This window comes from Parabacteroides sp. PF5-9 (genome assembly GCF_029893105.1).
In the GTDB taxonomy this organism is placed as follows: domain Bacteria; phylum Bacteroidota; class Bacteroidia; order Bacteroidales; family Tannerellaceae; genus JARXWG01.
Genome location: NZ_JARXWG010000011.1, coordinates 1 through 57,671 on the forward strand (window position 1 = coordinate 1; position 57,671 = coordinate 57,671).

Genomic DNA, 57,671 nt, shown 5'->3' on the forward strand with positions numbered 1-57,671 from the left:
AAGTTTCGCTGTACATACGATGTTTCTTTTTTGACATAAATTATTTGTTATTTATGTGGCAAAAAAGTGTCAACCTTTTTCAGTGTAAGACAGTTAGTTGCTATTCTTCAAAAGATCTATACTCATGGAAAAATGAAGGAGTAGCTCTATCGGTTGTGGATGATACTACTCATCTGTTGGCTCGTGGTTGTAAAATAGAAAGACCGAAAGTTATATATAATCAAAAAACAAATAAGTTTGTAATGTGGTGGCATCATGATCTATTAGGCGATGGTCATAAAAATGCTTTAACAGGAGTGGCTGTCAGCGACCATGTGAACGGCCCTTATATTTTACGATCTGTATTCAGACCAAATTCTTGGAATTGGCCTATAAATGTGAAATCATATCATAAAGAAGAAATCCCTTCCACAACATTGGATTTTTATAGTGGCGGAGAATTACCGTCTCATCCCGACTCATTAAACCTCTTAGGCAGAGATTATGAGAAAGGACAGATGTCTCGTGATATGACCTTGTTTGTGGATGATGACGGCACTGCTTACCATATTTATTCTTCTGAAGAAAACAGTACTTTACATATATCTCAATTAACGGATGACTATCTTACATATTCAGGTAAATACAGCCGTTTTTTTATAGGGCGTTTTATGGAGGCTCCAGCTATGTTCAAAAAGAATGATAAATATTACCTCATTATGTCTGGTTGTACAGGTTGGTTACCTAATTCAGGACGTTCAGCTGTAGCTTCTTCTATTTGGGGTCCTTGGGTAGAATTAGGAAATCCTTTTGTCGGGGATAATGCTGGAATATCTTTCGATTCACAAGGTACATTCGTTTTACCCTCACCTTCCCGTAAAGATGAATTTATTTATATAGGAGACCGATGGACTCCTGAGCAAGCTGATAACGCCACATATATATGGCTACCCATTCGTTTTGAAGGAATAAAACCTGTTATTGAATGGAAAGATAGATGGAGATATTAATTTATTATTTTCACTTTTTTGATTCTTTTTTTCTTACCAAAAGCGCTCTCTGCCGATAGAATAGGGTTAGCATAGCTTTGATCTGGTCTGCCGATATACTTCTCTGGCCTTATCTGTAAAATGTTTATTGAACAAGACTTGTATCTGCTGTGGAATTCGTTTTAATGCCACTTGGTTCAGGCAGAAATATAAGGAGTTTAAGAAAGGCATCGGGATAAACATTCCCGACAGACAGGAACGACAGAGAAAAAGTTTTAAACGCTAAATATCATTTGAATTTCAGATATTTATTATATTAGTGATTGATGATGAAAATAACCCTTTATATCTTAAAAAAAGGTTCAAACCTAGTTAAATTGTCTTAAAGACAATTTAACTAGGTTTGAACCAAAAAAATAAACAATAAAGGGATATATTTGAATACAATAATAAAGGAACCTGAAAGTATGTCACATTTTTACGGCATTGAAGTAACCCGGAATTACAAGTTCGGATTCACCTGCGAATCGTGCGGCAGAGTCGTGGAGAAAGAAGCCAGCGTCTCCACTAAAATCGGCTCGGAATATTCCAAAGCCACCACATGGGTATATGTAACGGAAGAACAGGAGCGTGCAATGGTGGAACGGGGGAAAGCGAATTTGACCGCATCTGGAAAATCCAGTTCAGATTGACCCCTGAAACCAAACGAATTTGACCCCTTGCTCCAAAATAAGATTGACCCTTATATCCAAAATAAAAATGACCCCATTGAAATGTATGTCAACATAGACTTTTACGTAATTCCATAATACAGATTACAGGGAAGGAAAGAGAGGTACATGAACCTTTTCCCCGGATATGCGTATAAGTCAATGCTTTAACTTTCCCAAACTTATTATCGGTAACGAAATAGGCACAAATTTAATAACCCCTATTTGTCCACCTTTGACCTATGCACTTCTGCATATATCTTGGGTTCAAAGATACATATAATTTTCATGTTTACAAAATATTTAGCCTTCAATGTATTAGCCTTAGTGCAAGGTGCAAGCTTATCTATATAGATACTTGCACCTTGCACTGGACAATGATAGCGGGATTATTTTACCGCCTTTTCTAATAAAAGCGGTAGTTTTTTCCAAACTTGTAATGATGACCCAGCATAGGTAATATTCCAAAGCCTTTGATTTTGTGAATAAAGACAGTATTACTTTAGGCTTATCTCATTTAATGTAACCACCATTAACTTAATGGTGGTTACATTAAATTATTCATGCGGATTTCATCTTGCACTAAATTTCTGAATAATGTTTGGTGGTTTGAAAAATAGTTCGTATGTTTGCGAACAATAAAACAAAGAAGATGGAAAAAGCAAAAAAGGGATATACAGTTGAACAGGAGCAAATGGCACGTTTTGCCAAAGCACTTTCCCATCCAGTCCGAATTGCCATATTACAATTATTGGCAAGTCAGACTTGTTGTTATCATGGAGATATGTCGGAAATTTTGCCTGTGGCAAAAAGTACGCTGTCTCAACACTTGAAAGAACTGAAAGATGCAGGTTTGATACAGGGCGAAATTACATTGCCTTCTGTTAAGTATTGTATTAATAAGAAAAACTGGTCTTTAGCGAAAAAGTTATTTGAAGCTTTATTGACCGAAGTAGAAGTTGCAGACAGTTGTTGTGATACTCAAAATTAGTGTTTTTTTATGTTGTATATTCGTACATCTACGAAATACGCACTATTCGCAAATGTACGATTGTAATAAATTAGAAATAGGATGCTGATTAGAAAAGTGAAATTAGAAGATTCCCGTAGGATTTGTGAGATTTACAACTACTACGTTGAGAATACGGCTGTAACGTTTGAAACAACCCCTGTGCCTGAAACTGAAATGAAAGAAAGAATCAATGAAATTATTGATTCCGGCTTTCCTTATTATGTAGGTGAAATTGAAGGCAAAGTAGTGGGCTATTACTACATCCATAAATGGAACGGCAGATGTGCTTACTCTTCTACGAAAGAAGTTACCATCTATTTAGATAAAGACTATACAGGGAAAGGGCTGGGTTCTACGCTGTACGAACATTTATTCCAAAACATAGATAGGGAAAACCTTCATGTGTTAATTGCCGGAATCTGCATCCCAAATGAAGGAAGCGTGAAGTTACATGAGAAATTTGGTTTTAAGCAATCTTCTCACATGAAAGAAATCGGATGGAAGTTTGACAAATGGCGGGATGTCGGACATTGGCTGCTTATTTTCAATAATAAAAAATCAGAAGGCAATGAGTAAGAAAAAAATGAGTTTCTTAGATAAGAATCTCACTCTTTGGATATTCTTGGCAATGGCTATCGGAGTTGGACTGGGTTACTTTTTCCCATCGTTCAGCACTACGATAGATTCATTATCCAGTGGAACTACAAACATCCCTTTAGCCATCGGTTTAATCTTAATGATGTATCCGCCATTGGCAAAAGTCGATTATAAACAATTACCGAAGGTTTTCAAGGACGTAAAAATATTATCAGTCTCGTTAATCCTGAATTGGATTATCGGGCCGATATTAATGTTTTTACTTGCCATCATCTTCTTACATGATTACCCGGAATATATGGTAGGTGTAATCCTTATCGGATTAGCACGGTGTATAGCGATGGTTCTTGTGTGGAATGACTTGGCGGAAGGAAATACGGAATACGGTGCTGGTTTAGTAGCCCTGAACAGTATCTTTCAGGTATTCTTTTACAGTTTCTACGCTTGGTTATTTATTACTAAGCTTCCTCCCCTCTTCGGGTTTGAAGGGGCTATCGTTGATATTTCTATCGGTACGATTGCCGAAACAGTTGCCATCTACTTAGGTATTCCTTTCCTAATGGGTATATTGAGCCGACTTATATTAGTGAAATTGAAAGGCGAACAATGGTATAAGGAAAAGTTTATCCCGAAAATATCCCCGATAACCTTAATCGCACTGTTATTTACAATCATTCTTATGTTCAGCCTGAAAGGTGAACTGATTGTACAAATACCAATGGATGTAGTTCGTATAGCTATACCGTTACTTATCTACTTTGTCGTAATGTTCCTGCTTAGTTTCTTCGCAGGTAAGTGGATGGGTGCTTCTTACGATAAAAATGCTTCCATCGCTTTCACTGCTACCGGAAATAACTTTGAACTGGCTATCGCAGTAGCAATCGGCGTATTTGGATTACATAGCGGACAAGCCTTTGCCGGAGTAGTCGGGCCGTTGGTTGAAGTCCCGGTATTAATCCTGTTGGTAAACTTAGCATTTTGGCTTCGGAAGAAATATTATAAATAAACATAGTACAAACCAATAAAAAGACAATCAAATGAAAAAGAGTATTTTAATCGTATTTTTCGCCACTTTGTTAGTTGCCTGCGGTGGTAATACACAAAAGAACAACGGACAAACTACTGGAACAGAAGCTAAAGAACAAGTAACGGATGCTTCTACTGTGAACGTTTACTATTTCCACGGCAAACAACGTTGTAAAACCTGCATTGCAGTGGGTGATGTGACAGAAAAGACCATAAAAGAACTTTATGCGGACAATCCCAGTGTAAAATTCATTGAAGTAAAAACCGATGAAGAGCAAAATGCTTCACTTGTAGAAAAATACGAAGTAACATGGAATGCCCTCATTGTTTCTAAAGGGGACAATTCCATAGATATTACCGACAAAGCATTTGCCAACGCTTTGAATAGTCCTGAAAACCTTACCGACCTTATCAAAACCGAAGTCGATAAAAGGTTATGATGGAGTTTTTACAAAACCTTGTCGATGGGTCTAACTTTCCATTATTGACAGCATTTCTCTTGGGAATAATGACCGCAATCAGCCCTTGCCCGTTGGCAACCAATATTACTGCTACGGCTTACTTGAGTAAAGATATAGGCGATAAACGTAGGGTAATGTTCAATGGTGTATTCTATACGCTTGGTAGAATGTTTACCTACACGGTACTCGGATTGATTTTCTATTTCGGAGCAAGCCAGTTTCAGGTAGCCAAATTACTGCAAAACGTAGGTGGGATGTGGCTGGGAATAGCATTGGTTATTATCGGAATATTTATGTTGGACATTATCAAAATAAAGCTTCCGGGAATGAATAAGCTAACTTCAAAGATAGAAAACAAAGAAGGAAAGAAAACCTACCTCGATGCGTTCTTACTGGGATTACTTTTTGCGCTTGCTTTCTGCCCTTATAGCGGGGTTTTGTATTTCGGCGGATTAATCCCGATGACGATTGCCAGCCCATCAGGATTACTGCTTCCACCTGTATTTGCTATTGCAACGGGATTACCCGTTATCATCATCGCATGGCTTTTGGCATATAGCGTGAGTAACGTGGGGAAATTCTATAACAAAATGAGTGTTTTTCAAAAATGGTTCAAATGGATTGTGGCAGCGATATTTATTGTTGTCGGAATCTATTATATAATAACAGGAATTTAATAATTACAAATATGGAAATCATTGTATTAGGTACAGGTTGTGCCAAATGTAAAACAACCTACGAAACAGTAAAGAAAGTAATTGAAGATAACGGATTAGATATAAAATTGTCCAAACAGGAAGATATTATGGAAATCATGAAATATAATGTAATGACCTTGCCGGGCATAGTTGTGGACGGTGAAGTAAAAATCAAAGGTCACGTTCCTTCCGAAAGCGAAATCCGCCAACTGTTGGGAGTATAATAAAGCTACACATGGAAACTAAAAAAGAGTTGAAAATCCTTCTTTGGATGGTTGTCATTTTCGCCGGAGTATTTTTCCTACCCTTAGGCAGTGAACGGTTTATGACAGCGATTGATGCAACACTCGACTTGTCGAAGTGGTACGCACAAGAACACGTTGTCATGTGTCTTCTACCTGCCTTTTTCATTGCAGGTGTGATAGCCGTTTTTATCAGTCAGGGGGCAGTTTTGAAATATTTCGGAGCAAATGCTAAGAAATGGCTGTCCTATACGGTTGCCGCTGTTTCTGGTGCTATTTTGGCGGTATGTTCCTGTACTATATTACCCTTGTTTACAAGCATCTATAAACGTGGAGCAGGATTAGGACCAGCCATTGCGTTCCTGTATTCAGGACCTGCAATTAGCATTTTATCCATTATTCTCACATGGCGTATTCTTGGGGTGGAAATGGGTGTTGCCCGCATGATTGGGGCAATTACATTTTCAGTTGTTATCGGACTGATTATGTCTTTTATCTATCGAAAAGAAGAAAAAGCCAAAAAAGAAGAACAAATGAATATTGTTCCTCCACCTGCTAAACGTCCTATGTCGCAAACTATGCTCCATTTCTTTACACTGGTATTTATTCTTGTCTTTGCGAATTGGGGTGCGCCTGCAGCCGATGATACTTCAAGTATATGGTTCTACATATTTACTTATAAATGGCATATAACAGGTGCGCTTTCTCTTATACTCGCTTATTCCCTCGTAACTATATTGAAAATTAAATGGCAATGGGTGCTGACAGGTGTTTTGGCGACAGGATTATCTGCGTTTCTGGCTTACCAATTCATACCAAACCCGAAGTTAGTCCCGCTTGTTCCGATGATTGTTGGTATTGCTGCTCTATCTCTCGTTACTCTCTTTGATAAACGGGATGATGAAAACCGGGAATGGACACTTTCGGCGTGGGGATTTGCCAAACAAATAATGCCCTTGCTCGCTATCGGTGTGGTTACGGCAGGTTTCCTGCTCGGTTCTACACACGACAATACAGCCATTCCGGGTGTTATACCGAACGAATGGATTGAGTGGGCGGTAGGTGGGAACTCCTTGCTATCGAACTTCTTTGCCAGTTTTACAGGGGCATTTATGTATTTTGCAACGCTGACCGAAGTGCCTATTATTCAAGGCTTACTCGCTTCCGGAATGGGAAAAGGCCCTGCATTGGCTTTGCTACTGGCAGGCCCTTCACTTTCCCTGCCTAATATGCTTGTTATTCGTGGTGTGATGGGTACGCAAAAGACGGTTGTATATGTAACACTGGTCATTATCATGGCAACTATCTCCGGTCTTGTTTATGGAACATTTTTTTAAGAATACAATGCAATGAAAATATTGATTCTATGTACAGGAAATAGCTGTCGCAGCCAAATGGCTCATGGCTTTCTGCAATCGTTTGACGAAGAAATCGAAGTCTTTTCAGCAGGTACAAAACCTGCTGATGAAGTAAATCCGATGGCTATTGAAGTAATGGCAGAAGTAGGAATTGACATTAGCAATCACAAACCGCATAATGTGAATGAATATATTGGTCAGGTATGGGATTATGTAATAACCGTTTGTGATGAAGCCAATGAAACCTGCCCTGTATTTACAGGCGAAGTGACACAACGTCTGCACTTCGGATTTAGTGACCCATCAAGAGCAAAAGGTACACCGGAATTTATCAAAGACCCGTTTTATCGGACAAGGTTTGAGATAAAGAATAAGTTTTCCGAATTTTACATTACACAGATATTAAAGAAAGAAATGCCCAAATGTGCCTGTTCCGGCGAATGGGAATAAAACAGCAATAAGTTATGAATAATAGTAATGATAAGCTAAAAGAAATAGTAAAACGGAAATATAGCGATATTGCTTTGCAAGGAAAAGAAACAGGCTGTTGTTGTGGGTGCAGTCCTACAAAAGAAGTCTATAATATTATGAGCGATGACTATTCAACGCTCAAAGGATACAACGAAGATGCTGACCTCGGACTTGGCTGTGGATTGCCTACCCAATATGCAGGTATAGAGAAAGGAAATACTGTTATTGACCTCGGTTCAGGTGCTGGGAATGATTGTTTTATTGCACAGGCAGAAGTTGGTGATGAAGGAAAAGTCATTGGTATTGACTTTTCAGAACCCATGATAGAAAAGGCTAAAGCCAATGCAAAGAAACGTGGAATACAAAACGTGAGTTTTCGGCAGGGAGATATTGAAGATATGCCCGTAAGTGCAGGTCGTGCCGATGTGGTTATAAGTAACTGCGTACTGAATTTACTACCTTCCAAAGACCGGATATTCCATGAAATATACCGTGTGTTAAAGACCGGGGGACATTTTTGCATATCGGATGTCGTTCTCAATGAAGAAATACCCGAAAAGTTGAAACATGCAGCAGAAATGTACGTCGGTTGTGTATCGGGAGCAATTCCAAAAGCTCAATATCTTGAGAAAATAAAAGAAGCTGGATTTGCAGAAATTATCATTTGTAAGGAAAAAGAAATTACCATTCCCGATGAAATTCTTGAAAAGTATCTTAACGAAGATGAAATAAATGCTTTCAAAACCGTGAATGCGATTGTTTCCATAACAGTTACCGGAAGAAAAAACTCTGGGGGGTGTTCATGCGGTGGATGTTGTTAAAAGAATATAGTTATGAATGAATTATTTGAAAAAGGAGTCATACTGAATATGGCAGAAATGGTTGAATACTCAACTGGTGGAGTAATCAGCAAACAAGTATTGAAGAATGAAGCAGGCAACATTACCCTGTTTTCTTTCGACAAAGGACAGGGACTAAGCGAGCATACCGCCCCATTTGATGCTATGGTAGAAATTTTAGACGGAGAAGCTGAAATTTCCATAAACGGTAAACCCTTGATGCTGGTTACTGGTCAGTCTATAATTATGCCTGCGGGTATTCCTCATGCTTTGTATGCAAGCAAGCAATTTAAGATGTTGCTTACTATGATTAAAGGGTAAGGATTATAAAGTGAAGGTGATTTCAGACGGCAGTTTTACTACTGTCAAGCGAAAGAAAAAATATATAATGCTATAAGACAGGGATAAAGAGAAAAGGACATCATCTTTTTCTCTTCCTGTTTGGCGAATCAAATCTTTCATCGTATATTTGCGATTGATTTCGAGTGATATTTTTTTATTACAAATCATCGTATATTTACGATATGCGATAAAATAAGTTAATTATATAGTGATATGGAAAAAAGAAAATTGAAAATCAGTGAAAGCATTGCAATATTTTTGCTTTCACTTATGACTGTCACTGGCAGTTATGCGCAAGAAAAAATGACTTCTACAAATAGCAGTCAAGTTACAAAACAAGATGAAATTGTTTCTGTATTGAAACAGGGCAAAGCGATTTTTGTTGTGATTAGCAAACAGGGATTAAAGGATAAGGAAAAAGCTTTATCTGTATGCAAAGAATCTCAAAAAGCATTATCCGGCAAAGTCGAAACGATTGAAGTGGATGCAGATAATAAGGCTGACGAAAACCTACTGAAAACACTTAAAATAACAGAACCCTTGAAAGAACCTGTTACCATCGTGATAAACAAACAAGGTTTTGTAACGGGGCAATTCACAGGAGTTCCTAAAGAATCCGACCTTATTGCTGCATCAAAGAAGGTTGTCCAAAGTGGCTGTTGTTCCCGCTAATAATCTAAAGTTACCCAGCAAGTTTGGGAGTTTCATTTTGCAATAATTATTAATAATTAAAAAGAAAACGATGAAGAAAATTGTCATGGTGATTATAGCTGTCTTTGCGGTAAGCATAGCTAATGCACAAGATTTTTGTCTTGGTGGCTCTTTGGGCTTTTGGAACAATAACAGTGCAGATAAAACAACCTTATCCATAACGCCGGATATAGGTTACAGCCTCTCAAGTAAATGGTATCTTGGAATTGGTATCGGTTATCAATACACTAAACACGAAGACTTAAAAATTAATTCTTTCACGTTAAATCCATACGCTCGTTATTCTTACTTTACAGCAGGGAAAGTAAGGCTGTTTATGGATGGAACATTCGGTTTATCTAATGACAAGCCGACAGGTCGTAAATCTGAAACCGCTTGGCAGGTTGGAGTGAAACCGGGCATGATAATTGGTCTGACTGATAGGTTTAGTTTAGCAGCCCATTTTGGATTCTTAGGATACAGGGATACAGATAGCGATATAAATGCTTTGGGAGAAAAAGGCTGGGGCTTAGACCTTAGCGGAAATAGTTTAAGTTTCGGTTTTTTTTATAGCTTCTAATTTTTTTAATCAAAATATCCATCGTATATTTGCGATTGATTTAAAAGTAACAGATATGGCATTTAGTAAAGCAGAACAATTTGATGAAAAGGATGTGGCAATAGCACGTTATGCTAAAGCATTAAGCCATCCGGCAAGGGTTGCCATTTTAAGGCTTCTTTCAAAGCAGGACTATTGCTATTGTGGTGATATAGTCGAAGATTTGCCTATTGCTCAATCTACCGTTTCACAGCATTTGAAAGAACTAAAAAATGCAGGATTGATTGAAGGCGAAATTACTCCACCGAAGGTTCGGTATTGTATTAGTAAAGAACATTATACTATTGCAAAACAATTTTTCAAAGAGCTTTTTGAATAAAATTTTTTACCCTATATTATCGTATATTTACGATATAGGATTAATGAGATAAACAATAAAATAATACAGAAAACAATGAGTAAATCAAAAACAATTTGGACAACAATTATGGGGGTATTATCCTCTATTCTTGCTATGCTTGGGTTAGTAGGTTGCTGTGGACTACCAATATTAGCGGGTATCCTTGCTGCATTAGGCATTGGTGCTTCACAGCTTAGTTTTTTTGCCGAATACCGATGGTGGTTTATCGGGTTTGCAATTCTATCATTACTGTTTGGCTTTTATCAGGTCTATTTCAAGAAGAAAGGCAGTTGTTGTGGGACAGAGAAAGAAAATAGCTGCTGTGCAAGCGAATCAGAAAAAACAGGTAAACCAAAATCCCGGCTATTCCAAAAAATATTTCTTTGGACAGGTGCTGTAATCATTGTTGCCATGTTAGTAATCGGCTTTAATGAAAGTAAAACCGTAAACTCACCTAATGGCGGGTGTTGCCCAACGGAAGAACTGATACAGATTCAGGATAATTCAGGTTGCTGTCCGGCAACACAGCCAACCACTACTGAAACGCAAAAGGAGCAAAAAGCACCCAGTTGTTGCCCTCAATAAATAAAATAATCTACATAAATTTTAAATATGAACACGTTAATAGAAACAATCAAGTATTTCTTGTTTATCTCTGCGGAGTTACTCGTCTTATTCATGCTTATAAGTATGATAGTTGAAATAATTCTTATGTACATTCCGGCAGAAAAAATTCAAAAAAAACTATCCGGCAAAGGAATTACAGGTAACATCCTCGGAGCAGTTTTTGGTTCACTAACCCCATTTTGCGCCTGTTCAACAATTCCTATGACAGTAGGTTTGCTTAATGCAGGCGTGCCATTCGGTTCTACCATGTCATTCCTTATCGCATCACCTTTACTTAATCCGATTATCATAGGAATGCTTGGCGTTATGGTCGGGATAAAAGCTGCCATTATGTATTTCATCGTAGCCTTCATCAGTGCTGTTGCTTTCGGTTATGTTTTGGAGAAAACAGGCGGTATCAAGTACATGAAAAATGTGAGAATTAAAAGTGCAGCGGAAAATACGGAAGAAGCTGTAAGTAAGCGCAAGTTACCATTTAAAGAAAAAATAAAGTTATCCTTTATTGCTGCTTGGGGAAGCATGAAACCTATTCTTGGCTACCTCTTTATAGGGGTGGGAATTGGTGCTGCTATTTACGGTTATCTGCCCGAAGATTTTGTAGTCAAAATAGCCGGGCCTGATAATCCTTTCGCTATTCCTGTTGCTGCAATCGTAGGCGTACCACTTTATATACGGGCAGAAACGGCAATACCTATCGGGTTGGCATTATTAGGCAAAGGTATGAGTATCGGTGCTGTGGTTGCATTAATCATTGGTGGTGCAGGAATGGCAATACCCGAAATGTCGATGCTTGCAGGTATATTCAAAAGAAAAATGGTCTTTATGATAGTGGCAGTAATATTTTTTACAGCAGTTATCGCAGGGTATGTTTTCAATCTATTTTATTAATTCAATAAGTTTCAAATCATGGAAAAGAAAGAGAAAAAAGGATTTTTTAGTTCTCTGTTTGCATCTAACAATAAAGGATGTAGTTGTGGACTACAAATAGAGGAAGTTCCGGTAAATGAAAGTACTGACAAACAAGTGTCAGACAAACAAGAAGAAAAGAAAGAAGGGGATAATTCTGGGCAGCAAACCAATCAGGTTAATCGTGGTTGTGGGTGCTGATAGATGATACCTTCTATGTAGGCTCACCTACTTTTGAGAAAAGAACCTGAAACTGTTATTAACGGATTCAGGTTCTTATTGTTTTATCCTATATAAAAATAATATGAAAGAGAGAGAATTGGAACACATCTATTAGGAATTAAAAGAAAACATCAATGAAAGAAATAACAATAAAAGACTATTTCAGCAATCTACTACAAGATGTTGATTCAGAAATTCAAACAATCGAATTAAACGAATCTGACTTTCTCCATGTTTGTAAAAATGTCATTAATTACTTGCAAGATGTAATGTCTGAATTAAAGTCTTTCATATTGAAATATAATTTTAGTGATAATTCAGAGGAAATATATTTCTTCAAACATTTAAAACCGCAAATCAGCAGTAAATTAATCTATTACAATAGCATTTATAATATTGAGTTGAAACGCCCTACCGGAAGCGATGATGTTCAAACACAATACTATGTTTCGGAATTAGATTTTCTGACTACCTTCTTTAATCAGAATCTCACTTTCTATCAATACTACCGGACAAATGCTTGTTATCTTGACGATAAGTATTTTCTTCGTGGAAAACCTGATATTCATTTAATTATAGATAATTCCTTTTTTGATTCAGACCCACAGTTCTCCACCAGTTATGATTTCAAGGTTGCAAAAATTTTAGCTAATGAATTACTTAAAATTCATCTCACCAATAGAACAAAAGAGCTAACAAATGAGGGACTTCGAAAGAAAAATAATGGTTCTTGTTGTCAAATGGTCTGGACGGGGTCAAAACGTGGACTTGTAGAACTGATTTACGCCTTTGATACTTGTGGTGCATTCGATAAGGGAACTGTTGATATAAAAACAATAGCAGAAAATTTTGAAGCAATGTTTAATATTGACTTAGGGGACTTTTATCACATATATATGGAAATAAAGGGACGTAAGATTAACAGAACAAGGTATTTAGATATTCTTCAAAAGGCTCTTCTTCGGCGGATGGAAGAAGAGGACTAATAATCATCAATCCGATACGAGGTACTGGCAAGTTACCAAAGGCGAAGCAATCAATGTTTCGCCTTTTTTTATTGAAAAAAATATCGCCACAGGTGGGCGAAACTGTGGTTTTTGTTCAAACAAATCCCTTCATCTTTGCAGCAAATCAATAAGTTACAATTATGGATGTCATAACGATAGAATCGAAAGCATTTAAGGAATTGGAAGCAAAGATTAATGCTATTGCAGATTATATCCTTAACAAACAGGAATCGGAAGATATAAACGAAGATGAAATATGGGTGGATAGTTACGAAGTCTGCACATTCTTAAAAATCAGCGACAAAACATTACAAAGGCTTCGAGTATCAGGCACAATCGCCTATTCCAATATTCGGGGTCGGTATTTCTACAAAATAGGAGAAATCAAACGGATGCTGGAAGAACGGCTGATTAGAAGCAATTCAGAATGTTTAAATGACTTAGTAACAAATCACAAGCTGTATGTTAAGGAAAGAAGAAATCTTAGAAAGAACAAGTAACGGATTGAACGTTTTTAGATATTACATTGCTTGTCAATGGCGTGTTGGACGTAATTTCTTCAACCCATTGTATAAAGACAGCAAGGCTTCGTGTAATATTTATTTTGACCGAAAAGCCGGAGTATATAAGTTGAAAGACTTTGGGAATGACGAGTATAGTGGGGATTGTTTCTACCTCGTAGGAAAACTGAAAGGTTTGAACTGTAATAATGCTAATGATTTTGTCGAGATACTGAAAACCATTAATCAGGATTTATCGCTTGGATTATCAGAGAATACAGATAATTCTGCACCATATAACCCGAAGGAATCTATACTTGTCATTCCTGAAAAGAAAGCTAAACCATATAGCTTTCAGGAACAAAAATTTTCTCGGAATGAATTGGAATACTGGGAAAAGTTCGGCATCACTCCTGAAATATTGATACTGTATAAGGTATGTTCTATTAGAGAGTTCAAAAGTGAAAATTCAGAAGGAAAGCCTTATTTCATAACTTCATCATTGGGCGAACCGATATTTGGTTATAAAAACAAACGATATATCAAGCTATACCGTCCATTTTCCAAAATGCGATTCCTATATGGGGGTGATATGGGGGAAAATTACAGCTTCGGATTGGAACAGTTACCAGCCAAAGGTGATACAGTCTTTATTACTGGCGGTGAAAAAGATGTTCTTTCCCTCGCAGCAAAGGGATTTCATGCAATATGCTTCAATAGTGAAACCGTAAACATTCCGACAACTATCATTCATAAACTGTCATTCCGGTTCAAACATATCATTTTGCTTTATGATGTAGATAAAACCGGGCTTGAGAGTTCTTCCAAACATGAAAAGCAGTTGGCGGAATACGGCGTAAAACGCCTTCTATTACCACTTTCAGGAACAAAAGAAGAGAAAGATATATCCGATTATTTCGGGCTTGGAAATAGCCGTGAATCGTTCCTGAAACTCTTCCTTGATTTTTTAGATACTCTATACAGCGATACTATGACTATGCTGAAATCGTGCGAAATAGATTTTAACAACCCTCCGGCAAAGGCACAGGAAATCATATCTGCCGGGGATGTACCACTGGGAACACAAGGAAATATCCTTTGCATCACAGGTGGTGAAGGTACAGGTAAAAGCAACTATGTTGCTGCGTTGGTTGCCGGGTCAATCAGACCGGAAAATATTTGTATTGATACACTGGGAATCAATGTACACGAAAATAGCCAAAATAAAGCCGTCCTGTTGTATGATACAGAACAGTCCGAAGTACAACTGTTTAAGAATGTTTCCAACCTATTAAAGCGGGCAAAACAACCGGAAAAGCCGGAAGAGTTGAAAGCCTTCTGTCTTACCGGGATGTCCCGCAAAGAACGTTTACAGGCTATTGTACAAAGCATGGATAAGTTTCATTATCAATATGGCGGTATCCAGTTGGTCGTAATAGATGGTATTGCCGATTTGGTACATTCAGCCAATGATGAAGCCGAAAGTTTGCGGGTTGTCGATGAACTCTACCGATTGGCTGGAATATATCAGACCTGTATTGTGTGTGTATTGCACTATGTCCCGAACGGATTAAAGCTTCGTGGACACTTGGGGTCGGAACTGCAACGGAAATCGGCTGCCATCCTCTCCATCGAACTGGATAATGAACCGACTGTATCAGTAGTAAAAGCCTTAAAGGTTCGGGAAGGCAGCCCGTTGGATGTTCCATTAATGCTTTTTTCTTGGGATAAGGAAACCGGGATGCACCTATATCGTGGTGAAAAGCCCCGTGAAGAAAAAGAGAAGCGGAAAGAAAAAGAACTGGTAAGCGTAGCCCGTGAAGTGTTCGACCAGCAAACATTTATCACTTATATAGACCTGTGCGAACAGATACAGCAGATTATGGATGTAAAGGAACGCACGGCGAAAAGTTATATACGCTTTATGCGGGAGAAGGAAATTATCATTAAAGACCCTTCAAATCAGAGTTATTTTATCAAAGGTCATTTTTAATCGGTTATTGTTATGAATATAGATAGAGAAACATTCATCGCTTGGATGGAACGTATAATGGATAGGTTCGATATGACCGAAAAGAAAATCGACCGATTGACAACCCAGCGTAATTGTTTGGATGGTGAACAGCTTTTGGATAATCAGGATTTGATGTTTCTCTTGAAAGTTAGCCTTCGCACACTCCAGCGTTATCGGAAAAAAGGTATCCTGCCCTATATAAAACTGGATGATGGTCGATGCTATTATAAAGCCACCGATGTACATAAGTTGATTCGGGAGAAACTGTAAAAAATAATAGCTTATATCACCGACTTTCAGTATCTTTGCAGAGGAAAATTTGAGATAAAAAGCTGAAAGTTAATCTTTCAGTATTGATATATAACATAACGTTCGCAGAACGTCTCGATACGAAAACTGGCAATTTTCAAAAGAATAGGGACTACTGTGCAATGTCTATGCTATCGTTGTATAGCGTGGGCTTGCCTGTCTTCTATTCTTAGGTATGCCAGTACCTCGTATCGGAGCAGTGTGAGTTCCACGCTTCTTTTTGATGGGCTGGCGAACAGTTTAATAACTGTTTAATACCTATTGATATGGGAATTTTAAAAGCGCAAATAGTTGTATCTCTTGACGGGTTTATTGCTCGTAAGGATGGTGAAATTGACTGGATTACAAAAGAAGTAAAAGAATCTATCAGCAAAGTATATAGTTCCGCAGAAATGCTGATTTCCGGCACAAATACCTATAATTTTATTTTTGAACGGTGGGGTGGTTGGCCATACAAAAGTAAAAAGACTTTTGTTGTCGCAAATACTCCCATAAATACTATTCAGGAAGAGTATTTATCTTTCATAACCGACAATCCTTTTGATGTTATTCAGGGACTAAAAAAAGAAACAGAATCCAATTTGGTAGTTATTGGGGGCGGTAAACTTATCACATCTTTAATCAATACTCAACTGCTGGATGAATTGACAATTTACACTGTTCCTATCATGTTGGGCGAAGGTGTTTCTTTTATCGGAAGAACAATCGGTTCAGAATGGGAATTATCAGATTGTCATTCACTGGATGGTGGGATATTATGTGCGACATATCATTTTAGGCATGAATTAAATTGAAAAGCACCCAGTGTCCCCACCGGGTGCTAACCACAAAAATCCTCAATTACGGATAGCATAAAATCTATTCATAATGGAATTTTCTGTGGTAAAGATACGGAATTTCAGATTATTTCCTTGATTTCCCTTTCTTTTCAGGGAAAACGAATACCACATTGAACTGGTCGTCAAAAGCCAGTGAAGCATCGAAGGGCTTTCCGGCTTTGCTCTTAAAACCTTTTATCACTCCTGTTTTCTTCGCTGTTACCAGTTCCGTTACCTGCTTATCCGTTAATTGCTTATCGCTTTTGTTTCGGAAGATAACCAGCCCGCAATCAATATTATCACACTTTGCCACTTTCGGATACAGCAGGATCCGACCTGTCCCGCATTTCGGGCAGATTAAATCCTGCTGCGTTGATAAGGTGAGCTGTACCCCTAAAAGTTCGCTGGTTATCTGTGAAGCATGAACTTCTGTGCTTTTATGGAAGGTGTCGGGATTCATTTCCCCGCTTTCAATCTTGGATAGTGCGTTTTCCCACATACCAGTCATTTCCACGTCTGCGATTTTTTTGTCCCGGACTATATCGTAAACCGCCAGTCCCTTTTCGGTCGGTACAAGGGCTTTTTTCTCCCGGATAATATACTGGCGGGTAAAGAGAGTTTCAATAATCGCAGCCCGTGTCGCTGGCGTACCGATACCGGAATCCTTCATACTGGCTTTCAGTTCGGCATCTTCCAGTTCTTTCCCAGCGTTCTCCATAGCCGATAGCAACGAACTTTCCGTATGTAACGGTTTAGGCTTAGTCTGCTTTTCCAGCAACTCAATATCGGAGAGGGGTAAATTCTCATTTTCTTTTAGTGCTGGCAAAACGGTATTTTCTTCGCCTTCTTCTTGGGCGTTGAAAACAGCCCGCCATCCAGCAGACTTTATTACTGTTCCTTTCACTGCAAAAATACTCTCGCCACTGGTGAGAGAAATTGAAGTAACTTCCTTGACACACTTTTCCGAAAAAGCTTCCAGCATCCTTCCGGCAATCAGTTCGTATATAGCCTGTTCGTCCGCCTGTAAACTGCCCGGCTTATTCTCGGTTATAATCAAAGCGTGATGGTCTGTAACTTTTTTATTATCTACTGTTCGGCGGTTCAGGCTGCTACCTTTCATTGACTTTGCATAGCCGGCAAACCGGTCGTAAGTTTCCAGCAGGGAAATACGTTCCAGTATTTCATCGAAAACGTCCTGTGATATATAACGGCTTCCGGTTCGGGGGTATGAAATCAGCTTACCTTCATACAGTTTTTGTGCAATAGACAGCGTTTTATCTGCGGAGAAATTAAGTTTTGTATTGGCTTCCTTCTGCAAGGTGGTAAGGTCATACAAAAGCGGTGGTTCTTGGTTCACTTCCTTACATTCCACCGATTTAACCTGCACCTGACCGCTATCCTTTATTATTTGCAGCTTGTCGATGGCAGGTTGCTGGCTACCGAATTTTTCTTCTGAAAGGGCTGACAACTCGATGCTGTCTTTCCCGGTTTGTAATTTCAGTTGCCAATATTTCTGTGGAACGAAGTTCTTGTTCTCAAGATAACGGGAACATATCATCGCCAGCGTGGGTGTCTGTACCCGTCCCAAAGAATATGTCCCCCTTCCGGCAGCTATACTTAACGCTTGGGAAGCATTAATACCGATAAGCCAATCTGCTTCGCTTCTTGCCTTTGCCGACCGGAAAAGGTTATCGTACATTGTCCCGTTCTTGAGATTCTGCAATCCGTCCCGAATGGCTTTATCCGTCAGGCTGCTTATCCATAAGCGGACGAAAGGTTTCCGGCACTCAAGATATTGGTAGATATACCTAAATATCAGTTCACCTTCCCTTCCGGCATCAGTCGCAACGATAATCTTATCGCACTGGTCGAATACTTCTTTGATAACCTTGAGTTGCTTAACCGTTCCGCTATCAGGCTTATATCCTTTGTCGGTTTTTACCTGACGGGGAATAAGCTGGAACGACTGCGGTAGTATGGGTAAATTTTCCCGCCTGAAGTTTTCGATTCCGTAGGCATCAGGCATGGCAAGTCCTACCAAATGACCGAACGCCCAGGTAACGATGTATCCGTTACCTGAAATGTTCCCATCATTCTTTTGCGTTGCACCCAGTACGGTGGCTATATCCCTTGCCACACTGGGTTTTTCTGCTATTACTGCTATCATTATATAATTGGATTTTTGTGGTTAATAATTATTTCATTTTGCGACCTTGCGACTTTTTAGGTTTGTCTGTTTTTTGCTCTTCTTTCTTTTCTTCCCACTTTTTCTTCTGTTCCCCGGTAGGTGTAGCCTGTCCGGGCTTCAAAGGTTCTTTCGTATGCTTGGTCGCTTCGTTCGTTTTGCCTTCGGAATTGACCGCTACCTGTGTTTTATGTTCGTTGGCAGGGGTTATTTCTTTGGCTTTCTCTTTCGCTTTATCAGGATTGAATTTGTAGAAATCCAGCTTCCCTTTTTCATGGTTTACCTTTACATAGGCGTTATATTCCTGACCTTCTTTATCTTTCAGTCCTTTTACATAAATGGTTTTATCCGCCCGCAAATCAGCTTGCTGTTTGTCGGATAATTCCACTCCTGCAAGGGATTTGGGAATACGCACCCCTTCGGGCTGGTCGTTTCTTTGCTGTTGTCCCTGTTGCTGGGTTTGCTTTTGCTCTTTTTCGGGAAAGATAAATTCAAGGCTGCGTTTTTCCGCATTGACCTGAACAAAGGCAGAAAAGGGCTTGTTCTTGGCGGAAATCATATTTTCAAGAAATACCGCTTTACCTTCCATCAGAGCAGCTTTTTGTTTTTCATCCAGCTTAACGCCTTTTATTTCATCAGGGAGTTTGAGGGACGAAGCCTTCATGGATACCAGTTCGTTGGTCTGTTTGTCGATGCTGATAAAAGAAGGTACAAGTTCACCTGTACGGTAGTTTTTCACATCAACAATCCGACCCATGTTTCCAGTTTCCCGGAGATTCTTTTTGTCTTCATCGGTAAACTGGTGTCCAAAGAACGGACGGTCAAGTTCCGGTTCTTTACGGATACCATGAATAGCCAATACCACATTCCCATCACTGTCCGGACGAAACGAAAGACGGGCATCCGTTTTCATTACCATTGACCCGAAGTTGGCTTCAATCGGAAAGGTAGAAGGTGACTTATATCCCCGCAGCATAGGTTCTAAAGCCTTTGATTTTTCAAGCTGTTCTTTGGTAATACCCAGATTTCTTAGGTCGTCCCAGTTGATTTTGTTAGGGTCGATGAAATACTTATTCGTATCGGGCTTCTGCTCCTGTGCTGTGGATTCTTTCGGATTTTCCATTTTCAGGTCTTTAGGCTCGATACGGATTTTATCAAGCATTTCATCCGCAGCAGGTGTCGGATTCTTGATATTCTCCTGAATGATTTTTACCGTCCGTTCCGTATCTTCGGGTGCTACTTTGAAGAAACTGAAACGGGTCGGGTCTTTTAGCTGGTTGAAAAAGTTCTTCAAGAAATTTTCAAGTGCGTTACCCTGCTTATCCACTTTCAGGAAATCGTTGTTATGCTCCTGTTTCGGCGGAACGGTTTGCAGTTCCCCGTTTTCATCAATACCTTTTACGGCATTAATCGTTTTCTTTTCCTTGTCAAAGACAAGAAGAATGTCCATCATCTGTTCATCAGAGCCGGACTTGTTGTTTGAATTTACATCCATGACTTTAATTTTTAATGGTTAATAAAAAACTTATCGAATTAAAAGTAAGGATGAAATAGTATATATATAGGAACGTGGCGTTAGGTGGCTGCATATGACCTTATTTGTCTTATTCCCAAACACAAAGACGGTTATATCCTTTGTTTTTGTTAAATTTGCACCATTATTCAAAATGTAATTATGGCAACAAGAAGAAAGTGTTTCACGCAGCCAACGTTAGAAGTTATTTCTAAAATATTAGGTGATACAAATGAGGGACTAACGGGTAGTGAAATCCAATACTTATTAATGCAAAGTCAAATAACAGATATAGAACCAGCACTAACAAAATGGAGAAGGTTGTATAGCGCATTTGCGAACTATCAGAATACAAATCAATGTTCAAATTCTATTCTGAATTTTATTGCATTAGCATTAGCACCAGCGAAGTATGTTGATTGCCCCGAAGTATTTACAGAAAAACGAAATCTGATAAATCAACAATTAAGTTTTATAGGATACCAATTTAATGATAATGGTAAGTTTAGTGAAATTACACAGGCAACCACAATTTCCGAAGCCCAAAGAAAGGCTGATGATTTGAAAACGAAGTTGGAACAAAGAAAAGCACATACCGATATTTTCAAATACTGCAAAGCAGAACTATTAGCAAATAATTACTTTCACTCTGTTTTTGAAGCCAACAAAGGACTGTTTCAGAGAATTAGGGATTTATCCTTGCATAATGACGATGGGAATAGACTAATTGAATATGTTTTCAGTAGTACCCCTATATTAATAATAAATAACTATCAGTCAAAATCGGAACAGGACGAACATAAAGGGTTTTGTAATATTCTAAAAGGTTTATGTGGGATGTTTCGTAATCCCGAAGCACACGAACCAAAAATCAGCTGGGAGATTACAGAACAAGATGCGCTTGAAATATTATCAATGATTTCATACTGTCATAGAAGATTAGATAATGCACAAAAAATAAGATAAATTATGAGTAAATTACATGAATTATCGTGGCGTACAAACATCAATACATATACATTTCGTGGTAAACATATAGTTCTTTATGACGACCATCGAACTCTTTTAAACATACTTTTTGAAGCGAAAAAACTTGGTGAATTTGCAGAAACTCCCAATCTTATTTATTTTGACCTTCACGATGATGCTTGTACTCTTTTGCCTAAAAGCCAGTTATTAGAACGGATGGGTGTTAAAGATTTATCGGAAGCAACAAGTAAGCAGTTTTGGTCTTTTGTCGAATTTGATTTAGGAGTATTAGACGATGATTGGCTATTGACCGGAATGGAATTAGATTTAATTAAAAATGCTATCTTAATCGGACAGGAAGAGAATCATCATATTCAAGATATGAATGGTCGATATAAATCAGAAGATGGAGTAGAACATGAGTTATATAGTATCTCACATCTGCAATATAGTCTTAATAATAGGGGTTGTTTAGGTGATAGTATTATAAAGGAGCCGTATTATCAAAATGTTCGTGATATTATGCAATATCATCAAAGTCGGTTTGATGGAGAAGATATTAAGCCCTTTATTTTAGATTTTGATTTAGATTGCTTCACGACTGAATGTCGAGAAAAAACATACGCATGGCCTGAGGATATTTTCAGAAAAGAATATATTGAAAGCCATAATGCGAGATTCTTTATGGAAAGCTTATTAGACAGAGCTTCATTTATCACAATTTGTAGAGAACCTGACTGTTGCGGTGGCATTGGAGAGGCAAATAAGATACTCAATTATTTAGATAGATATTTTTTTGATGGAGCATTGAGTACAGAACCTATATCTTAGTCTATTGTAACAAAACGATTCATATATTCAACGCAGTTCGCCAACTCAATTTCTAATATAGATTTCCAATAATTATGACCAAAAGCAATTCTATCTCGGTTACTTTTTTCAATAATTGAATCTTTTATTTCGTCTAAAGGTAATTTGCCAACAAACGAAATTATTGTGTTTTCTAATGATGTTATTACTTCATTAATGTTAGCACTAAACCGTTCAAGCAAATGGAGTTTGTTATAGTGAGTTTCAATAATTTCAAAAATATCATTATTAATATCACCGTTGTTTTGCAAATAAAACGTTGTTGTTATAACATCTCCAGTAATAGCTAAATTCACGAACAGATATTGTTCGGCAGGTAATGAGTCAAGATACAGATTAAGAAAAACTCTTTTACCACCTTCAATCCAAATATAATTTTTATATCCATTACAAATAGTACAGCTTGGGAAAAGATTTTGGGGATTAACTACAAATTCAGGAAATTCATCCTTAGGTAAGTAATGGTCAAAAGAATTTATTTCACTGATAGTACAATTTGGACAAGTATTAATAATTCTATTAGCAGCAGTAGTAGTAATTTTGACCTTCAAATTCTTAATTACAGAGTTTTTATATGAGTATAGCTTTAATAAATCATTTTTCTCATCATCTGTGTGTCCATAACTATCAATGTTTTCCAAAGTGTTTCGAACAAAATTGTCATTATATGCAGAGAATTGACCTTCAATAGCATCATCCATATTCTCAATACGCTCTTTATATGATGGGTCTTCCTTCGTTGTGTTTTTACTTTTGAGAACTTCTTTATGAAATTCAAAAGCATCGTCAGTATAATGTTGCAAATTTCTCATAATAAAGCGTTATTCTTTTTATTAATCATACTTTTAATAAAAATTCGGGCATTTAAACTCAATGGGATTTCATCAAATTCCAGCAAAGATATTATTTCTTCATAAGGCTTTCCGGAATCGACTAATTCTCTTAAAATCTTCTTATGTTGCTTTGGAATCCCTTTATTTCCAAATATTTCTTCTGTAAGTACACTTAAATTTTCGCCAAATGATTCCAATGGAATACGCCTTATAGACAAAGATGTATCTTCTCTATCCAAAACATAAACATTTTTGGAAAAAAGTTCTCGAACGACAAGAGGTGAATGAGTAGCAATAATACAATATGACTGAAATTCTTCAACTAATTCATATATAGTATTCATTAATTGAGTAATTGCATTTGGATGCAAATGGGTTTCCGGTTCATCGTATAGAAGAAGAGAATCATATCTAATATTTGCCACAATTTCGGTTATGATGTATAGAATTATCGCTTGTCCAGAACTCAACTTATCTTTTACATCATTGAATCTTTTAACATCAACTTTATAGCGGTTGTGTCGAGAGGTTAATTCTTCATCTTCTCGCTCAACTAAAAATAAATTTATCAACTCTTCATCGATGAATGTAAGTAAGATTTTTCGCCACTTATTTATTCTTTCTAAAGTTTCTATTTTTTTTCCATGTATTGTGAAATCTTAGAGCCAATCCTTTTTCTGTGAATTGTTCGTTTTCGTCTTTTCTAACTCCACAATAATAATAATTAAAACTGCTTGTCTTTTTTGGAATTTTGAATCTATCAAAAATACTATATGAAACAGCAATAATTTTACTAAAAAGAGGTGTTTTAGGAGTAAAAAAATCAACTTTTTTTTCAGAAATCATTAGTGGCAAGGATGTTATTAACTGTGTTTTTCCTGTCCCATTTTTTCCAATTAAAGCATATATCCTATTAGAAATAAAATCATTACTGCTAAATTCAAAATTAATATCAACAGAATCTTTTGAAAAAGCAGGCTTAAACTGATATTTAAAACTATAAAGATTTGATAAGTCGTAATCATATATCCTATATCGAGCTTCTCTCAACAATCTTTCGGCTTCGTCAAATCGAATTAAAGATTCTTTAAAATTTCCATTCCGTTCAAATTTATCCTGTATATCAGGATAAAATGCAGCATCTTTTAACGCATACAATACACTGTCAAATCTCTTTTTTAAAGTGTTTCTTAGTTCATTATAGTATTCTTCTTCTTGTCCCAAAGAACAAAAATCATCACTTAACAGTTTGAAGTTATCTGGCAAGTATTCATTCGTTTTTGATTCATTTTGATATATTATTTTCACCCCACCAATACTAACCGGATTGTCATTTTCACTATCATAATAAAATAGATGGTAGGTACTTTTTACACTGAAGTCATCCCAACTATCATAAACTAAAACAAAAGATGGAAATATTTGAGGTTTTGTATGTGAACGAACCCGGTCACTTCTCCCTGATGGATTTTTTTCAACATAAAAAATAATATCGTTTGGTTTTATGTCAGTAGGTATATTTTCTTTAGGAATTACCCCTAATTTATACAATGGGTATCCATCGCTATCATAGTCTTGAAGAATCAATGTATAGCCCTCTTTCTCTAAATAAGGGTTTATCAATAAAACGTACTTGAAAATATCATCTTCTCCATCCCTATATTTCGGTTGCAAAACAGTTTCAATAAATAAAGAAAATTTCTCATCATCATCTAGTAATTTTAAGCGTTCCTGAAAGACATAGTCATAACTATAATCATCATTTCTAATAAGATGCTGAATAAAATCACCTAAAGCATTATTATATCTATTATCTTCTGATTTCATGGAACTTAAATCCCATATATCGCTCAGGAATGGAATTATACCATCATCCCCGTTATCACCAAAAGCATTGGCTTCTTTATTCAGAAGATTGTATAATTCTAACTTTATTTTTTTTGATAGCTTCATTGTAACTCTCTTAATGGAAGTCAATAATTTTGCAAAATTAAGAAGTTCTTAGGAATAAGAAGCAAAAACAGCAACTATATTATTTTTAGAAATATAGCTGCTGTTCTCCACGCAATATCATGGGGATTTATTCTTCCCCCTTCACCAAATGCTGTAAATTCGGGTCATTCTTGATGCGTTCCATTTCATCAATGACAATCTGCTTTACATCCTGCTTTATCCGGTCGTAATTAAGTTGGATTTGTTCTTTCATCAGGTCGTTGCCATCTGCATCCCGAAAGTCGATAATCTCCGGTATCTTTTCATAGCGGGCAGTTTCACGTTTTACCTTCTCGTTATCCACTACAATTTCAGCATGGAAAATTTTTTGCTCTATCCGTTCATCAAAATTGTCACTGACCGCACCCACGAACATCCCCTGTGTAAGATTGGATATTTTACTGGCAGGTATCAGGCTGTCCATCTGTGTACTGATTGAGGTAGATTTATCCTGACGGTTGATTGTCATGGACTGGCGTTTCTGTAATACCTTCCCGAAACGGTCTGACAATGTTTTTGCTGTTTCTCCCACGACCTGCCCGGAAAAGATGTTTCCAACCGTATTTTGAATTACCTTACTTTCCTTATCGCCATAATCCCTTGTTAGCTGGCTGTAATCCTGAAAACCCAAACAGACTGCTACTTTATTGGAACGGGCGGTAGCTATCAGATTATCCAATCCCCGGAAATAAATGGTTGGTAACTCGTCAATGATAACCGAACTTTTAAGCTGTCCCTTCTTATTAATCAGCTTTACAATACGGCTGTTATACAGTCCCAGTGCTGCCGAATAGATATTCTGACGGTCGGGATTGTTGCCGACACAAAGTATTTTCGGTTCGTCCGAATTGTTAATATCCAGCGTAAAATCATCACCCGTCATTACCCAGTAAAGTGCCGGGCTTATCATCCTTGACAATGGTATTTTTGCCGATGCGATTTGCCCCTGTAACTGGTCTTGCGCTTGCGATTCCCACGCATCCATGAAAGGACTTAAATAATTCTCAAGTTCCGGGTAGGAAGTCAAGATAACAAATGTATCTGCATACTTCCGGTTCAGGAACTCTATGGCGTGCGGGAACGTGCAATACTTTCCGTCTTTATATATCTTGAGAAACCAAATAATCGCAGCCAGTAAGATAATCGGGGATTCCACAAAGAAGTCGCCCTGCTTCTGAATCCAGCTTCGGTTCAGGTTCAGCATAATGGTGTATGCCGATTCGTAGGCATCCGATATGTCTGTCATAAAAGCCGGATTGATAGGGTTACATCGGTGGCTTCGGCGTGGGTCGTCAAAATTGATAACATAGAACGTGGGCTTTATCTTATAAGCATCCGAATGGTTCATCAGGTGATTATATGCGATTTCCGATAAGTCAGGAAACTTATAATCATAGCAATAGAGTGCAAAACCCTTCTCTATCTGTTGTTTAATGTAATTATTTACCACTGCGTAGGATTTACCACTACCGGGAGTTCCCAGCACAATAGTAGCCCGGAACGGGTTTACCACGTTTATCCATCCCTTATGTTGTTTCTTCTTATACCAAAAACGTGATGGAAGATTCACTGAATATTCATTCTCCATCAAGCGGGTTTCCTGCATGAAGCTTTCGTTCTCCAAATTGAAAACATCGTCCATCATATTGTTTTTGAGTAGCCGGGACATCCATACCCCAGCGACCAATAAACATAAGTATCCGCCAGCCATTGACAGGATATAAAAGGTAGCGTTTGCCGAAAGTGGTAATGGTAGATACAATAACCACCAGTTCAGGAAAAACAGGATAAAACCGATAGCAAGAAAAACGTAAATCTTTGTCCATGTTACCTTTTCTTCCTTCACTCCTTTTGTTCCCAAACAACTCAAGGCAAGGAATACCACTGCAAATACCTTTGTTATCAGGATATGACTGAACAGTCCTGCGGTTCGCTGGAAGTTTAATAGTATCTTATCGAGTACGCCGATATTGATACCCCAGTTTACTATCGACTGGTAACAAAACCAGTAAATGTTGATTACCACAAATAAAATACTGATTGCCCGCATAAAGTCCATGACTTTGGCAAGTCCTCTTAAATCATCTTCATTCTGCATAATTGATTATTTTTTAGATTATTATTACATCTGCCGTCCGTAACGGCGTTTTTTCTTTTTCTTGGGAGTTGGCGGGGTTTTATCATTCCCTGCCGATGAATCGCTGCCACCGGGCAGGATGCTGAAAAGGCTTCCGATTGTAGATTCCCCGTTTTCGGATTGCCGTTCTGACGGCACGAACGGTTCTGCCGAAGGTGTGAACGGTTCTTTCGGAACAGCCTGTTTTGTGTGTCCCTCGTTTACATGGGATTCTCTAAACAGGTCATTAAATACATTGGCTGAAAATTCCTTTCCTAAACGAGAGCCGTTCAGGACAGCTTTGTTTTCGTGGTCGATAAAGGTTGCACCATATATGCGCCCTTCCGGGTTCTGCCGGAATACGACTTCAATTCCTTTATCTTTCAGGTTCTTTTCAAATTGTTCCTTTGAGCCGGAAGCTTTCAACGCTTCGCTTACCCGACCTTTGATATTGGCTTTCAGTTTACCGTCTTTCCATTTGGTTGCTGCTTGTCCTATCCTGCGTTCCAATGCTTCATAACCGACCGACTTACCCAGCCGGGAAGACTTGATGGGATTACCCAGCTTTTCGCCTTTATCATCGGTTGCGGAATAGACAATACCATTATAAGCCTTGCCCCGGACTTCGCCTTTGACTTCTTCCGCCCGTACATTATATAATGATAACAGGGTATTCAGTTCCCCGATGCTTTGGAACTGGTAAGTATTTACCACACCTTTAACCGTATTGGAAAGCTGGTGCTTTACATCACCCGCAGCATAATCGACCTTTCGGAACTGATAGTGTTCCTGCTGTTGTTTCTTTTCAGCAGGATGCAGACCGTATTTTGCTTCCAGTTCCCGTGTAATGTCCTTGCTCCGGCGGTGTTCAAACTTATCATTCAATTTTTTGCCGTTCTCGTCCACCCGTAGGGATACGATATGCAGGTGGTGGCGGTCGATGTCTTCATGCTTGTAAACCATGTAGGGCTGATTACCATAGCCCAGCTTCTCCATATATTCCTGTGCAATCTCCGATAGCTGTTCATCCGAAAGTTTATCGTCCGGGTGCGGATTCAGGGATATATGAATTATGGGCTTTTCAGTTTTGATGTCTTGGGGCAGGTGCATTTCAAAACTTTCCATGCAACGCTGGATGTTGAAATTACCATCTTCACTTTCAAACATTCGGTTGCTGAAAAGTACCTTGCCTTGTTCTTCATCAACCTTATTCTGATTGTAAGCCAGCGCACCGAAAAGCGAACTTCCCACATTTATTTTTGCAACCATCGCTGTTCAAATTCCTGTGTGAGTTCGATAATTTTCCGGCTTAATACCACCAGTTCTTCGGTTGCTTTTTCCAATTTATAGAGAAAAGAAAGAGCTTTCTTTTCAGTAAAATTGGTATTCAGAGCCTTCACAATCTGATTATAGTTTACGCCGATTGCCCGGAATTGAGCGTAAAAAGTTGTCAGGCGTGTGTAATAATCGACTGCTGCCTTATCAATTTTTATCACTTTGAATGAACCGCCAAAGATTCTTTCTGTGATAAAATGCGCTTTCGTCCGCATACCGGACTGTTCAAAGAGAGCCAAAAAACGGGCATGGTCGGTCGCATTAAAGCTGACCGAATACCGGAAAACTGCCGGGTCTGCCTTTGGCTTTCGTCCTTTGCCACCGGATTGTGGCACATTCGTTTTTTCTTTTCCCATACCATTATTCTTTAAAGGGTTTACGACTTCGGAGTACAACCCATCCCGGCTTGTCCGGGCAAGGGGTTGTAAGCTGCTGAAAGAATTTCAAGCTGCTGAGGACACACCTTGCTATTTGCACGGCGCAAATAAAATCCGTCATAGGACGGATTAGCAGTTAGCCATAAGATAAATGAACTCCGGGAAGCTATTGAACAAATACCTTTTTATCGGTTCAGATAAGATTCCGGTGCAAAGTAACAGGGATTAATTATGCTGTGCCATAGCACATTATAGGACAAGCGAAGCCATCTAAAGCCATCCGAAGCCACTTTCAAAAACGGACGGTTTTTCTCCATTTATTTGCGGTCAGAATCAGCATTGAAATAGATAAGTAAAGCGATAAATGCCGATTGAAATATCGGAATGAATAAAGACTGGTTTACTGATTTCAGGAAAGCAAGAAATACTGAAATCAATATTTCAAGCTATCAATAAAACAATCTGTCAGGAAGTAAATACTTCCATATCTCAAGACTGAAATACAGATTGAATTATTGGCAGGTTGATAGGATTATTTGAATAAAGAAAGATTTAGATATAGAAATGTAGAACTAATTAAACAATGAAGTCATGAAGGAATTTTTTGTAGTTATTAAAAATGAAAACGGGGATTCAATACCCGAAGCTATTATGGTTGCCATGTGTGAAATACCTCACATTGGAGATTACGTGGTTATTGACGATGAAAACAACATCACAAAAAATGACCAAACATCATACCTGAACTTTGTTTGCCTTCTGCACCTGCCAGAAGGTGAAACGTCTGGTTTTCGGTTTAAGGTCGTTGGAAGAAATTTTTCTCGAAAGAACGGGGAATCATCGGTCTGTTTGGATTTACAACACGAACCTGAATTAACAAATTAAAAATCAAAGAAATGAAGAAAGAAACATTATTCGTTGCCTTCTCCACCCAAAAGGGCGGGGTCGGCAAAACCACTTTCACAGTATTGGTAGCAAGCTATCTCTATTACCTGAAAGGCTACAATGTAGCAGTTGTCGATTGCGACTACCCGCAGCACAGTATCAGTGCCATGCGTAAACGGGACGGTGAACAGGTAAACAACGATGCCAATTACAAGGTACTTGCCTTTAACCAGTTCAAAGCATTGGGAAAGAAAGCCTATCCGGTCTTATGCAGCACTCCCGAAGCTGCCATCAGTACAGCCGAAGAGTTCCTGAAAACAGAACCGATAGAAATGGATGTGGTCTTTTTCGACTTGCCGGGAACGGTGAACAGCGAAGGTATTATCAGTTCGCTGGCTTCTATGGACTACATCTTTACACCGATTACCGCCGACCGGGTGGTACTGGAAAGCAGCCTTTCATTCGCCATGACGGTAAACAACCTGCTGGTACAGAATGAAGCTTACCGGATACAAGGCTTGCACCTGTTTTGGAATCAGGTCGATGGCAGGGAGAAAACCGACCTGTATGGAATTTATGAAAATACTATCGGTGAACTGAAATTACCCCTTATGAAAACTTTTATCCCGGATACCAAACGCTACAAAAAGGAACTGTCCGGTGATAAGACTTCTGTCTTCCGTTCCACACTGTTCCCTGCGGATAAGCGAATGATAAAAGGCAGCAACCTTGAAGAATTGGTCGCTGAAATCGGATACATTATAAAACTATACTAATATGGCAAAGCAGGAAAAAGTACAGGTGGATGAAGATTTTATGAAAGAAATCATTTCACAGGGTTTACCCATGAAACAGGAAATCCCACCTAAAACAGTAAGTAAAGAACCGGATACACCGGAAATCCCCGCAGAACCGGAAATAATACAGGAAACTGTGGAAGAACCAGTCCGGCAACCGGAAGCAAAACCCATCAGGGAAACTACCCGCCGGAAGAAAAGTACCCCTGCCGATTACCGGGAAACTTATTTTCAAAAAATGGAACTTCCCGACCGCCAGCCGATATATGTAAGCCGTTCCACCCATGAAAAGCTTATGAAAATAGTAATGGTTATCGGTGAACGCAAAGCGACTGTAAGCAGCTATGTGGAAACAATTATCCTGAATCACTTCGACCAGTATCAGGACGAAATCAACGAACTGTATAAGAAAACTTTTGAAAGCCCGATATGATACTAAAATTAATGATAGCAGGGGTTGTCCTTTATTACCTCGTCCTGCTGTGTCGGTTCAGGAAGAAAACGAACAGCCCCCCTTCCGATAGTTCCAGAAATCATAAGACCGAAAGGGCTGTCGTTGGAAAAACAACCTTCCGGTTAAGACAAGTAACGCCATCTAAAGACACTGAAAGCCAGTTTTCTAAAGGGGTTGATAATGCTTCTATATTTGCCCCGGCTGACACGGAAGATACCCCACAGCCGATGGATGTTGAATTTGAAATGAAGTATGAAGATGAAGTACCGGAAGATGAACTGGAATCGGAAGAAATCGCACTTATCACAGGCGGTGAAGGTCAGTCGGCACGGGGTATCTCCTTTGAAGAAATGGCACAGGCGGTACAGGTCGTCAGGCAGCAGGAAGTCCCGGAAGAAGAGGAACGAAAAGCCCTGCAAACACTGTCAGTTATGCAACAAACCAGCCTGTATAATACAATGATGGAACAGATAAACGGGGGCATGGTACGGGTGGCGGAAATGCTGGGTAAATACGATGCAGTATTTATCGCCCCGCCAAACGAAACCAACCCCGAAGATTTACAGGCGTTCGATATGAGCGACTATATGTAGAACCTTTAAAAACAAATCAGGTATGAAAGAAAAAGATTACGGTTAGCTGGACTTAATCATTCCAAAAGGTCGAAAGACCAACCACAAAAATTCTCAATTATTAATCCCGCCGGAATAGCGGACTATCCACCCGCTTTCCGGCATCATAAAATCAAGTTTATAATGAAAAAGAAAATATTTCTTTCCGCAGCCATCGTCTTGGCTGCTACTTCCGCATTTGCGCAGGGCAACGGCGTAGGTGGTATTACAGAAGCCACCAACATGGTTACCAGTTATTTCGACCCGGCGACAAAATTGGTGTACGCTATTGGTGCTGTCGTTGGTTTGATTGGGGGCGTAAAAGTATATAACAAGTTTAGTTCAGGCGACCCGGATACAAGCAAAACTGCTGCAAGCTGGTTCGGGGCTTGTATCTTCCTGATTGTAGCTGCCACCATTCTTCGTTCATTCTTCCTGTAATCATAGGAGTATGATTAGCTATTCAATTAACAGGGGGATTGGAAAACCTGCGGAGTTCAAAGGGCTTCGCAGCCAATACCTGTTCATTTTTGCAGGCGGGCTACTTGCCGTCTTCGTATTGTTCATCATTCTGTATATGATAGGTATAAACCAGTGGGTCTGCATTGGGTTCGGGGTCGTAGCGGCTTCGGCTCTTGTGTACTTCACTTTTATGCTAAATGACAAATACGGCACACACGGTCTTATGAAAGTAACCGCCCGCAGAAGCCATCCCCGGTATATCATCAACCGCCGGGCTATCCCCCGATTATTCACCTATAAAAGACAGAAGAACGCATGAGGAATATATTAAAAGCAGCCACGTTGGAAAGCAAATTTCCCCTGTTGGCAGCCGAACACGATTGTATCATCAGTAAGGATGCCGATGTTACAGTGGCGTTCCGGGTAGAGCTACCCGAACTATTCACTGTTACCGGGGTTGAATACGAAGCGATACATTCTGCTTGGCATAAGGCAATCAAAGTATTACCCGATTACAGTATTGTACATAAACAGGACTGGTTTATCAAAGAAAACTATACCCCTGAAATCCAAAAGGATGGGTTAAGTTTCCTGTCCCGCAGTTTTGAACGGCATTTCAATGAAAGACCGTTCCTGAATCATACCTGTTACCTGTTCCTGACAAAAACCACAAAGGAAAGAAGCCGTACCCAAAGTAATTTTAATACGCTTTGCCGGGGCTTCATCATTCCAAAGGAAATTCAGGATAAGGAAACAGTAACGAAATTTTTGGAATCGGTCGGGCAGTTTGAACGGATTATGAACGATTCGGGATTTATCACCCTTACCCGCCTGAACTCGGATGAGATTACCGGAACGCCGGAAAAAGCTGGGATTATCGAAAAATACTTTTCCCTGTCGCAAAGCGATACGACTACCTTACTGGATATGCAACTGAATCTCGAAGATATGCGTATCGGCGACAATACCTTGTGTTTACATACGCTTTCGGATGTAGAAGACCTGCCGGGTGCGGTTACTACTGATTCACGTTACGAAAAGCTGTCCACTGACCGTAGCGACTGCCGTTTGTCGTTCGCTTCACCTGTGGGCGTATTGCTTTCCTGTAACCATATCTATAATCAGTATATCTTTATAGACGACCATGCGGAAAACCTGAAACGCTTTGAGAAGCAAGCCCGCAATATGCACTCGCTGTCTAAATACAGCCGTTCCAATCAGGTGAATAAAGAGTGGATAGAAGAGTACCTAAACGAAGCGCACAGTCAGGGTTTGACCTCTGTTCGCTGCCATTGCAACGTAATGGCATGGGCGGATGATAAGGAAGAATTAAAGCATATCAAGAATGACGTGGGAAGCCAGCTTGCCTTGATGGAGTGCAAGCCCCGCCACAATACAACGGATACCCCGACCCTTTACTGGGCGGGTATCCCCGGCAATGAAGCCGATTTTCCGGCGGAAGAATCCTTCTTTACCTTCATTGAACAGGCTTTGTGCTTCTTTACGGAAGAAACGAACTACCAATCATCACCCAGTCCTTTCGGGATTAAGATGGTGGACAGGCTCACCGGAAAACCGCTTCACATTGATATTTCCGATTTGCCCATGAAAAAAGGAATTATTACGAACCGTAATAAATTCATTCTTGGGCCAAGCGGAAGTGGAAAATCCTTCTTCACCAACCACATGGTACGCCAGTATTACGAACAGGGTACACACGTCCTGTTAGTGGATACCGGAAATTCCTATCAGGGATTATGCGAATTAATCCACCGGAAAACTGGCGGGAAAGATGGCGTGTATTTTACATATACCGAAGATAACCCAATTTCATTTAATCCATTCTATACCGAAGATAACATCTTCGATATTGAGAAGCGGGAATCCATTAAAACGCTTATCCTGACCTTGTGGAAACAGGAACATGAAAAGCCCACCGGGGCGGAAAGCGTTGCCTTGTCCAATGCTGTAAGCGACTTTATCAACCTGATAACACAGGATAAATCCATTGTACCCAGCTTCAATTCCTTTTACGAGTTTATTAAAAATGAATACCGGAATAACCTGAACGAACAGAACGTTCGGGAAAAGGATTTCGATATTGATAATTTCCTATTCGTGTTGCAACCTTTTTATAAAGGTGGTGAATACGATTATCTGCTGAACTCGGATAAAGAACTGGACTTGTTGAACAAACGCTTCATCGTTTTTGAGGTGGATGCCATCAAAGATAACCCCGTGCTTTTCCCTGTGGTTACAATCATTTTGATGGAAGTTTTCATCAACAAAATGAGGCGGTTAAAGGGTATTCGTAAGATGTTGCTTTTGGAAGAAGCGTGGAAGGCTATCGCCAAAGACAGCATGGCACATTACCTGAAATATCTGTTCAAAACAGTGCGTAAATACTTCGGCGAAGCGGTGGTAGTAACACAAGAAGTGGACGACATTGTCCATTCTCCCATTGTGAAAGAATCCATCATTACGAACTCCGACTGTAAAATCCTGCTCGACCAGCGCAAATACATGAACAAGTTCGATAGCATACAAGCGATGCTGGGTTTGACCGACAAAGAAAAGGCGCAAATACTTTCCATCAACATGGCGAACCATCCGGGACGGAAATACAAAGAAGTATGGATAGGACTGGGTGGCGTACAATCGGCTGTGTATGCCACAGAAGTAAGTTTAGAAGAATATTACGCATTTACAACGGAAGAAACCGAAAAACTCGAACTGTTCAAACTCGCCGAAAGACTGGATGGCGACCTTGAACTGGCTATTAAACAGCTTGCCGAAAGCAAGCGTAATCCTAATTAAAATCAAATCAATATGAAACAAATAAGATTCATCTTCCCGATGCTTCTGTGTGCTGTCCTGCTGGCTTTGTCTTCCTGTAAGGAAACCAACGCCGACCGACTGAAAGCCATGTGTGGACATTGGGAAAGCGTTACGAACCGACCATCGTTCACGGTCTTTGAAAGTGCGGATGGCTATAAAGTAACCATGCAACGAAGAACCCGCAGGGGCGAAACCCGTGCGGAAACCTACCAAATCATAGAAAAAGACGGATACCTGTTTATCGAAACGGGATTTTCGATACTGATAAGCTATGATAGCGAAACCGACAGGATACTGCTATCCTCCGGCGGTGAGTATGTAAGAAGTAAGAAACAATCAAAAAATTAAAGCAATGAAAACAAAAATAATGATGTTAGCTGTGGCACTCTGCCTGTTTGTAGGTAACGCCAGCGCACAATGGGCGGTAATCGACCCGACAAATTTGGCTCAAGGTATTGTCAATACCACCAAAGAAATTGCACAGACTTCAAAGACTGTCAGTAATACACTGGATACTTTCAAGGAAACTAAAAAATTGTACGACCAAGGCAAGCAATATTATGATGCCTTGAAATCGGTAAACAATTTGGTGAAAGATGCCCGGAAAGTACAAAAAACCGTGCTTCTACTCGGTGAGATTACGGATATATATGTTACCAACTTCCAGCTAATGTTATCGGATAAGAACTTCCGACCGGAAGAACTCAATGCCATTGCGTTCGGATATTCCAAACTGTTGGAAGAAAGTTCGGATGTACTTACGGAACTGAAAAATGTAGTGAATATCAACGGGCTGTCCATGACAGATGCCGAACGTATGGAACGGATAGACAAAGCATATAATTCCGTATTAAATTACCGGAACTTGGTTTCTTATTATACCCGTAAGAATATATCCGTGTCTTACCTGCGGGCAAAGAAAATCAGCGATACCGACCGTGTAATGGCTCTGTATGGAACTGCTAACGATAGATACTGGTAATTATGACATTGTTAGCCGTTGATTGGGGAAACCTGCATGAGATTCTGAAAAATCTTTATGTGGATATGATGCCCTTGTGCAGTAACATGACAGGGGTAGCCAAAGGTGTGGCGGGATTGGGTGCATTATTCTATGTGGCTGCAAAGGTATGGCAAGCCCTATCGAGAGCCGAACCGATAGATGTGTACCCGCTTTTGCGACCTTTCGCCATTGGTCTGTGCATTATGTTCTTTCCGACTATCGTTTTGGGAACGATAAACAGTGTACTATCCCCGGTAGTAAAAGGAACGAATCAAATTCTGGAAGGACAAACCTTCGATATGAATAAGTACCGGGAACTGAAAGATAAAAAGGAATATGAAGCTATGCTTCGGAATCCTGAAACCGCTTACCTCGTTTCCGATGAAGAGTTTGACAAGCAACTGGATGAACTGGGCTGGTCGCCTTCGGATTTGATTACAACGATGGGGATGTATATGGAACGGGCTTCTTACAATATAAAGAAAGCAGTCCGGGACTGGTTCAGGGAACTGCTGGAAATACTCTTTCAGGCTGCTGCCCTTGTCATTGACACGATACGGACGTTCTATTTGATTGTATTAGCCATACTTGGCCCGATTGCTTTTGCAATATCGGTCTATGATGGCTTCCAATCAACCTTAACGCAATGGATAACACGCTATGTAAGCGTGTACCTGTGGCTTCCCGTATCAGATTTATTCAGTTCCATCCTTGCCCGGATTCAGGTCTTAATGCTGGAACGTGATTTACAGTTATTGGACGACCCCAGTTTTATACCCGACAGTTCCAATACGGTTTACATCATTTTTATGATTATCGGAATTGTGGGATACTTCACCATCCCAACAGTATCCAACTGGATTATTCAGGCTGGCGGATTGGGTGGTATGAACCGAAATCTTTCTAAAACAGCAAGTGGTGGCGGAAACCTTGCGGGTGCAGCAGCCGGGGCAGTAGGTGGAAACATCGCCGGAAAATTAATTAAAAAATAAACAGTAAAAATATGGAGTTTAAAAGTTTAAAAAATATAGAAACCAGTTTCAAGCAAATACGCCTGTTCGGGATTGTATTTGTATGCCTGTGTGCCGGGATTGTAGGTTATGCCCTTTGGAACTCGTACAGTTTTGCAGAAAAACAGCGTGAAAAGATTTACGTTCTCGATGGGGGGAAATCCCTTATGCTGGCACTTTCGCAGGACTTATCACAGAACCGTCCCGTAGAAGCAAAGGAACACGTTCGGCGTTTCCACGAACTCTTTTTCACCCTTTCACCGGATAAGAACGCCATTGAATCAAACATACAGCGTTCATTGTACCTAACGGATAAAAGTGCTTTCAACTATTATAAGGACTTATCCGAAAAGGGGTATTATAACCGTATCATTTCCGGGAATATCAACCAGTCGGTACAGGTGGACAGTGTAATATGCAACTTCGACCACTATCCCTATCAAGTGGCGACCTATGCCCGGCAAATGATTATCAGGGAAAGTAGTGTTACCGAAAGAAGCCTTATCACCCGATGCCGGTTGCTGAACTCCGTAAGGAGTGATAACAACCCGCATGGCTTTACCATTGAAGCTTTTGAGATTACGGAAAATAAAGATTTACAGGTATTAAAACGGTAAGGCTATGGTAAAGAAATCATTAACAAACCTGCGGGACTGGGTAGATGATAAGCTGCGTTACGCTTGCGGAAGCCTGTCGAAAGATGCCCGGATAATCATTATCATAACCTTTATTCTCGGCGGTAGTATCCTATCTATTTACTGGACGGTTTCTTCCATATATAATATAGGAAAGAAAAGTGCGGAAAAAGAATTTTTGGAGATAAGGCATATTGAACGCTTGGAACTGGAACGGAAAGACAGTATAAACCATTATCAATTACAAAAATATGGAACAGAATCAGAATTTGAATCAGGAAACGAGTAACAACAAAGAAGGGAAAGAGAAAAAGCAACTTTCCCCGCAGGAATTACAGAAACGGAAGAAACTTATCATCTTCCCGTTGATGTTCCTTGCTTTTGCCGGATGTATGTGGCTGATATTTGCCCCGTCCTCAAAAGACGAAGTAAAGCCGGACGAAATCGGCGGTTTTAATGCCGATATACCCTTACCCAAAGAAGACGGGATATATGGCGATAAAAAGACGGCTTACGAACAGGAATCCATGAAGTCGAAACAGGAAGACCGGATGCGTTCTTTGCAGGACTTCGGCTTTACATTGGGTGAAGAAAATAAGGTTACGGATAACTTGAGCCTGACCGCCGACCTGCCGGAAGAACAACCATCAAGTAACAGCCGGAGTTATTACGGCGGTTCTTCCCGCAATGGTTCTTATGTCCAATCTTCGGCTTATGCCTATCAGGATATAAACCGACAGTTGGGAAGTTTTTACGAAACGCCCAAAGAAGACCCGGAAAAAGAAGAACTGGCACGGAAGATTGAAGAACTGGAATCCCGGCTGTATGAACGGGAAAATACCCAAAGTACGGCGGATGAACAACTGGCACTACTTGAAAAATCCTATGAACTGGCAGCCAAATACATGAACGGCGGGCAGGAACAGGCAGTAAAGCAGGTAACGCCAACTGCATCCATACAGGGAAAGGTTCAGGCGTTGCCTGTGCAAGCCGTAACAGAACAAACCGTTTCGGGACTTCAAGTACCTATGAGTGATGCGGAGTTTATTGCAGCATACAGCCAGCCCCGGAATTATGGATTTAATACGGCGGTCGGAACTGGGTCGTTAATGGGAAAGAATACGATTCTTGCCTGTATCCATGAAGACCAGTCGGTGATGGACGGGCAGAATGTCCGCCTTCGCCTGTTAGAGCCGTTACAGGCGGGTCATATCAGGATGCCGAAAAACAGCTTGTTATCAGGAACGGCACGGGTTCAGGGTGAGCGCATGGATATTAATATCTCTTCATTGGAATATGAAGGTAATATCATTCCGGTTGAATTGGTAGTCTATGATTCGGACGGGCAGAAAGGTTTATCCGTTCCGTCCTCGCTGGAAATGCAAGCCCTGAACGAAGGTATGGCAAATATCGGTGCTGGGCTTGGCTCAAGCTTTACCGTCAATCAAAATGCGGGGGCTGCCATCGTTTCGGATTTGACAAGGGGTGTTCTGCAAGGCGGGTCGCAATACCTGTCAAAGAAGTTCAGGACAGTAAAAGTGAACCTGAAAGCCGATTACAAAGTAATGCTATTCACAAAACAGTAATAACAACCACAAAAATTTCTCAATTATTAATCCGCCGGGAAGCGGGCTATCCACCCGCCAATGGCAACTAAAAATCAATTTGTAATGAAAAAGTTATTTATCATGTTCGCACTGGTTATCGGTGCAGTAACGGTCAAAGCGCAAAGCAACGATTTGTTTCTGGGTATTACCCAAAAATTTCCTTACGGGCAGATGGTTACGCCTTACGGTGTTCAGGTAACGTTTGCCAAAACGGTACACATTATTTTCCCTTCCACAGTCAAATACGTGGATTTGGGTTCAACCCATCTTATCGCAGGAAAAGCGGATGGGGCAGAAAATGTTATCCGTGTCAAAGCTTCTACCGAAGGATTTCCGGGAGAAACTAACTTTTCGGTTATCTGTGAGGACGGCAGTTTTTATTCCTTCAACGCCAAATACGCCAATGAACCGGAAATGCTGAACATCGAAATGAAAGATTTCCTTGAGAATGAAAGCATAACCGATTATTCCCATACCCGGATGAACATTTACTTCCGTGAACTGGGGAACGAATCGCCGTTGCTGGTGAAACTGATAATGCAGTCCATCTATAAAAACAATGACCGGGAGATACGCCACTTGGGATGCAAGCGTTTTGGAATACAGTTCTTAATCAAAGGTATTTATGTGCATAATGGGATGTTTTATTTCCATACACAGGCGAAGAACTCTTCCAATGTTCCGTTTGACACGGACTTTATCAAATTTAAGGTTGTTGATAAGAAGGTGGCAAAGCGTACCGCCATTCAGGAATCAGTTTTGTATCCTGTCCGCAGTTTTAACGAAGTGATTACCATAGGCGGGAAGTCCACAGTCCGCACAGTCTATACCTTACCGAAGTTCACGATTCCGGATGATAAAATACTGGTGGTAGAGCTGGTCGAAAAGAACGGTGGCCGTCACCAAAATATCCGTATCGAAAGTTCAGATATTGTGAACGCCAGAGTAATTAACGAACTTAAAATCAAGTAAAATGAAGAAGTTAATCTGTGTTATAGCAGTGTTGTGTTTTTGCCAGACTTTTAACCTGGCACACGCACAACGTTACCTGCCCGGACAAAAGGGAATCCAACTTACGGGCGGAATGGCGGACGGATTTAAGAAGCCCGGTAAACCGGAATCGGCATATTATTTCGGTGCTGCGCTTGCCACTTATACCAAAAACGGAAACCGTTGGGTGGTCGGTGCGGAATACTTCAATAAGGAGTATGAATATAAGAATGTAACCGTGCCTGTAAGCCAGTTTACGGGCGAAGGCGGGTATTATATCAAAATCCTTTCCGACCGCCGGAAAACGTTCTTCCTGTCCTTCGGGTTGTCGGCTCTTGCCGGATACGAAACAAGTAACTGGGGAGATAAGGAACTATACGATGGCTCTACTCTTACCAATAAGGATGCCTTTATTTATGGCGGGGCTGCTACGCTTGAATTGGAAACTTACCTGACGGACAGGGTGGTTTTCCTTATCAATGCCCGTGAACGTGCGCTGTTCGGCTCTTCCATCGGAAAGTTTCACACACAGTTCGGAATAGGATTCAAGTTTATAATAAATTAATGCGATATGAAAAAGATAATCAGAAACATATTAATGGGGGTGTACTTGCTGGGAGCAATGCTGCTGGTGTTTTCTTGTGATGATAAGCTGGATGTCCAGCAGGTTTACCCGTTCACGGTAACAACGATGCCCGTACAAAAACGGATTAAGATGGGTGAAACGGCAGAAATCCGTTTTCAACTTCAAAGGGAAGGCTATTATGAAGAAACGAAGTATTTCATCAGGTATTTCCAGCCGGATGGTAAAGGTACGCTGCGGATGGCGGACGGAACATTATTTCTTCCGAATGATTTGTACCCGCTTCCGGGCGAAACGTTCCGGCTATACTATACTTCCGCTTCCACCGACCAGCAACAAATTGACGTATACATTGAAGACAGCTTCGGACAGGTGGTACAGCTAACGTTTGCTTTCAATAATGAGAATGAGAAAGAAGAGCAGAAGGAATGAATACAATATATGTATGTATAGCTGTCTATCAGTTCCTATCATGGTGCTGGATATCTATAAGTATTAAGAACGCACCCACAGATATAGAGTTGTGGGGTGAAGAAATAGATTGAATTTAAATATGTTGAAAAAGTCGAGTAAAATAATTACTCGACTTTTTATTATGAGTATTTTTGCAGAAATAAAAATATTTATGAGCCAAATAGTCTTTCAATTCATCGAATTAGTAAAAAGGAGAAGTGAAGAAAATAAGCTTTCTCTAAATAAGCTTTACGAAAATCGTCTATTCGGTAACTGCATATCAATACTAAGACAGGAAGTAGATACATTCATACGGATTATCTACTTAGGTCGTCTTAATTCTGTTCAGGAGAGAGAAAGGCTTATAAGTCTAACTTTTAATGATGAAAAATGGAACACTTTAACTGTAAATAGCAAAATGAAAATAATTACAGATAAAGACATGGTAGATATTGCTTCCGAAGTTAAAGGATATGTTCAATACCTTTATAAATTTGGATGTGGTTTTATTCATTTGTCCAACTTTCATAATTACCAAAACGAGAATCCATTTGGGAAATTAAAATTGAACGAACAAATTGATATTAAGTTTTATCTACATCAATATCATGGTTTCCCGATTGAAAATAATCTAACTATTGAATCAATAGAGAATCTTATACCCAAAATATTCGATAAGATTTCTCAAAATATGCTGTACTATAATGAACAATTATTGAACAACGAAAGTATTGATTTCTAACATAATTTCAGCTTATTTATATGAAAGGATCCACCGGGTTAGCGGTGGATCCTTTCATCAATAAAAATCAAAAGTTTGGAAAGCGGTTTCTTTGCTACTTTCTTTTTCAGAACACTTCACGAAAGAAAGTAGCGGGCGGAGTTTCCGCCCGTTGGTTTATAATTCTTCAAATTTATCTATATCACATTCGATGATTACAACTTCCGACTGACAACTGTATAAATCGTTTTCTTTTGCTGCTATGATGGCTTTTTCTTCCGTAGAAAAAACACCAAAGCAAACACGGCTCGACTTTGTTTTGTGTACGTCCGTTTGAAATAAAATATATGCCTTCATTATTTACTGTTTTTTGTTTAACCATTCATCCCGCCGTTTCCGGCACTCTTCCAACGTTTTGGCTACCGTAGAGAAAAGTTCCCCATCCGTATGGCGGTAATCATATTGGAAATATTCTGTCCCCCTGAACGCTCCTGCAATGAACGTTACATATTTTTCTTGTCCCGGCTCTTGGGTCGTGGACACTCCGTTTTTATTTAGTGATTCCATATATTTACATTAATAAAGTGAGTAATAAGGCGATGAAAACCACAGCTATCAAAAGGCTATACAATACAGATACAAATAACCGTAGGATAAAGCGGATAACGAAAAACGCTATTATCAATACCGCCCATATACCCGCCGAAGTGGACAGAAAATAAATTACTGAAGCCAGTAACCCCACCCGGAACAATAACCTGAATAAACCGCTTGCTTTCATTATAATTTGTTTTGTGGGCGGGTTTCCCCGCCCGGTAAATAATCAGGAAGCCCGAAAAACAAAACTATCTTCAAACCAATAATCACCCATAAATAGGTCGCGGGCAAACTTTTCGTAATCAAAGTATGTTTTTGCGAACTCCGGCAGTTCGTATAACTCTTCTACAATTTCATAGGCATAATCTTCTTCATCGTTATATTTGCCCTGAAAATTGTCCCTGAAAGAAGAAATAAGGTCGTTTGCATCTTCGGTCGATAGGTCGTGAGAACCGTGATTACACCATACTAAAAACGCTTCCTGCTCGTCTTCGCTTAAATCGTCCATCGCATCCCGGATGTCGAAAAAGTTATCAGACAACCAACTTTCACCGATTAAATTTTCCGGTATATTTTCCCAGTCCTGAAACATATATTCCGGGTCTTCTTCGTCTGCGTGTAACTCCTTACAAGCTTCGTAAAACTCGTCTTTGTCCGAAAAGTCGGAAAGGTCAAACCACTTGCCCTCGATTGAGCCATCGTTGTACTTTGCATATGTACCTACATAAATCCTTGCTTCGCTTAAACTTGTTGCTTCCATAACTTCTGATTTTTTAGATATATGCGGATTCTTGAGGTGAGGGAGTTGAGTTTCATAACCTTTTTTTCCTGCTTCTCGTAAATCCGACTTTTTTTATATGCGTCTTTCCGTCGGGTCGGTCGTTTTCGTTTCATATATGCCGGAAAGTGTAGGCTTTAGTCTTTGCAAGTTTTTGTGGAAAAATACTCTCAAGCAAAGCGCAGCAGGAAGATTTTTGCATCAAACCCTTTAGGGCTTGAACTTTCAAAGACGTTAAGAAGCCGTAAATACTTTTGCATATAGAAATGGAAATGATTAACCGCCCCGATGGAATGACTGCCTATGGGAGTGGTTTACATCAGAGAAGTAGGAAAAAAAGCATTAAAAGCATTACTTTTGTATCGTATAATAAAGGTTCTAATTATGTATAAATCAGTATTTCATATTCCAAAAATGGATTGCCCCTGTGAAGAAAGCCTTATTCGCATGAAATTACAGGATAATAAATTTATCAAGCATCTTGATTTTGACCTTGCAAAACGGATATTAGTTGTAACACATAGTGGCGACAGCAGTAATTTTATTACAGAACTTGAATCACTTAATCTTGGTGCAAAGCTTCAAGAAACAGTGGCAACAGATGGTAATGATTCTACCGATAATCCAGCCCGACAGCGAAGGGTTCTATGGATTGTACTCGCAATCAATTTCGCTTTCTTCTTGATTGAAATTACGACAGGGCTTATTTCAGGTTCAATGGGATTAGTAGCAGATAGCCTTGATATGCTGGCAGATGCTCTTGTTTATGGTATGAGCCTTATGGCTGTGGGGGCTGTTATTGCAAAGAAAAAGCGAGTGGCACTTATAAGTGGCTACCTGCAAATTTTACTTGCAGCATTAGGGCTGTCAGAGGTTATAAGGCGTTTCTTAGGATTTGAGGTTATGCCCGAATTTAAGACTATGATTGTCATTAGCTTACTTGCCTTACTTGCTAACTCCATCTGTCTATGGTTGCTCCAACGTACTAAAAGTAAGGATGCACACATTAGAGCAAGCGTAATATTTTCGGCAAACGATGTTATTATAAATATTGGAGTTATTATAGCAGCCTTATTTGTTTGGTGGCTTGAAAGCAATATTCCTGATTTGATAATAGGCATAGTAGTTTTTCTTGTTGTTATTCGTGGTGCAATCCGAATTTTGAAGCTGGCTAAATAAAAAATGGCGGGCTTTGTCGGCTCGCCATCATTAGGTTATCACAAATTGTGATAAGTTATTTTTCTTCATCAGGTATTCTGTATCCTATGGGTTTTCTTGGTTTGGGGTCAGGTTTACTTAATAACTGGGTTAAAGCTTGGTATATTTCACTGAATTGTGCATCTGTACTTTCTTCCAGTTCCTCGATACGTTTAAGAAGTTCATCATATCCGATAACCATTTGTCGCATCAGGACAAATGCCCGCATAATAGATATGTTTACATCTATTGCTGTTTGGCTTCTCAACACCGTAGAAAGCATTGCTACACCCTGTTCCGTGAAAACCATTGGGCTGACAGAACTATGTTTTAGGGTTTCGGGGAACTGGTCACAAATTGTGACCAGTTGGTGAAACTCCTCTTTATCCAGTTCAAACATAAAGTCAGAAGGAAATCGCTGAATATTACGTTTGACAGCCTGTTTGAGAACTTTTGTCTTTACATTATATAACTCTGCTAAATGGAAGTCCAGCATTACCCTGTATCCCCGGACTTCAAAAATTTTGTTTTGAATAACTTGTAATTCCATATCTATTTATACTTTAGTGTTTTACATTGAAAATCGTTACCTAATTCGTTACCCATTGGTTAACTACTGAAAATAGGTAACTATTGAGCCGCTTTTTTATAGATTTTCTCAATACCAGTAAACTGTTCGGAAAGTCCTTTCATATCGCTACTAATCTTGCTATTAGTAATGCGGGCGTAGATTTGGGTCGTTTCAATATTGGTATGCCCCAGCATTTTAGAAACGGTTTCAATGGGAACTCCTTTACCCAGTGTCGTTGTGGTAGCGAAGGTATGGCGGGCAAGATGAAACGTAAGGTTTTTATTGATTCCGGCAAGGTCGGCAATCTCCTTCAAATAGGAATTAAGTTTTTGATTGCTGATTACAGGAAGGATTTTTCCGTTAGGTAACTTATCCTTATACTTATCCAAAATCATTTTGGGGATGTCCAGTAACGGTACATTTACATCTATTCCGGTCTTTACACGCTTAGTCATAATCCAAAGGTTACCGTCAAACGATTTGCGGATATGTTCTTTTCTAAGCCCTGCTACATCTATGTAAGCCAAACCACAAAAACAGGAAAAGAGAAATAAATCCCGAACGTGTTCCAGCCTTTCGGAAACAAGGTTTAGTTCAAGGATTTTCTTTATTTCTTCTTCTGTAAGATAACCTCTATCAACCCTTTGTAGGCGTATTTTATAGTTAGCAAAAGGGTCGCCGACAATTAACCCATTATTACGGGCAATCAAAACAATGCGCTTGAAGAATTGCATAAACTTGGCAGTCGTGTTATGGTTACATCTGCCAACTGTCATAAGATATACTTCAAAGTCATTGATAAACATATTGTTAATAGACTTCAAAGCTATATCAGAAAGGTTGTACTTAGCTTGGATGAAATTCGCAAGATGCTTGCGGGTTACTTCATACTTTTGATAGGTAGATGCAGATTTAGATAGACCTATAAGCTGCTTTACATCATCATTATGCTTCTGAAATAAATTCAGTAACGTTTCGTGGTTCTCCGTATGCCCTAAAAATTCATTCTTGATTTGTTCGGCAGTAACGTAGTTTTCACGCCGTTGCTGTTCATGGTAGATTTGATGTAATGATGCTTTTATATCTTCAAGCAACTTATTAAGCTGTGCGCAAGATTTCCCGGTCGCTTTACCAGCTTTCACACTCCAATTATCGGGATGGATGCTTTGTTTTGTACTAAACTGGCAAATTTTTCCATCAACGGTAATTCTTGCCATAATTGTTACCTCTCCATTACGTTTTTCTGACCCTTTTTTAAGGTAGAAAAGGACTTTGAATGTACTCTTCATAATCTCACTTTTTAATGTTACAAAATTACTTTTAATGTATTAATTGTGAGATATATACAGGCTGTACAAATTTGGACAGCGAGAGGTCATTTTTGGACAAATCGTTACCGTTTTTGTCCGGTATGGAATCGGTAACGATTTAGGCACAGATTTGTGTCTTTTGAGGTCTTTTTGGTGTCTTTTATGCTGGACAAAATACAAACAAAAAAGCCTACAAATCATTGACTTGTAGGCTTTTGTCCAGTTACTGTCCGGCGTGGTCTGCCGGTTTCAGCGGAGAGAGAGGCTCTTTCTCCTGAACCCTCATAGATAATCAGAAGCACTCAAACCACTGTAAATCATACAACATATAGTCTACACACTTAAAATAAGAATTATAGAACATCCTTGCATATATGAAAAATTGGGTGTACTTTTGGGTGTAACTTTTTAGCTGCACCCAAATGAATATAAAACGAAACATAGTCTTTTCCCTTGAAAAGAGAAAGAAGGACGGCAAGCCAGTTGTCGAGAACGTGCCTATCCGTATGCGTGTTATCTACCACCATAACCGGATAGAATTTACTACTGGATATCGCATTGATGTCGCAAAATGGGATGAAGACAAGCAGCGGGTTAAAAACGGATGCACCAACAAGCTGAAGCAGACAGCAGCAGATATCAATTCCGATTTGCAGAAATACTCTGCTGAGATACAGGATATATTCAAAAGCTTTGAAGTTATAGATACAGTTCCTACTCCCGAACAGCTAAAGACTTCTTTCAACAACCGATTAAAGAAGGATATGCCAATAGAGCCGGAGGCGGAAGAGCAAGTGGTTCCCTTCTGGGATATGTATAAGGAGTTTGTAAGGGAATGTGGTACGCAGAACAATTGGACGGATGCTACATACGAGAAATTTGCAGCAACCAAAAGACACTTGGAAGACTTTGATACAAATCTGACTTTAGAAGCGTTAAACGAAAGTAAGTTGACCGAATATGTAAACTTTCTTCGAGACACAAAAAACCTCCGCAATAGCACCATCGGCAAGCAAATGGGATTTCTCAAATGGTTTCTACGATGGTGCAAGAAGAAAGGGTACAATAACAATATCGCCTTTGAGACATTCAAGCCAAAGCTAAAGACAACTCAAAAGAAAGTGATATTCCTTACTTGGGCAGAACTTACTAAGCTGCGAGGATATAACATACCCGATACTAAGAAGTACCTTGACCGAGTGCGAGATGTATTTCTGTTCCAGTGTTTCACCGGCTTACGGTATTCCGATGTTTTTAATCTGAAACGATGCGATATAAAGGGGAATCACATTGAGGTGACCACTGTAAAAACCGCTGATAGCTTGATTATTGAGTTGAATAATCATAGCAAGGCAATTCTTGACAAGTATAAAGATGTTCATTTTGAGCATGATAAAGTCTTGCCAGTTATCACTAATCAAAAAATGAACGATTATTTGAAAGAATTGGCTGAGCTAGCAGAGATTAACGATCCGGTAAGGGAGACATACTATAAAGGGAATCAACGGATTGACGAGACAACCCCCAAGTACGCATTATTGGGGACACATGCTGGACGAAGGACATTTATATGCAATGCTCTTTCTTTAGGCATTCCGGCGCAGGTTGTTATGAAATGGACAGGGCATAGCGACTACAAAGCCATGAAACCCTATATTGATATTGCAGACGAGATTAAAGCCAACGCAATGGACAAATTCAATCAGTTATGAATTATTCTGATTACTTTTGCATTGCATTTATATTAAGAAGAGAATGATAACAGCAGAAGAGATAAAATCACTGGCCAGCAGCGGAGAAGGATACAATGTAGACTTCAATATAAGAGTGCCATCTAAAATTAAAGAGATAATCACTGAACTTTGTGCTTTTGCTAACAGTGAAGGTGGCTACCTTCTGCTTGGTGTGGATAATAATGGCAAAATCCATGGACTGGAAATAGACAATAATACCCGCTCGAAGATTCAGAATGGCATAAGAGATATATCTCCCAATATTCAAATACCGCTGTATCCTGTTGATGTAGATGGGAAAACGGTATGGGTGTTGGATGTTGCTTCCGGCAAAGACAAACCTTATGTGTTATCGGGCGCAATCTATGTTCGTGAAGGCGCAAATTGCCAAAAGCTAACCACTGCCGAAGAAATAAGAAGTTTCTTTCAGACCAGCAACCGCATTTATTTCGATGCTATCCCATGCCCCCGATTTGGCTTGAATAATGATTTAGATGAAGATAACTTTAAGCACTTCCGACATGAATCAAGCATAACCGGAAGCGTTTCAACTAATCAGATATTGAATAATTTGCAGGTATTCGATGAATCAGGTGCAGCAAAGAATGGTGGAGTATTGTTCTTCGGAAAAGAGCCAGAAAGATTATTCCCGCAGGCGGTTATCCATTGTGTTCTTTTCAAGGGGAAAACCAAAGTGCATATCATAGATGATAAATTCTATGGTGGCACTTTGTACAATCAATACCGTCAGGCAGAGGCATGGATAAAAGACAAACTCAGAGTCTCCTACATAATGGAGGGCATGGATCCTCGCAAGGAAATTTGGGAAATCCCCCTTCCTGTATTCAAAGAAGCTATTATCAATGCGCTATCCCACAGAGATTATTACGAGCAAGGAGCTGTAACAATGGTAGAGATATATGATGATCGAGTTGAGATTTCCAATCCGGGCGGATTGCTTCCTGCTGTAAAGAAAGAATTCGGTGCAAGAAGCATGAGCCGTAATCCACTAATCTTCGGTCTATTTACTCGAATGAGTTTGGTTGAGCGAGTAGCATCCGGCATTCCTCGTATGCGAAATGAAATGAAAGATGCTGGATTACCCGCACCTAAGTTTACTGCTGACGGAGGCTTTTTTACTGTTACGTTTAAGCGCCCAAAGAAAAATGACACTGTAAATACAGGAGATGACACTTCAAATGGCACTATAAATCCTAAAGATGACACTATAAATGGCATTATAAAATCAAAAGAACCTATTGAAGAAGTCGTTTTTCAACTTATATCTGCAAATGAAGGCATATCTGCTCGAAAAATATCAGAACAAATAGGAAAAAGCCTTCGTTCAACAATGCGCTACCTTGGTATCTTAAAAGAAACGGATAGGATAGAGTTTAGAGGTGCGTTAAAAAATGGAGGATATTACTTAAAGAATTAATATCTATTCGTTATGAAATCTCAAAACGAACATATATCATTGCTAACAAATCTACTACCACAGTATAGATTACTCAATTCACTGTACCAACAAGTAGTGGATAGTTCGACATTGAGATTTGACAGCCAATGCCAAATAACAGATTTTTACGAGGAATACAAGGATAAAGAAGCCTTTGAGAAAGCTATTCTGAATCTACTCCTTTCTGCTGACAAAGAAAAATTGGCACCAATTGTTTCTAATCTAAGAACAGAAATAACCCAGAGCATTGAAATATATATCAAAAACAAGGAGTTCTTTATTGGAATCGATACTCGCAAAGTCTATAGTGAAAGGTATAATCCACTCAAGATAGAGATAGAAGGGCAGCTAAAAGATACTAATGAACTTAGGCAGGAACTTACACAAGTCAGAAACTCTTTGGAGTCCGCAAGCTGGAAAAATGATAAAATCGCAACTCGACGGCTGACCACCGAGGAAGAAAGGTTGGACAATTTATATAAAAGAGAGCAGGAGAAACTGGAAGACCTTTACTGGCAGCAGAAAGAATCCGACAACATCGCTTCACGATATATTGACAACGTTTTCGGCAGCATTTATGAGTTGAGCAACTCTTTTCTTTCTCTACTTGACAACTACTTTCCAATTGAAAAAGAAAAGAAGTTGGTTGAAACAAAGCCTGTTCTAAAGCAGGGAAGCTATTTCGATATGAAGCTGGTATCGCTAATCCATAACAAATGCAATAATATTCAGTTTGAAAACCTATCGGAGATAGACCTGTATTCTATTCTCAATTTGCACCCCACTAATTCCATCCTAACAGTAAAGACCGGTGAACGCACTAGAATGTGTTATCTGATTTACAAGCTATATGAATACCTAAAGACCGAGAGCCGGACGGAATGGCGCACCGCCATACTGAAGTCTGTTGGCATTGAGAAGAGCTACTACAATTCCAAATATAAAGAACCAATATCTGAAGTTCCAAGTAGGAAATCAGAGACGTTTGCTCAACATGTTGATATTTTATTTGCCAACTATTGATGTCCTTCAAATCACATCTTATATTTATATAAAAAGATAGCTTTATGAATAATAAGAATAAAAGTAACCATCTGCGCTCTATAAGAAGCGACTTGTCCCCATATTTGTTTCACTACACAAAAGGAAGCAACCCTTATGCGAATATGGAATCCATTTTGCAAGAATGTTGCTTAAAATCACAAAAGCACAACTATATTTGCTTCACTGATGCTCCAGCAACATCAAACATTCCATTGTTAGAATATATGTATGCGAAATACCCCCAAAGACCCATGTATTCTCACTATGGAATAGGTTTCTCGAGAGACATAATGTATGAAAAATATGATGCTCGCAATGTTATTTATGGAACGTTAAAAGAAAAAGAACTAATTGATATAAGTCTCCATTGGAGATTTGAAGAAATGAATATTGAAACGCATGATTTTTCTTGGCTGAGAGAATGGAGGATTGAGGGAAATAATTTTGATTTTTCAGAATTCCCCAAAGAACATATTATCATTATCGCTCCAACAAAAGTAGATCTAAACAGCCTTATCGGAGAAGAGGATTATGAAGTTGATTTTTCATACGAGCATGAAATAAGGAGTAGCATACCTTATTTGATTCAAACAAATAAACGAAAACTGAAAGGGTTCACCACAGAAGAAATAAAAAATACACCAAATGACTTCACCGTCTCCGCCAAAACAGAAAATCAAATATTCGGAGAAGATATTGGTTTTTTGTAGCTATAATCTTCCCTGATACCACTCGACTACCACTTTTACCACTTAAAATAATTTTCATAGCACCTGATTATCAGTGATATTCATTTTGCATTACCACCCAACCACCACCTGATTGTGGTTGTAGCTTTGCAGTGTTCGAACAAATAATCAGCCGAAGTACAAGGCTTTGTTTAATTCGTAATACTGATAGAAATGAATATCAATGATTTGAAAGAAAAGCCGCTCTGGCAGATGACAGGTGAAGAATTTCTCTACTTGCAACAAAACTCAGAGCAAAGGGAAGTCCAATCGGTTGTGCCGGTTACTTCTTCCAAGAAACATGTATATGGAATAGCCGGTATTGCCCGACTATTCGGATGTAGTATGCCGACCGCCAACCGTATCAAGCAAAGCGGAAAGATTGACAAGGCAATCACGCAGATAGGTCGTAAGATTATTGTTGATGCCGAACTTGCCCTTGAATTGGCAGGACGAAAAACCGGAGGGAGGAAATAAGCCATGGTTACAATTAAAGAAAACATTCCACTCCCTGTTGAAACATGGAAATCCGCTCGTCTATTTGTAACGGATAAGTTTGATTCTCCACCAGTGATATTGCGTATTGATGATTCTATTGTCGGCACACTGGGCAATTTCAGCGCATCCACCGGAAAAGCGAAGAGCAAAAAGACGTTTAATGTCTGCGCCATTGTTGCCGCAGCATTGACCAACAGCACGGTTTTGAGTTATACCGTATCATTACCCCCGAATAAACGCAAAATCCTTTATGTAGATACCGAGCAAAGTCCTTTCCATTGTTTACGCCTCATGAATCGGATTCTAAAGCTATCCAATTTGCCGACAGACACCCATCCGGAGCGATTGGTCTTTCTTGGACTTCGGCGCTATGCGACCAAAGACCGTCAGAAAAAGATAGAAGAAGCTATTCTTGAGACAGAAGGATTAGGATTTGTTATCATTGACGGCATTCGAGACTTAGCTCATGACATTAACAGTCCAGGAGAATCTACCGACTTAATCACAAAGCTGATGCAATGGACAGATGAACAGCAAATTCACATCCATGTTGTTCTACACCTAAACAAAGGCGATGACAATACCAGAGGGCATTTAGGAACAGAACTTAACAACAAAGCCGAAACGGTATTGCGGATTAAGGTCGATGAATTTGACAATGACACCAGTATAGTTGAGTCCATGTTTATCCGTGACCGTGATTTTGAGCCGTTTGCTTTTCGCATCAATACCCATAGTCTGCCGGAACTGATAGAGAACTACCAACCGCAGCCAATAACGAAAAAGAAAGCATTCAGTTATACAGAAGTATCGGAAGAAAAACACCGGGAAGCATTGGAAGCGGTATTTTCTATTGGCGAAGCGCTTTCGTATGGCAGCTTGATAGAACAGCTCCGTTCCTGTTACTCGGCTATTGGCTGTGAATGTGGAATAGGTAAGACTAAAAAGCTAAAGCAATTCCTTACCAACAAGCGGATGGTTATTCAAGGCGAGGACAAACTCTATCGCCACAATAAGGATTTTTATTACTAACAACATCTTTTACCGGTTCGGTTCAGTTTGGGCGTATATATAATAAACCATCCTGAACCTTTCCCGTGAAAGAAGAATAAATTATTTATCAATTTAATTTTCAACAATATGGATGCAAAAACAATAAATATGTTCCCGATTCGGGAATACCTTGCAGGCTTAAATATACACCCTGCAAAAGACAGAGGTTATTACGGCATGTATCATTCTCCATACAGAGAAGATAACAATGCGAGTATGAAAGTGGATTACAATAAGAACTTGTGGATTGACTATGGTTCTAACGAAGGAGGAACGCTTATCGACCTTGTAATGCGGATTGAGAACTGTTCTAATGGTGAAACAATGCGATTGCTGGAACAACGCCTATCGGGAGTACCTTCCTTTTCTTTTCACGGGAATAATACACCTGAGAGGAAAGAGGCAAAGTCGGAATCGACAATACGGATAAACGGAGTAGCTCCACTAAGCAGTCCGCTATTAATGGACTATCTTAGAGAGCGAAAAATAAATATCGACATAGCCAGGCTCCACTGCAAGGAGATAAACTATTCTGTAAATGACAAACCGTATTTTGCTATCGGCTTTAAGAACGATGCCGGAGGTTATGAACTGAGAAGTAAATATTTTAAGGGATGTACTTCCAAGGATATTACTTCGCATACATCCGGGCAAAATAGCTGCCAATTATTCGAGGGTTTTATGGATTATCTCTCATTCCTGACGATGAAGAACCGGCAGCACTCTCCGGTAGATGCGATTGTTTTGAACTCGCTGGCGAACCTACCGAAAATAGAGAATACCCTTGCCGGATACAAATCCGTTGCCCTCTTCCTTGATAACGATGAAGCCGGAAAGCGAGCTGTTCAGAGTTTACGCTCGGTTTGCAAAGAGGTCATCGACCAGTCTGCGCACTATACAGAACATAAAGACCTGAACGACTATTTGTGCAATCGTTCCGTTCCGAAGCAAGCCGTAGTAAAGAAGCTGGGCAGAGGTCGAAAAATGTAATCTGCCGCAGCTATCCCACAGGCTTTTAAAAAAGCCATAGCTTATTAGGGAATTTTCTTAACGCTATCGTTGCACTACCACTAAAAATTCCCCAATAAGCCAAAGGTTTTCCCCCTTTGGAATCTCCCTTAGCGGTCTATCGACCGCAGTCGCAAAGAGCGACTATTCAATGTGCGAATCATCTCTTTGCCGGTATTATTCTATCGGCAGGAGTGATTCCCATAAACTAAATTTCAAACAATTTAATTGACATTACCATGGGATATGTTGTTTTCCATTTAGATAAGTCGCCCGGAAATGAGTCTGCTATGACAGACCATATCGAGCGAAAAGTAATACACCCGAATGTAGATCCAGAACGGATACATTTGAATAAAGAACTCGTTGAGTTTCCAGATGGAGTACAAGACCGCACGGAAGCGATCCAACACAGGTTGGACACCGCAGGGCTAAAACGGCAGATAGGCAAGAATCAGGTGAAGGTAATCCGTGTTATGATCTCCGGCAGTCCTGAAGATATGAAACGAATAGAAAGTGAAGGAAAGCTGGATGATTGGTGCCGGGATAATATGGATTATCTGAAGAAAACATTCGGAAAAGAGAATCTGGTTGCCGCCACTTTACATATGGACGAAACCACTCCGCACATTCACGCTTCTATCGTTCCGATAGTAACAGGCGAGCGAAGACAGAAAAAACCAAGAAAGAAGCCGCAAGAGGATGATCTGGCACAAAATCCGAATAAAAAGCCAAAGCGCACGTATAAGAAGAAAGACCCGAACAGAGTACGCCTATGCGTTGACGATGTAATGGTAAGGGATAAGTTGATAGAATACCAAGATACTTATGCCGAAGCTATGGCTAAATACGGATTAGAGCGAGGCATAAAAGGGTCAGAAGCCAGACATATAACCTTGACGCAGCATTATCGCAACCAAACGATAGAGAGTAATAACTTGCAAATAAATATAGAACAGCTTCTACAAGTTGAAAAAGCCAAACGGCAAAGGATAGAGGAACTCAAATCGCAAGAACAGGATGCCAAACAAAAATCGGTTCAAGCAGAGGAACAAAAGCAACAAAAAGAATCGGAACTGAAAAAGACAGAAGAGAGTCTCAATCAGGTAAAAGGACAACTCAAAGCCGAAGAATTCAAGAGTAAGGCGGCTGATGTTGGTTCTAATATCATTGAAAGCATAAGCTCGCTTGTTGGCACTTCCAAAATGAAAAAACAACAACAGGAGATAGTGAATTTGAAACACGAAAAGCATGAATTGCAGCATGATATTGACGGACTTTCCCAAACAATCAACAGGGAACGAAGCGAACGACAACAGGAAACCATGCAGTTGAGGGCGGAAATACGCAAAATCCACGACTGGTTACCCGATACACCTATGTTGATCAAATGGGGAGAGCATTGTCAGAAGATAGGTTTTTCAAACTCGCAGGCAAGAGATCTGATTAATATGAAACCAGTGCGATTCTCCGGCGAATTGTATTCTCATGAACACAGTCAACGATTCAAAGCGAATGATGTGGAGGTGCGATTTGATAGAGGTATTGAAAAATCCAGTGGTTTTCGTCTGCTCATCAATGGTATTAGTCTCACGCAGTGGTTCAAACAGAAATATGATGAGTTCCGGGAAGCGTTAGGAATTAAACCTAAACAGAAGCTGGAGATGGGTAAAAGCAAAGGTTTGGGGAGGTAAATGACAGTTGGTTTTCAAATATTTAGTACCTTTGCCGAGGAATTTAAAAGAAGTTTTATCCTCAAAATAAAACAATATGCGTTTAGAAAAATGGTTCATTTCAAATTTAGATGATTCTCAAAGACAAATTATTGTAAGAGACCCAAATGAAAATCTAATTGTTCAAGGCTCTGCAGGTAGTGGAAAAACCAATCTTGCTATTCACAGAGCAATGCAAGCAAGTGCATTTGGGTCATATGCAATAATTATATACACTATAGCTTTAAAACGTATGGTTGCATATGGGATGGATGCACTTGGATTAGATAAAGAAAGAATCGCCTATGATTGGGCTTGGAGCAATCGAGGCTTTGATTTTGACGGATTTGTATATTGGAAAAGAGGGGATGCTTCTAATCTATATTTAGTGCAAGACACAAATATTAGAAAATTTGAAGCAACAAATCAACCTTATATTCAGTCAAAAGAACAATATCCGCACTCATTACTAACCAGTATAGATTTTGCAGATTGGGTAGATTATAGGTTTTATTCTGCATTCAGAAGGCGTGTACGCTGGTTTAGAGAAGTTCCGATGAATGACGCTTTTGATGTTAATGACGAGCAATTTGAACTTATTCCGAGTGGAACGCTTTTTAAAAAAGCTGAAGATAAGATTGACTATATAATAATTGACGAAGCGCAAGATTTTGATGTTAATGATTACAAAAACAGATTTATTCCGAATGTAAATAAAAGCATTACTCTTTTTGGAGATTCTGCTCAAAAAATTTACTCTAATCGAGGTGCAACCATGGATGTTATAACAGAAGCATTACGGTACAAACGTTTCTTTTTACGTTATAATTATAGACTTCCGAAATCAATAGCAAAGGTTGCTCAAGATATTTTATCTCCGTCGGTTGATTTACTAACAGATAACATGAAAGATGGCGGTAATAGTGATTATCCCAATTACCCTAAGCCTATTATCTCAAAATATAGCTCAAGAGAGGACGAATTAAAAGGCGTTTTGAATCGAATTCAAATGGAGGATTTAGATGATGTTGCAATTCTTGTTCCTAGGGAGGAAGATGTAAGAGAAGTTAATGATTTTTTAGCTAAGGCAGGAATTCAAACGCAAGTACATTATCGTACAGGAAAAGTTGTTCCATATCGAACGATAAATACTTTAGACTTTTCAAATAATGACCTACCTTGTGTTTTAACATACCATGCGGCAAAGGGAACAGAATTTGACAACGTATTTGTTCCTTTTGCAAACAATACAGAATTGCCAGATATAAATGCTTTTTATGTCGCTTGTACCCGTTCTTCTCGTGCATTATATATATCCTATTCCAAAAGAAAAACTCCTTACTTAGATAGAATTAATTCAGATTTTATTATAGAACAAGAGATTCCGCTTATTATTAAGCAAGAGGGCGATGTTATAGAAAATAATCATAAAGTTTCTATTCCATTAATTGCAAATGATAGCTATGATTGGGGCGATGATTATGGGACTCATTATGGAAAATATACAGGAACTTATGCTCAAGATGTAGCTGGACTTAGCGATGATGTAATAGATGATGCTTTTGAAGGAGACCCAGATGCCTATTGGAATATTGATTAATTCTAAAAACTATCGTATGAAATATTGGTTGATAATAGACTCTTGGAATCTAATGGAGTCATTTGTAACAGAAAGTATATCTCCATATTCATTTTACCAAGAGCGCAATTTTGGGAATAATCTCAGCCGTTTTTTTAAAGCGGGTAGTGAGAAAATAAACCATTTGATACTTTCAACGATAGAACCTGCAGGTGATTACGCAGTTGAAATATCGGATGATTTGTTGGATGATTCATTATTAGTACATATCGGAAGAAAAAAAACAGTATTTACCTATCCAAAGACTATTTATTACAAAAAAGGATCTGTTCGTTTTCGATTTTCAGATAAAGACAAGCATACAGCATTTATAGCCGAATCTAAAATTT

66 protein-coding genes (1 of these 66 running past the window's edge) are annotated in these 57,671 nt (G+C 39.4%); 53 read left to right on the plus strand and 13 right to left on the minus strand.

Going from position 1 to position 57,671, the window contains the following annotated elements:
* From M2135_RS07735 to M2135_RS07845, 23 genes are all read left to right on the plus strand, one after another.
* Positions 1-989: glycoside hydrolase family 43 protein (locus M2135_RS07735; RefSeq protein WP_280747958.1), on the plus strand; the 989-nt coding region annotated here is incomplete at its 5' end.
* 416 nt (positions 990-1,405) lie between these two features.
* Complete coding sequence (locus M2135_RS07740) at positions 1,406-1,660, plus strand: hypothetical protein (protein WP_280747959.1); 255 nt, start codon at positions 1,406-1,408, stop codon at positions 1,658-1,660.
* Positions 1,661-2,330: 670 nt separating this feature from the next.
* Entirely contained in the window at positions 2,331-2,669 is a 339-nt protein-coding gene (locus tag M2135_RS07745) for a metalloregulator ArsR/SmtB family transcription factor (protein WP_163219604.1), read from the plus strand.
* Between the two features lie 81 nt (positions 2,670-2,750).
* Complete coding sequence (locus M2135_RS07750; RefSeq protein ID WP_163219602.1) at positions 2,751-3,266, plus strand: GNAT family N-acetyltransferase; 516 nt, start codon at positions 2,751-2,753, stop codon at positions 3,264-3,266.
* Positions 3,259-4,293: an ACR3 family arsenite efflux transporter gene (arsB, locus tag M2135_RS07755; protein ID WP_163219600.1), complete on the plus strand. Its 1,035-nt coding sequence runs from the start codon at positions 3,259-3,261 to the stop codon at positions 4,291-4,293. Before M2135_RS07750 ends, arsB begins: the two co-directional genes overlap by 8 nt.
* Positions 4,294-4,324: 31 nt before the next feature.
* Positions 4,325-4,753, plus strand: a complete 429-nt coding sequence (locus tag M2135_RS07760) for a nitrophenyl compound nitroreductase subunit ArsF family protein (protein ID WP_163219598.1) — start codon at positions 4,325-4,327, stop codon at positions 4,751-4,753.
* The gene (locus M2135_RS07765; RefSeq protein WP_163219631.1) at positions 4,753-5,451 is read left to right on the plus strand and encodes an aromatic aminobenezylarsenical efflux permease ArsG family transporter; all 699 of its coding nucleotides are present in this window, start codon (positions 4,753-4,755) and stop codon (positions 5,449-5,451) included. The genes M2135_RS07760 and M2135_RS07765 overlap by 1 nt, the downstream gene beginning before the upstream one ends.
* A gap of 11 nt (positions 5,452-5,462) precedes the next feature.
* A complete protein-coding gene (locus M2135_RS07770) occupies positions 5,463-5,696 on the plus strand; it encodes a thioredoxin family protein (protein ID WP_163219596.1) in 234 nt (77 codons plus the stop codon).
* Positions 5,697-5,707: 11 nt separating this feature from the next.
* On the plus strand, positions 5,708-7,051 hold the full coding sequence (locus M2135_RS07775) for a permease (protein WP_163219594.1): 1,344 nt from the start codon (positions 5,708-5,710) through the stop codon (positions 7,049-7,051).
* A gap of 12 nt (positions 7,052-7,063) precedes the next feature.
* Positions 7,064-7,522: an arsenate reductase ArsC gene (locus M2135_RS07780; RefSeq protein WP_163219593.1), complete on the plus strand. Its 459-nt coding sequence runs from the start codon at positions 7,064-7,066 to the stop codon at positions 7,520-7,522.
* A gap of 14 nt (positions 7,523-7,536) precedes the next feature.
* The gene (gene arsM / locus M2135_RS07785; protein ID WP_163219591.1) at positions 7,537-8,364 is read left to right on the plus strand and encodes an arsenite methyltransferase; all 828 of its coding nucleotides are present in this window, start codon (positions 7,537-7,539) and stop codon (positions 8,362-8,364) included.
* 12 nt (positions 8,365-8,376) lie between these two features.
* Entirely contained in the window at positions 8,377-8,703 is a 327-nt protein-coding gene (locus tag M2135_RS07790) for a cupin domain-containing protein (RefSeq protein WP_163219589.1), read from the plus strand.
* Between the two features lie 234 nt (positions 8,704-8,937).
* A complete protein-coding gene (locus M2135_RS07795) occupies positions 8,938-9,396 on the plus strand; it encodes a hypothetical protein (protein WP_163219587.1) in 459 nt (152 codons plus the stop codon).
* A 70-nt stretch (positions 9,397-9,466) separates the two neighbouring features.
* Positions 9,467-9,994 carry an outer membrane beta-barrel protein gene (locus M2135_RS07800; protein ID WP_163355174.1) on the plus strand — a complete coding sequence of 176 codons (528 nt, stop codon included), beginning with the start codon at positions 9,467-9,469 and terminating at the stop codon, positions 9,992-9,994.
* Between the two features lie 55 nt (positions 9,995-10,049).
* On the plus strand, positions 10,050-10,352 hold the full coding sequence (locus M2135_RS07805; protein ID WP_163219584.1) for a winged helix-turn-helix domain-containing protein: 303 nt from the start codon (positions 10,050-10,052) through the stop codon (positions 10,350-10,352).
* A gap of 75 nt (positions 10,353-10,427) precedes the next feature.
* Entirely contained in the window at positions 10,428-10,958 is a 531-nt protein-coding gene (locus M2135_RS07810; protein WP_163219582.1) for a hypothetical protein, read from the plus strand.
* 27 nt (positions 10,959-10,985) lie between these two features.
* Positions 10,986-11,888, plus strand: a complete 903-nt coding sequence (locus tag M2135_RS07815; protein ID WP_163219580.1) for a permease — start codon at positions 10,986-10,988, stop codon at positions 11,886-11,888.
* Between the two features lie 18 nt (positions 11,889-11,906).
* Positions 11,907-12,107 carry a hypothetical protein gene (locus M2135_RS07820; protein WP_163219568.1) on the plus strand — a complete coding sequence of 67 codons (201 nt, stop codon included), beginning with the start codon at positions 11,907-11,909 and terminating at the stop codon, positions 12,105-12,107.
* A gap of 155 nt (positions 12,108-12,262) precedes the next feature.
* Complete coding sequence (locus tag M2135_RS07825) at positions 12,263-13,114, plus strand: RteC domain-containing protein (RefSeq protein WP_163219578.1); 852 nt, start codon at positions 12,263-12,265, stop codon at positions 13,112-13,114.
* 161 nt (positions 13,115-13,275) lie between these two features.
* Positions 13,276-13,635, plus strand: coding sequence for a helix-turn-helix domain-containing protein (locus M2135_RS07830; RefSeq protein WP_163219576.1), 360 nt, complete (start codon positions 13,276-13,278; stop codon positions 13,633-13,635).
* Positions 13,598-15,628, plus strand: a complete 2,031-nt coding sequence (locus tag M2135_RS07835; RefSeq protein WP_163219574.1) for a bifunctional DNA primase/helicase — start codon at positions 13,598-13,600, stop codon at positions 15,626-15,628. Before M2135_RS07830 ends, M2135_RS07835 begins: the two co-directional genes overlap by 38 nt.
* A 12-nt stretch (positions 15,629-15,640) precedes the next feature.
* A complete protein-coding gene (locus tag M2135_RS07840) occupies positions 15,641-15,919 on the plus strand; it encodes a helix-turn-helix domain-containing protein (protein WP_163219572.1) in 279 nt (92 codons plus the stop codon).
* 305 nt (positions 15,920-16,224) lie between these two features.
* Positions 16,225-16,752, plus strand: a complete 528-nt coding sequence (locus M2135_RS07845) for a dihydrofolate reductase family protein (protein ID WP_163219570.1) — start codon at positions 16,225-16,227, stop codon at positions 16,750-16,752.
* Between the two features lie 109 nt (positions 16,753-16,861).
* Here the strand turns inward: M2135_RS07845 and M2135_RS07850 are convergent, their stop codons facing one another.
* Positions 16,862-18,943, minus strand: a complete 2,082-nt coding sequence (locus M2135_RS07850; RefSeq protein WP_163355173.1) for a type IA DNA topoisomerase — start codon at positions 18,941-18,943, stop codon at positions 16,862-16,864.
* A 28-nt stretch (positions 18,944-18,971) separates the two neighbouring features.
* Positions 18,972-20,456 (minus strand): DUF3945 domain-containing protein, encoded by a 1,485-nt coding sequence (locus M2135_RS07855; RefSeq protein ID WP_163219869.1) that lies wholly within the window; start codon positions 20,454-20,456, stop codon positions 18,972-18,974.
* Between the two features lie 180 nt (positions 20,457-20,636).
* Here M2135_RS07855 and M2135_RS07860 point away from each other — a divergent pair, with 180 nt between their 5' ends.
* Both M2135_RS07860 and M2135_RS07865 read left to right on the plus strand, forming a co-directional pair.
* A complete protein-coding gene (locus tag M2135_RS07860) occupies positions 20,637-21,440 on the plus strand; it encodes a TIGR02391 family protein (RefSeq protein ID WP_163219871.1) in 804 nt (267 codons plus the stop codon).
* 3 nt (positions 21,441-21,443) lie between these two features.
* Positions 21,444-22,274 (plus strand): hypothetical protein, encoded by an 831-nt coding sequence (locus M2135_RS07865; RefSeq protein ID WP_163219873.1) that lies wholly within the window; start codon positions 21,444-21,446, stop codon positions 22,272-22,274.
* Here M2135_RS07865 and M2135_RS07870 read toward each other — a convergent pair.
* The 6 genes from M2135_RS07870 to mobA all read right to left on the minus strand — a co-directional run bounded on the left by M2135_RS07870 (position 22,271) and on the right by mobA (position 28,945).
* Positions 22,271-23,125 (minus strand): hypothetical protein, encoded by an 855-nt coding sequence (locus M2135_RS07870; protein ID WP_280747960.1) that lies wholly within the window; start codon positions 23,123-23,125, stop codon positions 22,271-22,273. The genes M2135_RS07865 and M2135_RS07870 overlap by 4 nt on opposite strands.
* Complete coding sequence (locus tag M2135_RS07875) at positions 23,122-23,718, minus strand: AAA family ATPase (protein ID WP_280747961.1); 597 nt, start codon at positions 23,716-23,718, stop codon at positions 23,122-23,124. Before M2135_RS07875 ends, M2135_RS07870 begins: the two co-directional genes overlap by 4 nt.
* Positions 23,719-23,755: 37 nt before the next feature.
* On the minus strand, positions 23,756-25,099 hold the full coding sequence (locus M2135_RS07880; protein ID WP_280747962.1) for a hypothetical protein: 1,344 nt from the start codon (positions 25,097-25,099) through the stop codon (positions 23,756-23,758).
* A gap of 127 nt (positions 25,100-25,226) precedes the next feature.
* Positions 25,227-27,236, minus strand: coding sequence for a conjugal transfer protein MobC (gene mobC, locus M2135_RS07885; RefSeq protein WP_163218607.1), 2,010 nt, complete (start codon positions 27,234-27,236; stop codon positions 25,227-25,229).
* 24 nt (positions 27,237-27,260) lie between these two features.
* Positions 27,261-28,523 (minus strand): conjugal transfer protein MobB, encoded by a 1,263-nt coding sequence (gene mobB / locus M2135_RS07890; protein ID WP_280747963.1) that lies wholly within the window; start codon positions 28,521-28,523, stop codon positions 27,261-27,263.
* The gene (gene mobA, locus M2135_RS07895) at positions 28,508-28,945 is read right to left on the minus strand and encodes a conjugal transfer protein MobA (RefSeq protein ID WP_034542528.1); all 438 of its coding nucleotides are present in this window, start codon (positions 28,943-28,945) and stop codon (positions 28,508-28,510) included. Before mobA ends, mobB begins: the two co-directional genes overlap by 16 nt.
* 612 nt (positions 28,946-29,557) lie before the next feature.
* Here mobA and M2135_RS07900 point away from each other — a divergent pair.
* The 17 genes from M2135_RS07900 to M2135_RS07980 all read left to right on the plus strand — a co-directional run bounded on the left by M2135_RS07900 (position 29,558) and on the right by M2135_RS07980 (position 42,036).
* The gene (locus tag M2135_RS07900; protein WP_163355163.1) at positions 29,558-29,851 is read left to right on the plus strand and encodes a hypothetical protein; all 294 of its coding nucleotides are present in this window, start codon (positions 29,558-29,560) and stop codon (positions 29,849-29,851) included.
* 11 nt (positions 29,852-29,862) lie between these two features.
* The gene (locus tag M2135_RS07905; RefSeq protein ID WP_163355162.1) at positions 29,863-30,627 is read left to right on the plus strand and encodes a ParA family protein; all 765 of its coding nucleotides are present in this window, start codon (positions 29,863-29,865) and stop codon (positions 30,625-30,627) included.
* A 1-nt stretch (position 30,628) separates the two neighbouring features.
* The gene (locus M2135_RS07910; protein WP_163355161.1) at positions 30,629-31,081 is read left to right on the plus strand and encodes a DUF3408 domain-containing protein; all 453 of its coding nucleotides are present in this window, start codon (positions 30,629-30,631) and stop codon (positions 31,079-31,081) included.
* On the plus strand, positions 31,078-31,695 hold the full coding sequence (locus M2135_RS07915) for a hypothetical protein (protein ID WP_203558340.1): 618 nt from the start codon (positions 31,078-31,080) through the stop codon (positions 31,693-31,695). The genes M2135_RS07910 and M2135_RS07915 overlap by 4 nt, the downstream gene beginning before the upstream one ends.
* A 162-nt stretch (positions 31,696-31,857) precedes the next feature.
* On the plus strand, positions 31,858-32,154 hold the full coding sequence (locus tag M2135_RS07920) for a DUF4134 domain-containing protein (RefSeq protein WP_025003727.1): 297 nt from the start codon (positions 31,858-31,860) through the stop codon (positions 32,152-32,154).
* A gap of 10 nt (positions 32,155-32,164) precedes the next feature.
* On the plus strand, positions 32,165-32,494 hold the full coding sequence (locus tag M2135_RS07925) for a DUF4133 domain-containing protein (protein WP_034542533.1): 330 nt from the start codon (positions 32,165-32,167) through the stop codon (positions 32,492-32,494).
* Positions 32,491-34,992 (plus strand): TraG family conjugative transposon ATPase, encoded by a 2,502-nt coding sequence (locus tag M2135_RS07930; protein WP_163355160.1) that lies wholly within the window; start codon positions 32,491-32,493, stop codon positions 34,990-34,992. The genes M2135_RS07925 and M2135_RS07930 overlap by 4 nt, the downstream gene beginning before the upstream one ends.
* Positions 34,993-35,004: 12 nt before the next feature.
* Entirely contained in the window at positions 35,005-35,361 is a 357-nt protein-coding gene (locus M2135_RS07935; RefSeq protein WP_163355159.1) for a DUF3876 domain-containing protein, read from the plus strand.
* A 4-nt stretch (positions 35,362-35,365) separates the two neighbouring features.
* A complete protein-coding gene (locus tag M2135_RS07940) occupies positions 35,366-35,995 on the plus strand; it encodes a DUF4141 domain-containing protein (protein WP_163355158.1) in 630 nt (209 codons plus the stop codon).
* Positions 35,996-35,997: 2 nt separating this feature from the next.
* The gene (traJ, locus tag M2135_RS07945) at positions 35,998-37,008 is read left to right on the plus strand and encodes a conjugative transposon protein TraJ (RefSeq protein ID WP_036844670.1); all 1,011 of its coding nucleotides are present in this window, start codon (positions 35,998-36,000) and stop codon (positions 37,006-37,008) included.
* A gap of 11 nt (positions 37,009-37,019) precedes the next feature.
* Entirely contained in the window at positions 37,020-37,643 is a 624-nt protein-coding gene (traK, locus tag M2135_RS07950) for a conjugative transposon protein TraK (RefSeq protein WP_163355157.1), read from the plus strand.
* 4 nt (positions 37,644-37,647) lie between these two features.
* The gene (locus M2135_RS07955) at positions 37,648-37,950 is read left to right on the plus strand and encodes a TraL conjugative transposon family protein (protein ID WP_163355156.1); all 303 of its coding nucleotides are present in this window, start codon (positions 37,648-37,650) and stop codon (positions 37,948-37,950) included.
* Positions 37,913-39,247 carry a conjugative transposon protein TraM gene (traM, locus tag M2135_RS07960; protein ID WP_163355155.1) on the plus strand — a complete coding sequence of 445 codons (1,335 nt, stop codon included), beginning with the start codon at positions 37,913-37,915 and terminating at the stop codon, positions 39,245-39,247. The genes M2135_RS07955 and traM overlap by 38 nt, the downstream gene beginning before the upstream one ends.
* Positions 39,248-39,331: 84 nt before the next feature.
* On the plus strand, positions 39,332-40,240 hold the full coding sequence (gene traN, locus M2135_RS07965; protein WP_280747964.1) for a conjugative transposon protein TraN: 909 nt from the start codon (positions 39,332-39,334) through the stop codon (positions 40,238-40,240).
* A 1-nt stretch (position 40,241) separates the two neighbouring features.
* Positions 40,242-40,823 carry a conjugal transfer protein TraO gene (locus tag M2135_RS07970; protein ID WP_280747965.1) on the plus strand — a complete coding sequence of 194 codons (582 nt, stop codon included), beginning with the start codon at positions 40,242-40,244 and terminating at the stop codon, positions 40,821-40,823.
* Positions 40,824-40,829: 6 nt separating this feature from the next.
* Positions 40,830-41,273, plus strand: a complete 444-nt coding sequence (locus tag M2135_RS07975; protein ID WP_163355152.1) for a DUF3872 domain-containing protein — start codon at positions 40,830-40,832, stop codon at positions 41,271-41,273.
* 193 nt (positions 41,274-41,466) lie between these two features.
* Positions 41,467-42,036, plus strand: coding sequence for a hypothetical protein (locus M2135_RS07980; RefSeq protein ID WP_163355151.1), 570 nt, complete (start codon positions 41,467-41,469; stop codon positions 42,034-42,036).
* A 156-nt stretch (positions 42,037-42,192) separates the two neighbouring features.
* Here the strand turns inward: M2135_RS07980 and M2135_RS07985 are convergent, their stop codons facing one another.
* The 3 genes from M2135_RS07985 to M2135_RS07995 all read right to left on the minus strand — a co-directional run bounded on the left by M2135_RS07985 (position 42,193) and on the right by M2135_RS07995 (position 43,372).
* Entirely contained in the window at positions 42,193-42,372 is a 180-nt protein-coding gene (locus M2135_RS07985; protein ID WP_163355150.1) for a hypothetical protein, read from the minus strand.
* A 3-nt stretch (positions 42,373-42,375) separates the two neighbouring features.
* Positions 42,376-42,582 carry a DUF3873 domain-containing protein gene (locus M2135_RS07990; RefSeq protein ID WP_025003717.1) on the minus strand — a complete coding sequence of 69 codons (207 nt, stop codon included), beginning with the start codon at positions 42,580-42,582 and terminating at the stop codon, positions 42,376-42,378.
* Between the two features lie 256 nt (positions 42,583-42,838).
* On the minus strand, positions 42,839-43,372 hold the full coding sequence (locus tag M2135_RS07995; protein ID WP_163355149.1) for an antirestriction protein ArdA: 534 nt from the start codon (positions 43,370-43,372) through the stop codon (positions 42,839-42,841).
* A gap of 321 nt (positions 43,373-43,693) precedes the next feature.
* On the opposite strand from M2135_RS07995, the gene M2135_RS08000 reads away from it, so the two are divergent.
* Positions 43,694-44,569: a cation transporter gene (locus tag M2135_RS08000; protein ID WP_280747966.1), complete on the plus strand. Its 876-nt coding sequence runs from the start codon at positions 43,694-43,696 to the stop codon at positions 44,567-44,569.
* A gap of 55 nt (positions 44,570-44,624) precedes the next feature.
* On the opposite strand, the gene M2135_RS08005 is transcribed toward M2135_RS08000, so the two are convergent.
* Together M2135_RS08005 and M2135_RS08010 are read right to left on the minus strand one after the other, a co-directional pair.
* Positions 44,625-45,137, minus strand: a complete 513-nt coding sequence (locus M2135_RS08005) for an ORF6N domain-containing protein (RefSeq protein WP_025003714.1) — start codon at positions 45,135-45,137, stop codon at positions 44,625-44,627.
* 80 nt (positions 45,138-45,217) lie between these two features.
* Entirely contained in the window at positions 45,218-46,447 is a 1,230-nt protein-coding gene (locus tag M2135_RS08010; protein ID WP_163355146.1) for a site-specific integrase, read from the minus strand.
* Between the two features lie 443 nt (positions 46,448-46,890).
* Between M2135_RS08010 and M2135_RS08015 the strand changes: the two genes are divergently transcribed.
* The 10 genes from M2135_RS08015 to M2135_RS08060 all read left to right on the plus strand — a co-directional run.
* Positions 46,891-48,180 carry a site-specific integrase gene (locus M2135_RS08015; RefSeq protein ID WP_280747967.1) on the plus strand — a complete coding sequence of 430 codons (1,290 nt, stop codon included), beginning with the start codon at positions 46,891-46,893 and terminating at the stop codon, positions 48,178-48,180.
* Positions 48,181-48,223: 43 nt separating this feature from the next.
* A complete protein-coding gene (locus M2135_RS08020) occupies positions 48,224-49,639 on the plus strand; it encodes a helix-turn-helix domain-containing protein (protein ID WP_280747968.1) in 1,416 nt (471 codons plus the stop codon).
* A 12-nt stretch (positions 49,640-49,651) separates the two neighbouring features.
* Positions 49,652-50,683: a hypothetical protein gene (locus M2135_RS08025; protein WP_280747969.1), complete on the plus strand. Its 1,032-nt coding sequence runs from the start codon at positions 49,652-49,654 to the stop codon at positions 50,681-50,683.
* A gap of 44 nt (positions 50,684-50,727) precedes the next feature.
* Positions 50,728-51,414 carry a hypothetical protein gene (locus M2135_RS08030; RefSeq protein ID WP_280747970.1) on the plus strand — a complete coding sequence of 229 codons (687 nt, stop codon included), beginning with the start codon at positions 50,728-50,730 and terminating at the stop codon, positions 51,412-51,414.
* A 192-nt stretch (positions 51,415-51,606) separates the two neighbouring features.
* Entirely contained in the window at positions 51,607-51,909 is a 303-nt protein-coding gene (locus M2135_RS08035) for a DUF3853 family protein (protein WP_280747971.1), read from the plus strand.
* 3 nt (positions 51,910-51,912) lie between these two features.
* Positions 51,913-52,962: an AAA family ATPase gene (locus M2135_RS08040; RefSeq protein WP_280747972.1), complete on the plus strand. Its 1,050-nt coding sequence runs from the start codon at positions 51,913-51,915 to the stop codon at positions 52,960-52,962.
* A 108-nt stretch (positions 52,963-53,070) separates the two neighbouring features.
* Complete coding sequence (locus M2135_RS08045; protein ID WP_280747973.1) at positions 53,071-53,973, plus strand: toprim domain-containing protein; 903 nt, start codon at positions 53,071-53,073, stop codon at positions 53,971-53,973.
* A gap of 257 nt (positions 53,974-54,230) precedes the next feature.
* Positions 54,231-55,685 carry a MobV family relaxase gene (mobV, locus tag M2135_RS08050; protein ID WP_280747974.1) on the plus strand — a complete coding sequence of 485 codons (1,455 nt, stop codon included), beginning with the start codon at positions 54,231-54,233 and terminating at the stop codon, positions 55,683-55,685.
* Between the two features lie 76 nt (positions 55,686-55,761).
* Positions 55,762-57,303 (plus strand): 3'-5' exonuclease, encoded by a 1,542-nt coding sequence (locus M2135_RS08055; protein ID WP_280747975.1) that lies wholly within the window; start codon positions 55,762-55,764, stop codon positions 57,301-57,303.
* 16 nt (positions 57,304-57,319) lie between these two features.
* Positions 57,320-57,671, plus strand: the 5' portion of a protein-coding gene (locus tag M2135_RS08060) for a lantibiotic ABC transporter (protein WP_280747976.1). 1,385 nt of this gene lie beyond the right edge of the window; only the first 352 of its 1,737 coding nucleotides appear in the window; it begins with the start codon at positions 57,320-57,322; its stop codon lies off the right edge, out of view.

Bases quoted from the DNA above. Each gene is read 5' to 3' on its own strand.
- M2135_RS07865 (WP_163219873.1), top strand. From the start codon at position 21,444: ATGAGTAAATTACATGAATTATCGTGGCGTACAAACATCAATACATAT.
- M2135_RS07870 (WP_280747960.1), bottom strand. From the start codon at position 23,125: ATGAGAAATTTGCAACATTATACTGACGATGCTTTTGAATTTCATAAA.
- mobV (WP_280747974.1), top strand. From the start codon at position 54,231: ATGGGATATGTTGTTTTCCATTTAGATAAGTCGCCCGGAAATGAGTCT.
- M2135_RS08045 (WP_280747973.1), top strand. From the start codon at position 53,071: ATGGATGCAAAAACAATAAATATGTTCCCGATTCGGGAATACCTTGCA.
- M2135_RS07765 (WP_163219631.1), top strand. From the start codon at position 4,753: ATGGAGTTTTTACAAAACCTTGTCGATGGGTCTAACTTTCCATTATTG.
- traJ (WP_036844670.1), top strand. From the start codon at position 35,998: ATGACATTGTTAGCCGTTGATTGGGGAAACCTGCATGAGATTCTGAAA.
- M2135_RS07860 (WP_163219871.1), top strand. From the start codon at position 20,637: ATGGCAACAAGAAGAAAGTGTTTCACGCAGCCAACGTTAGAAGTTATT.
- M2135_RS07770 (WP_163219596.1), top strand. From the start codon at position 5,463: ATGGAAATCATTGTATTAGGTACAGGTTGTGCCAAATGTAAAACAACC.
- traK (WP_163355157.1), top strand. From the start codon at position 37,020: ATGGAGTTTAAAAGTTTAAAAAATATAGAAACCAGTTTCAAGCAAATA.
- M2135_RS07845 (WP_163219570.1), top strand. From the start codon at position 16,225: ATGGGAATTTTAAAAGCGCAAATAGTTGTATCTCTTGACGGGTTTATT.
- M2135_RS08055 (WP_280747975.1), top strand. From the start codon at position 55,762: ATGCGTTTAGAAAAATGGTTCATTTCAAATTTAGATGATTCTCAAAGA.
- M2135_RS07880 (WP_280747962.1), bottom strand. From the start codon at position 25,099: ATGAAGCTATCAAAAAAAATAAAGTTAGAATTATACAATCTTCTGAAT.
- M2135_RS07985 (WP_163355150.1), bottom strand. From the start codon at position 42,372: ATGAAGGCATATATTTTATTTCAAACGGACGTACACAAAACAAAGTCG.
- M2135_RS07820 (WP_163219568.1), top strand. From the start codon at position 11,907: ATGGAAAAGAAAGAGAAAAAAGGATTTTTTAGTTCTCTGTTTGCATCT.
- M2135_RS07745 (WP_163219604.1), top strand. From the start codon at position 2,331: ATGGAAAAAGCAAAAAAGGGATATACAGTTGAACAGGAGCAAATGGCA.
- M2135_RS07935 (WP_163355159.1), top strand. From the start codon at position 35,005: ATGAAACAAATAAGATTCATCTTCCCGATGCTTCTGTGTGCTGTCCTG.
- M2135_RS07925 (WP_034542533.1), top strand. From the start codon at position 32,165: ATGATTAGCTATTCAATTAACAGGGGGATTGGAAAACCTGCGGAGTTC.
- M2135_RS08040 (WP_280747972.1), top strand. From the start codon at position 51,913: ATGGTTACAATTAAAGAAAACATTCCACTCCCTGTTGAAACATGGAAA.
- M2135_RS07805 (WP_163219584.1), top strand. From the start codon at position 10,050: ATGGCATTTAGTAAAGCAGAACAATTTGATGAAAAGGATGTGGCAATA.
- M2135_RS07920 (WP_025003727.1), top strand. From the start codon at position 31,858: ATGAAAAAGAAAATATTTCTTTCCGCAGCCATCGTCTTGGCTGCTACT.
- mobA (WP_034542528.1), bottom strand. From the start codon at position 28,945: ATGGGAAAAGAAAAAACGAATGTGCCACAATCCGGTGGCAAAGGACGA.
- M2135_RS07850 (WP_163355173.1), bottom strand. From the start codon at position 18,943: ATGATAGCAGTAATAGCAGAAAAACCCAGTGTGGCAAGGGATATAGCC.
- M2135_RS08010 (WP_163355146.1), bottom strand. From the start codon at position 46,447: ATGAAGAGTACATTCAAAGTCCTTTTCTACCTTAAAAAAGGGTCAGAA.
- M2135_RS08015 (WP_280747967.1), top strand. From the start codon at position 46,891: ATGAATATAAAACGAAACATAGTCTTTTCCCTTGAAAAGAGAAAGAAG.
- arsB (WP_163219600.1), top strand. From the start codon at position 3,259: ATGAGTAAGAAAAAAATGAGTTTCTTAGATAAGAATCTCACTCTTTGG.
- M2135_RS08030 (WP_280747970.1), top strand. From the start codon at position 50,728: ATGAATAATAAGAATAAAAGTAACCATCTGCGCTCTATAAGAAGCGAC.
- mobB (WP_280747963.1), bottom strand. From the start codon at position 28,523: ATGGTTGCAAAAATAAATGTGGGAAGTTCGCTTTTCGGTGCGCTGGCT.
- M2135_RS07760 (WP_163219598.1), top strand. From the start codon at position 4,325: ATGAAAAAGAGTATTTTAATCGTATTTTTCGCCACTTTGTTAGTTGCC.
- M2135_RS07830 (WP_163219576.1), top strand. From the start codon at position 13,276: ATGGATGTCATAACGATAGAATCGAAAGCATTTAAGGAATTGGAAGCA.
- M2135_RS07835 (WP_163219574.1), top strand. From the start codon at position 13,598: ATGTTAAGGAAAGAAGAAATCTTAGAAAGAACAAGTAACGGATTGAAC.
- M2135_RS07990 (WP_025003717.1), bottom strand. From the start codon at position 42,582: ATGGAATCACTAAATAAAAACGGAGTGTCCACGACCCAAGAGCCGGGA.
- mobC (WP_163218607.1), bottom strand. From the start codon at position 27,236: ATGCAGAATGAAGATGATTTAAGAGGACTTGCCAAAGTCATGGACTTT.
- M2135_RS07940 (WP_163355158.1), top strand. From the start codon at position 35,366: ATGAAAACAAAAATAATGATGTTAGCTGTGGCACTCTGCCTGTTTGTA.
- M2135_RS07915 (WP_203558340.1), top strand. From the start codon at position 31,078: ATGATACTAAAATTAATGATAGCAGGGGTTGTCCTTTATTACCTCGTC.
- M2135_RS08020 (WP_280747968.1), top strand. From the start codon at position 48,224: ATGATAACAGCAGAAGAGATAAAATCACTGGCCAGCAGCGGAGAAGGA.
- M2135_RS07975 (WP_163355152.1), top strand. From the start codon at position 40,830: ATGAAAAAGATAATCAGAAACATATTAATGGGGGTGTACTTGCTGGGA.
- M2135_RS07980 (WP_163355151.1), top strand. From the start codon at position 41,467: ATGAGCCAAATAGTCTTTCAATTCATCGAATTAGTAAAAAGGAGAAGT.
- M2135_RS07825 (WP_163219578.1), top strand. From the start codon at position 12,263: ATGAAAGAAATAACAATAAAAGACTATTTCAGCAATCTACTACAAGAT.
- M2135_RS07750 (WP_163219602.1), top strand. From the start codon at position 2,751: ATGCTGATTAGAAAAGTGAAATTAGAAGATTCCCGTAGGATTTGTGAG.
- M2135_RS07815 (WP_163219580.1), top strand. From the start codon at position 10,986: ATGAACACGTTAATAGAAACAATCAAGTATTTCTTGTTTATCTCTGCG.
- M2135_RS08000 (WP_280747966.1), top strand. From the start codon at position 43,694: ATGGGAGTGGTTTACATCAGAGAAGTAGGAAAAAAAGCATTAAAAGCA.
- M2135_RS07800 (WP_163355174.1), top strand. From the start codon at position 9,467: ATGAAGAAAATTGTCATGGTGATTATAGCTGTCTTTGCGGTAAGCATA.
- M2135_RS07910 (WP_163355161.1), top strand. From the start codon at position 30,629: ATGGCAAAGCAGGAAAAAGTACAGGTGGATGAAGATTTTATGAAAGAA.
- M2135_RS07905 (WP_163355162.1), top strand. From the start codon at position 29,863: ATGAAGAAAGAAACATTATTCGTTGCCTTCTCCACCCAAAAGGGCGGG.
- M2135_RS07855 (WP_163219869.1), bottom strand. From the start codon at position 20,456: ATGGATGTAAATTCAAACAACAAGTCCGGCTCTGATGAACAGATGATG.
- M2135_RS07930 (WP_163355160.1), top strand. From the start codon at position 32,491: ATGAGGAATATATTAAAAGCAGCCACGTTGGAAAGCAAATTTCCCCTG.
- M2135_RS07795 (WP_163219587.1), top strand. From the start codon at position 8,938: ATGGAAAAAAGAAAATTGAAAATCAGTGAAAGCATTGCAATATTTTTG.
- M2135_RS07970 (WP_280747965.1), top strand. From the start codon at position 40,242: ATGAAGAAGTTAATCTGTGTTATAGCAGTGTTGTGTTTTTGCCAGACT.
- M2135_RS07995 (WP_163355149.1), bottom strand. From the start codon at position 43,372: ATGGAAGCAACAAGTTTAAGCGAAGCAAGGATTTATGTAGGTACATAT.
- M2135_RS07810 (WP_163219582.1), top strand. From the start codon at position 10,428: ATGAGTAAATCAAAAACAATTTGGACAACAATTATGGGGGTATTATCC.
- M2135_RS08025 (WP_280747969.1), top strand. From the start codon at position 49,652: ATGAAATCTCAAAACGAACATATATCATTGCTAACAAATCTACTACCA.
- traN (WP_280747964.1), top strand. From the start codon at position 39,332: ATGAAAAAGTTATTTATCATGTTCGCACTGGTTATCGGTGCAGTAACG.
- arsM (WP_163219591.1), top strand. From the start codon at position 7,537: ATGAATAATAGTAATGATAAGCTAAAAGAAATAGTAAAACGGAAATAT.
- traM (WP_163355155.1), top strand. From the start codon at position 37,913: ATGGAACAGAATCAGAATTTGAATCAGGAAACGAGTAACAACAAAGAA.
- M2135_RS07955 (WP_163355156.1), top strand. From the start codon at position 37,648: ATGGTAAAGAAATCATTAACAAACCTGCGGGACTGGGTAGATGATAAG.
- M2135_RS07780 (WP_163219593.1), top strand. From the start codon at position 7,064: ATGAAAATATTGATTCTATGTACAGGAAATAGCTGTCGCAGCCAAATG.
- M2135_RS07790 (WP_163219589.1), top strand. From the start codon at position 8,377: ATGAATGAATTATTTGAAAAAGGAGTCATACTGAATATGGCAGAAATG.
- M2135_RS07900 (WP_163355163.1), top strand. From the start codon at position 29,558: ATGAAGGAATTTTTTGTAGTTATTAAAAATGAAAACGGGGATTCAATA.
- M2135_RS07840 (WP_163219572.1), top strand. From the start codon at position 15,641: ATGAATATAGATAGAGAAACATTCATCGCTTGGATGGAACGTATAATG.
- M2135_RS08005 (WP_025003714.1), bottom strand. From the start codon at position 45,137: ATGGAATTACAAGTTATTCAAAACAAAATTTTTGAAGTCCGGGGATAC.
- M2135_RS08035 (WP_280747971.1), top strand. From the start codon at position 51,607: ATGAATATCAATGATTTGAAAGAAAAGCCGCTCTGGCAGATGACAGGT.
- M2135_RS07775 (WP_163219594.1), top strand. From the start codon at position 5,708: ATGGAAACTAAAAAAGAGTTGAAAATCCTTCTTTGGATGGTTGTCATT.